The organism is Pigmentiphaga sp. GD03639 (assembly GCF_029845405.1).
Lineage (GTDB): Bacteria > Pseudomonadota > Gammaproteobacteria > Burkholderiales > Burkholderiaceae_B > Pigmentiphaga > Pigmentiphaga daeguensis.
Genome location: NZ_JAOCLR010000006.1, coordinates 1 through 55,134 on the forward strand (window position 1 = coordinate 1; position 55,134 = coordinate 55,134).

A 55,134-nucleotide genomic window follows, 5' to 3' on the forward strand; every position below is an offset into this window, starting at 1 on the left:
CATCGTCATGCGCGAGCGGCCCATCGTCGTGCGCCGGCCGGGGGCGGGCGGCGGCGCGATTCCGCGCATCGACCTGCTGCGCATCCTGCAGGACCATGCCCGCCGCCTGGACGTGGACGTACGCCACGAGCACCGGCTGGCCGACGTCCATGCGCTGGACGCCGACCTGGTGGTGGGCGCGGACGGCGTGAATTCGACGCTGCGCGCGGCCGACGAAGCCGCCTTCGGCACGACGCACGGCCGGCTGACCAACCACTTCGCCTGGTATGGCGTCGACAAGGCCTTCGAGACGCCGGCACTGGTGTTCCGCGAATGGCGGGGCGGCTGCTTCGTCGCGCACTACTACCCGTACTCGGCGGCCATGAGTACTTTCGTGGCCGAGTGCGACGACCGGACCTGGGTCGAGTTCGGCATGGAGGCGATGGACGCGCAGGGGCGGCAAGCCCTGTTCGAACAGGTGTTCGCGCCGGAGCTGGGCGGGCATGGGCTGGTGTCCAACCATTCCAGCTGGCGCCAGTTTCCGGTGGTGCGCAATCGATCCTGGCATGCGGGCAACCGCGTGCTGCTGGGCGATGCGCTGGCCAGCGCGCATTTCTCCATCGGTTCGGGCACCCGCATCGCGATGGAGGACGCCGTCGCGCTGGCCGAGGCACTGCGGCAGCGCCCGGACGACGTCGGCGGTGCGCTGGCGCTGTACGTGGCGTCGCGCAAGCCCGCCAAGCAGCGGCTCATCCGCGCCTCGGAAGCGTCCTACACCTGGTACGAGCGCGTGCGCGAATGGATGCGGATCGACTCGCCGCACGAATTCGTCTACCGCTTCATGACCCGCACGGGGCGGGTCGATCGCGACCGCCTGAAGCTCCAGTATCCGGAACTGGTCCGCGAGATGGAGGAGGCCGGGGTGGCGGCGCTGGCCGGATAGCGGGCGCGACGGACGCGGAAATTGCCGCCCTGGCAATAATTTTCTACGATAGAGCCGTCTCCACCCGCCCCGCCCGCCATGCCCGCCCCCAAGAAGGCCGCCGCCCAGGCCCCCGTTCCCCGCCGCCGCGGCCGGCCTCCCAAGGTCGAATCGCCGATCACCGCCGAGCCCATGCTGAGCCGCTGGGCCATACTCCAGCGCGCGATAGAACTGGCCAAGAGCATGCCGCTGGACCAGATCTCGATGGTGCAGCTGGCGCGCGATTTCGGCGTCGCGCCGGGCCTCATCCACTACTACATGGGCGGACGCGACAAGCTGGTGTCGGGCGTCCTGAACGACTATTACCGCCAGCGGGTCGAGAAGCTGCCCGCGCTGACTGGCGACTGGCGCTCGGACGTCGAGACCATCGCGCGGCTGAGCTTCGCGGTGGCCATCGCCAATCCGGGGGCCAGCATGTACGTGGCCTCGCACAACCGCTACCGCCTGTTCCAGGACGTCGAGCCGGACGAGACCGACTACGGCATGGTGTTCTTCAACCACATGGCCTCGGCCATCATGCAGGGCGGCTTCACGAACGACCAGGTGGCGCTGGCCTACCACCTGATCGCCCAGTACCTGGTGGGCGCCAGCATGGCCGAGGCCTCGCGGCAGATGCCGGCCTACCACGAGGATTTCATCCGGGCGCGGCTGGAGTCGGCGGATCCCTACCCCGCCGCGCGCGCCATCAGCCGCTCGTTCGCTCGCCTGAGTTCGGCCACGGCTTTCGACGAAGGGCTGCGCATCACGCTGGACGGCATCGCCGCCTGGCGCGCGGGCGCTTCCTCTACCCGGCGCCCGCGCCAGGGATAGGATCGCCACGGCGCGGCGCGCGTCCTGCCTCCGTACAAACCATTATTTGATACTCAATCAATTATTCGTACATTAATTGAATGGATATCAAATATGGTCGAGGAGCGGGTGGCGCCCAGCCTGCCCGCGCGTACCGGAGGAGACACGACATGGATCGCAAACTGGCCTGCGCCGCCGCGCTGGCGGGCATCCTGGCCGCGGTGCCGGCGCTTGCCGCCGAGACCTATCCGGCCCGCATGGTGAAGATGGTGGTGCCGTCCATCGCCGGCAGCGCCCCCGACATCATCGCGCGGCTGATGGCCGAACGGCTGACCGCGGCGTGGGGCCAGCAGGTGGTGGTGGAGAACCGCCCCGCCGGCAACGGCATCGCCGCCATGCAGGAACTGGCCCAGGCCGCGCCCGACGGCTATACGCTGGGGCTCTTTCATGCCGCGGCGGCCGTGACCACACCGGTCATGTACAAGGAAGCCCGCTTCGACATCGAACGCGATGCCGAGACGGTGGCCACCATCGCCTATACGCCGATGCTGTTCGTCGCCAATGCCCAGGCGCCGTACAAGAGCGTGGCCGAGATCCTGGCCGCCGCCCGCGCCAGGCCCGACGACGTGGTCATCGGCAGCCCCCGCCGCGGATCCGTTCCCCACCTGACCTCCGAGATGATGGGCCAGTACGCCCATGCCCGGTTCCGGCAGATCGGTTTCAGCGGTACGACGCAGGCCATCCAGGCGCTGATCAAGGGCGACATCCCGCTGTACATCGACGGCACCGCGCCGCTGCTTCCGTTGGTGCGCAGCGGCCGCATCAAGGCCATCGCCGTCACGGCCGACGAAGCGCTGCCCGGCCTGGAAGGCATTCCCCTGGCCAAGGACGCCGTACCCGGCACCGTCGCTTCCGGCTGGTTCGCCATGTTCGCCCCCAAGGGCACGCCCCAGGCCGTGATCGACCGGACCAGCGCCGACGTCAACGCGGCGCTGCGCCAGGGCCCCTTCGCCGCCCGCCTGGCGGAACTGGGCACCTATCCGATGATCAAGTCCCACGCCCAGGCGCGCGACTTCATCCGCAGCGAAAAGAAGCGCTGGGAAGAAGTCATCGCCGAAGCCGGAGTAAAACCCGAGTAACGAAGAGCAGACCCAGGATCCGACTCCGCCGGTCGGGGAAGCCCACCCCCTACCCGCTTGCGCGGGCCCCTCGAGGGGGCGAAACCGGCGGACTGCAAAGCCAGATCCGCGGTTTCCTGGGTCTGGGGAAACTGTCTTGGGTTGTAGCACCGGTGCTGTCGCCGGCAGCCAGCGATAGCACCGGTGCCACAACCCAAGAATCGAGTACTAGACCCAGGATGCGGTGGATCCGGCTCCGCCGGTCCACCCGCATCGCCCCCTGGGGGGCGCGCGTCAGCGCGTAGGGGGGGACCTCTTCGGCAGCCACCGCCAAAGGACGGCCGCCGCTGCGAACCCCAGCGTGCCTACCGATGCCACCCCTATGGTCAGCGACGCCACGGCCGTGATGGCCGACAGGATGACCGGTCCGAGGCTGTTGCCCACGTCGGCGATCAGGCGCCAGATGCCCAGGAACTCCGTGCGTCCATGGGCGGGCGAGGAGTCGGCCCCCAGTGTCATGACGATGCCCGAACTGATGCCGTTGCCGAAGCCCAGGATCAGCGACACGATCAGGAAGGACACGACGCCGGTCGTCAGCGAGGTGGCCATCAGCGCGCCGCCCATCAGCAGCACGGAGGGCAGCGCCACCCACAGGCGGCCGTGCCGGTCCATGATCGTGCCGGCCGGGTAGAACACCGACATGTCGATGGCGGCCACCAGCCCGTAGATGATCGAGGCGGCGGTCGGCGCGAGCCCCAGGTGGTCGGCCCACAGCGGGATCACGACCTGGCGCGACGAGCGCAGGGCGCTGACCAGCAGAATGCCCAGGCCCAGGGTCAGGAACACCTTGGCATGGTCGCGCGCGATGTCCTGGACGCGCGGCTTGGCGCGCGCGGGATCGGCATGGAGCTGGCCGCCCATCTCGGGCGCGAGGTGAGCGATCAGCCCGGCGCCCGAGATCGCCACCGCGGCCACCCAGTAGGCACCGTTGATGCCCACGAAGTGGATCATGGCGGCGCCGGCGAAAGGGCCGATGAAGACGCCTATCCGGTTGGTGCCGCCCAGTGTGGAGAGTGCTCGCGCCCGCATGTAGGAGGGCACGGCATCGATCAGGTAGGTCTGGCGGGCCAGCATGAATACTGACGCCGCCATGCCCACCAGGAAGACCCCCACGGCCAGCATCCAGGCATGCGTGGCGAAGATGCACAGCAGCAGCGCCAGCACGCTGAACGCGGCCGCGCCCGCCATGGACCGGCGTTCCCCGTGGCGGGACGTGATCATGGCGGCCGGGATGTTGCTGACCAGCGAACCTATTCCCATCAGGGACACGATCAATCCGGCCAGGGCCACCGAGGCGCCGAGCTCGCGGGCGCTGAGCGCGATGATCGGGAGGATGGCGCCGTTGCCGACGCCGTAGAGGACTGATGGACCGAATGCCGGGACGGCGATCTGCTTGAGGCTGAAGGGGGTGTCGCTGCGCGGCGCTGTCATTGCGGGGGGAAGGGGCTGGGGCGGGCCGGCGGGCGCCGCGTGTGGTCGATGCCGCAATTGTCGCGCAAATCGACGCCCGCGGCCGGCCCGGCCCGTTCCGCTAGACGATGTCGTCGCGGCTCCGGCCTCCCACGGTGGCCATCCAGCTTGCCACGAAGGCGCCGATCAGCATGGCCGCGAAGGCCCACAGGGCGAACGCAGCGGCCGCCTTGCGGGCCGTGTCCGCCGCCTGCCGCGCGGTCTGCTCGGCCTGCTGGGCCGCCTGCCGGGCGCGCGTGACGACGTCGTCCACCCGCTTCTCGGCCGTGGCCTGGTCGGCGCCGGTCTGCGCCGAGACGACCCGCGCCAGGTAGCCGCGGTCCTCGGCGCTCAGCTCCCCGCGGGCTACGCTGGCGGCGACGATGCGGCCGACCTCGGCCCGCACCGCGCCGGGGTCCCCGGCCGGGTTGGGCTGTTCGCTCCGCAGCAGCAGGTCGGCCACGTAGCCGGTCGGCATGCCGCCCTGGTCCGTCTGCATCGCCTGCCCGGCGGCGGCCGTGGCTGCGGCGCCGGTGCCCGCGGCGATGGTGGCGCCGGCCTTCGCCGTGCCGGCCGCGGCGGACATCAGCGCTGAACCGAGCACGATGGCGCTGACGACGGCGCTCAGCGCCCACACCAGGAAGCCGTGCGCGGTGTCGCGGAAGTAGGTCTCGTCGGTGTGGATGCCGACCCATTTCGTGCGCAGCCGTCCGGCCAGGTAGCCGCCCAGGCCGTACGCGATGATGTGGGTCAGGATCATCCAGACGATGGCGCCTATGCCCAGCGCGGTGGCCGAGGCCCCTTCGCCGGACCACGGGGACATCGAGACGAAGCCCAGTCCCGCGCCGCCGGCGAGCAGCATGAAGGAGACCGCCGAGGCGATGACGGCGCCGGCGATGATGGCGGCCCAGGAGACCGCGGACGCGGGGGATTCGTTCGCGCGTGCCAGGGTGGGGCTGGAAACGTAAGAATTACCTGCGGATGTAGCGTTTTCCATGAGGTGGCCTTTTCTTGTGGTTGGAAGGAGGCGTGGACCGCGAAGCGGCGCGGGCGCTAGTGCCAGAACAGGGCGAGCAGGATGATGATGGGAATGGGAACGCCCAGGAGCCAGAGCAGGATGGCGCGCATGAAGATCTCCGATTGGAAGGTGGATGGACGGCGGCGGGCACGCATGCCCGCCACGGGCGACCCGATTGCGCAAGTGCCGTGCCCGGTCGAGCCGGAAAGGCGCGGTTGTCGCCGGAGTCGCGTCCGGCGCGGCCGAGCGCTGGCGGTCCGCGTCGTGCTCGGATGTGCATGACGGGACGGCTTTCCCGTCGTTGCCGCCCGGGGCGCCGACCAGGCAGGCAGTGATAAAATCTCACTCCGCATTGTGAAAGCCGCGGATCCGGGGCCGGGAGGCCCGGGCCGCCACGGCATTCGCGAGGACGCGATTCTTCAGGCAATCGAAGCCGTCGCGCGGGTGTCAGGGCGCCCGCGCGACGTCCCCTGCATGGCCGCCAGTGCATGCCCGGTCCCAGGGGGTTGTCCGAGAATCTCCGCTACTTCCGTAATCGAGTGAGATTCAATAAAGAATGTCTACCACGTCGAAGATCATCTACACCCTCACTGACGAAGCGCCTGCACTGGCGACGTACTCGCTGCTGCCCATCGTCCAGGCTTTCACCCGTTCCGCCGGCGTCGACGTCGAAACGCGGGACATCTCCCTTTCCGGCCGCATCATCGCCGTGTTCCCCGAGTACCTGACCGACGCGCAGAAGATCTCGGACGACCTGGCCTACCTCGGCCAGCTGGCGACCAAGCCGGAAGCCAACATCATCAAGCTGCCCAACATCAGCGCCTCGATCCCGCAGCTCAAGGCCGCGATCAAGGAACTGCAGCAGAAGGGCTACAAGCTTCCCGACTATCCGGACGAGGTCAAGAACGACACCGACAAGGACGTCAAGGCCCGCTACGACAAGGTCAAGGGCAGCGCCGTGAACCCGGTCCTGCGCGAAGGCAACTCCGATCGCCGCGCGCCGCTGTCGGTCAAGAACTACGCCCGCAAGCACCCCCACAAGATGGGCGCCTGGAGCGCCGACTCGAAGTCGCACGTCGCCCACATGGAAAGCGGCGACTTCTACGGCAGCGAGAAGTCCGCCGTGGTCGAGAACGCCGGCAACGTCCGCATCGAGCTGGTGGGCAAGGACGGCACGACCAAGGTGCTGAAGGAAAAGACCGCGGTCAAGGCGGGCGAGATCATCGACGCCTCGACCATGAGCAAGAAGAAACTGGCCAGCTTCATCGAAGCCCAGATCGAGGACGCCAAGAAGCAGGGCGTGCTGTTCTCGGTGCACCTGAAGGCCACCATGATGAAGGTCTCGGACCCCATCCTGTTCGGCCAGGTGGTGTCCGTGTTCTTCAAGGATGTGCTGGCCAAGCACGCCGACGCGCTCAAGCAGGTCGGCTTCGACCCCAACAACGGCCTGGGCGACCTGTACGCCAAGATCAAGGACCTGCCGGCCGACAAGCAGGCCGAGATCGAAGCCGACATCAAGGCCGAATACGCCAGGCGTCCCGAACTGGCCATGGTGAACTCCGACAAGGGCATCACCAACCTGCACGTGCCCAGCGACGTCATCATCGACGCCTCGATGCCCGCCATGATCCGCGAGTCGGGCAAGATGTGGGGCCCGGACGGCCAGCTGCATGACGCCAAGGCCGTGATTCCCGATCGCTGCTACGCCGACGTCTACCAGGTCGTCATCGAGGACTGCAAGAAGAACGGCCCGTTCGACCCGGTCACGATGGGCACCGTGCCCAACGTCGGCCTGATGGCCCAGGCCGCCGAGGAATACGGTTCGCACGACAAGACCTTCCAGCTGCCGGCCGACGGCACGGTGCGCGTGGTCGACGAAGCCGGCAAGGTGCTGCTGGAGCAGCCGGTCGAAGCCGGCGACATCTTCCGCATGTGCCAGACCAAGGACGCGCCGGTCCAGGACTGGGTCAAGCTGGCCGTCAGCCGCGCCCGCGCCACCGGCGCCCCGGCCGTGTTCTGGCTGGACAAGAACCGCGCCCACGATGCCCAGATCATCGCCAAGGTCGAGAAGTACCTGAAGGACCACGACACCAGCGGCCTGGACATCCGCATCCTGTCGCCGGTCGAGGCCACCCGGCTGTCGGTCGAGCGCATCCGCAAGGGCCAGGACACCATCTCGGTCACCGGCAACGTGCTGCGCGACTACCTGACCGACCTGTTCCCCATCATGGAACTGGGCACCAGCGCCAAGATGCTGTCCATCGTTCCGCTGATGGCCGGCGGCGGCCTGTTCGAGACCGGTGCCGGCGGCTCGGCGCCCAAGCACGTGCAGCAGTTCCTGGAAGAAGGCTTCCTGCGCTGGGATTCGCTGGGCGAGTTCCTGGCCCTGGCCGCTTCCATCGAACACCTGGCCGACACGTACAAGAACGCCAAGGCCAAGGTGCTGGCCACCACGCTGGACCAGGCCACCGGCAAGTTCCTGGACGAGGACAAGTCGCCCGCCCGCAAGGTCGGCGGCCTGGACAACCGCGGCAGCCACTTCTACCTGGCCCTGTACTGGGCCCAGGCCCTGGCCGCCCAGACCGGGGACAAGGAACTGCAGGCCGCGTTCGCGCCCGTCGCCAAGGAATTGGCCGACAACGAAGCCAAGATCGTGGCCGAGCTGGGCGCGGTGCAAGGCAAGCCGAACGACATCGGCGGCTACTACCGTCCCAGCCCCGAGCTGGCCAGCAAGGCCATGCGTCCCAGCGCCACGCTGAACGCGGTCTTGGCCAAGCTGGGGTAGAAGCCCCCCTACGCGCTTACGCGCGCCCCGGCATGGTGAGCCCCCAGCCGCTACGCGGCAGGCCCCCGAGGGAGCGGGGACCCGCCTTGGGGCGGCCCGGCGCCGGGTCCCCGGGGCGGCACTGGCGGACCGGCGGAGCCGGATCCGCTGTGCCCTGGGGCCGATGGATGCCCCCGTTTGCGGTCTGAATAAAAAACGCCCTTGCGGGCGTTTTTTATTTGCGGGTCAAGTGAGGCCGTGCGGAACTAGTAGGTGGCGCGCCCACCGGACAGGTCGAAGACCGCACCCGTGCTGAAGCTGCACGCCCGCGATGACAACCAGGCCAGCATGGCGGCCAGTTCTTCCACTTCGCCGAAGCGGCCCATGGGGATTTTTTGCAGCAGCCGCTGCGTGCGTTCCGGCGCGATCTCGATGTTGCGGCGGGTCATGGGCGTGTTCAGCACGGTGGGCGCGACGCAGTTGACCAGCACGCCGCTGGCGGCGAATTCCTTGCCCAGGCTCTTGGTCAGCGCGATGACGCCCGCCTTGGCCGCGGAGTAGGAAGGCGTGTAGGGATTGCCTTCCTTGCCGGAGGTCGAGCCGACGTTGACCACGCGCCCGTATCCCGCCTGCGCCATGATGGGCATCACGGCCCGGCAGCAGTGGAAGGTGCCGGTCAGGTTGACGGCCAGGACGTCGTCCCAGTCGGCCAGCGACGACGAGGCCAGCGGGCCGGGCGGACGAATGATCCCCGCATTGTTGATCAGCACGTCGATCCGCCCCCAGCGGGCAAGGACGGCCTGGGCCGCCTGTTCCACCTGCTCGTGGCGCCGCACGTCCACCGTGCGCTGATCGATGCCGTCGGCCCGGGCCAGGGAGGCGGCCGACGCCCGCAGGGTCTCGGCGCCGGCATCCCACATCGACACTCGCGCGCCGGCGCCCAGCAGGTCCTGCGCGATGCGCAGCCCCACGCCGCTGGCCGCGCCGGTCACGACGGCCACCTGTCCCGAAAAATCGTATTTGACCACCTGTCTCTCCCTGTCCTTGCCTGATGCTGCTAGTAATCCGCCTTGATGCCCGCGGATTCCGCGAGCCTGCGATAGAGCCGCGTTTCCTTTTCGAGGAAGGCGCGGAAGTGCGCCGGCGACGTGTCCGCCGGCACGCCGGCGTTCTCGAGCACGCGGTCGCGCACCGCCGGGTCGCGCAGACTGCGGTCGATGGCCGAGGCCAGCACGTCGATGCGCGCGGCCGGCGTCCGTGCGGGCACCAGATAGCCTTGCCAGGCGGCGATGTCCATGCCGGCGATGCCGGATTCCTTCATCGTCGGGATGTCGGGCGCCAGGGCGGGCCGGGCATCGCCGGTCACCGCCAGGATCTTCATCTCGCCGCTGCGGTGCCGGGGAAAGACCGAGTTCATGTCCGAGAACACCAACTGCACCTGTTCGCCCAGCACGCCCACGATGGCGGGCCCCAGGCCCTTGTAGGGAACATGCAGGAGCCTGGTCCCGGTGGCGGACTGGAACAGCTCGCCGGCGAAATGGGGCTGGCTGCCCATGCCGGACGAGGCATAGGTGAGTTCGCCCGGGCGCCGCCGGGCCTGCGCCAGCACGTCCTGGATAGAGTCCAGGCCCGAGCCGCGCCGCGCGGCGATGCAATAGGGCGCGGTGAACATCAGGCTGACCGGCGCGAGCGCATCCAGCAGGCCCCGGCCCGAACGCTGCAGCGTCGCGCCGCGTTCGCGCAGCAGGACCGCGCTGGTGACATAGCTGCCCGTGGCCACGTACATCGTGTAGCCGTCGGGTTCGGCGCGGGCGGTGCCCTCCGCCGCCAGCGTGGTGCCGGCTCCGGGCCGGTTCTCCAGCACGATGGGCTGGTGAAGTTCTGCCTCCATGCTGCGAAAGAGGATGCGGGCCAGCAGGTCCGCGCCGCCGCCGGGGCTCAGGCCCAGCAGGGCCTTGACCGGCCGCGCGGGAAAGGTTTCCCCGAACGCGGGCCGGACGGTGATGGCGGCGCCGGCGGCGATGCCCAGGAAGGTCCGTCGTGTCAACATGATGTCTCCTTGTCCGCGCCCTTCGCGCGCGTGTTTTCTTTCATCGGTGCAGGAACATGGCCGAGATCTTCTCCGCGGCCATCATGACCGGAAGATTGGTGTTGGCGCGCGGGACCGCGGGCAGCAGGGACGCGTCGGCGATCGTCAGCCCCGCCACGCCATGGACCTGGCCGTCGGGCGCCGCCACCGACATCCGGGAGGCCGCCGGGCCCATCGCGCAGGTGCCGACATGGTGGTACTGGAGCACGATCGACGCTCGCAGCGCCGCCTGCATGGCCTGTGGACCGGCGGCGCCCAGCAGTGGATCCGGCAGCGGCTTCACCGCCAGCGCATACAGGGGTGACAGGAGTCCGGGCCAGAGGCCGCCGGCGGCGCTCATGGCGCGGCTGGCCAGGCGTGTCGCGGACGTGCGAAAGCCCATCCACGCGGCGGCCTTGCCCAGCTTGACGAGTCCGGTGCCGCCGCCGATAGCGCGCACGCGCGGGCTCTCCAGGAATTCCATCGCGGCGCGCACGCCCATCGACAGGCGCTCGACGTCCGACCGGTGATCGAGCATGTTGAAATCGATGGCCGGCGCGACCCGGCAGTCGCCGGCGCGCAAGGTGACCGATCCGCTCGATGCGGGGCGGTGCAGCACGACGTTCAGCACGCCCACGTGGCTGCCCGCGGCATGCCACGCGGCGCGGTCCCAGACCGACAGGTAGACGTCGCCGCCGGAGCGATGCGCGCCCGAGGACAGCCGCAGGGCCGCGTGCGCCGTCGGCAGGCCGGGCGGCAGTCCCTTTCCGCCTTTCAGGATGACGCCCAGGGGCACGGCGCAATGGTTCTGCAGGTTGCGGCCGACGCCGGGCAGATCCGCCACCGTCCGGATGCCCAGCGCTTCGAGCGCGGCGGCATCGCCGATGCCGGAACGCAGCAGCAGGGTGGGGGTCTGCAATGCGCCGGCGCACAGGAAGACGCGGCGAGCCAGGAAGAGACGCGGGGTGCCCGCCGATTCGGCCTCGACGCCGCACACGCGCCCCTGTTCGATCCGCAACCGCAGGCAGCGGGTGTCGGCCAGGATGTCCAGGTTGCCTCGGGCCCGCGTGGCCGTGCCCAGGTAGGCTCGGTTCGCGGAGCATCGGCCGCCCCGGTCGGTCGAGACCGGCTGGACGAAGCAGCCGTCGCGGAAATCGGTGTTGGGATCCGCGATACGCGGATAGCCCGCCTGCTCCCAGGTGTCGAGCAGGGCGTTGCTGAGCCGCCGATGCGGCGATGCCGCCTGCCGCGCGACGGCGATGGCGGCGGCATCGTCGCAGTCCTGGCGCGGATCGGCCGATTCGAGCCGGCGGAAGTAGGGTTCCACGTCGCGCCAGCTCCAGCCGTGCGCGCCGGCTTCGCACCATTCGTCGAAGTCCGCCGCGATTCCGCGCATCGCCACCATGGCGTTGATGGACGACGAGCCGCCCACGAGCCGGCCCTGCGGGACGCGGGCCATGCGGCGGTCGGCGCCGCCTACGATCTGTCCTTTCAGTCCGGGCCATTGCAGCGCCGCGTCGTAGGCCGAGAGCGGATAGGGGTGGCGGATGGCCGGCGTTTCCTGCGGACCGGGGTCCGGGCCCGCTTCGAGCAGCAGCACCCGGCAGCGGCCGTCCTCCGACAGGCGGCGGGCGACGATGCAGCCGGCGGATCCCGCGCCTATCACGATTGCGTCATAGCTTTTTTCCATGCCGCCACGATAGACCCGGCACGCGGGCATGGATCTCTGCTTCAAAGATGGCAGTGATCTTTTTCATGGATATCAAAAGGCGTTGTCCTGCTATGCTGGACCGATGAACGCTCCGCTGCTCGACATTGAATCCGCCCGCTACTTCCTGGCCGTGGCGCAAGCCCAGAGCATTTCCGCGGCGGCGGTGTCGCTCGGTACCGTGCAGTCCAACGTCTCCAACCGCATCGCCCAACTGGAGGGCAGCATCGGCGTGGCGCTGCTGCGCCGGCACAACCGGGGCGTCGGCCTGACCAGCGCGGGCGAGGCACTGCTGCCGCATTGCCGCGAATTGCTGCGCCTGTCGGCAAGCGCCGTCGCCTCGGTGCAGCAAGTCGCCGGAGGCCGTCCCGAATTGCGCATAGGCGCCTTCCATACGGCCACGGCAAGCCTGGTGCCCAGGGTGCTGTCCGGTTTCATCCGCGAGAACCGGGGCGTCCGGCTGACCGTGCGTGCGGGTACCACCGAGGAGATCCGCGCCTGTCTGAACGAAGGGGACATCGATTGCGCCTTCCTGCCCGGTGCCGCGGTGGACGGCACCATGATGGTCCAGGCCCGTTTCAATGAGCAACTGGGCTGGGTGGCGAAGACCGGGACGGTGCGGCCCGGCGGACGGCCGCTGATGCAGGTGCTGGCCGGATTGCCGCTGTATTCCGTGCGCCGCGGCGCGCTGTACGAAGCATCGGTCAGGCTGCTTTTCCAGGACGCGGGGGTCACCCCCGCGATGCCGCTTTTCCAGGAAGCGGGTTCGGCCGAGATCCTGCGCGAGATGCTGGCGCTGGGGGGCTGCTTCACCCTGGCCGGCCGCAGTGTCTTCGCGGCGGAAGTGGAGGCGGGCGTGCTGGAGTTCCATGCCGTGCCAGGACAGTCGCCCAGGCTGCAACCGGTGCTGGTCGGCGTGCGGGGCCGGACCCTGCCCGAGGTCCCTGCCTTGTTCGTCCGTTACGCCAAGGCGCGGGCCGCGCAGCCGTCCTGAACTACAGCCGCGCCGCCGGCGCCGATGGATAACCCGGGTCGCCGTAGGTCTGTCGCAGGTGATCGATGAACACCCGCACGCGCGAGGGCATGTGCCGGCGTTGGGGCACCACGGCATGGATGCCCACGGTCGCGACCGCGTAGTCGTCCAGCACCGAGCGCAGCCGGCCACGCCGCAGGTCGTCCTCGACTTCCCACAGCGCGCGCCAGGCCAGGCCCATGCCGGCCAGCGCCCATTGGTGCAGCGTCGAGCCGTCCGAACAGCGCAAGTTACCGGAGACGGGCTGTTGCAGCAGGCGCCCGTCCACGCGGAATTGCCAATGCCGGGCCTGCATCTGGCTTTCGCCGTGGAAGCACAGGCAGTTGTGGCGGGCGAGATCGGCGGGACGGACCGGTACGCCGGCGCGGTCCAGGTAGGCAGGGCTGCCGACCACCACGCGCCGCGTTCCGCCCAGCGGGATGGCGACCTGGCCACTGTCGGGCGGATCGCCGATGAAGAGCGCGCAATCGAAGTCGCCGGTGGGCAGGTTGGCGTAGTGGTCGTGCAGGTCCAGCGTGATGTCGAGCGAGGGATGGCGCGCCACCAGCGATGGGATCAGCGGGGCGATGTGGCGGCGCCCGAAGCCCGCCGGCGCGGTGACGCGCAGATGGCCGTGCGCGCCAGAGGCGCGGGCCGAGACCGCCGCCTCGGCCTGCTCAAGGTTGGCGAGCAAGGCGCGCGCGGCGTCCAGGAAGCCGGTGCCGGCTTCTGTCAGCGACAGTCCGCGCGGGCTGCGATGCACCAGCCGGGCCGCCAGGCGCTGCTCCAGCGCGTCGATGCGCTCGCGCATGACGTTGGGGGCCACGCCTTCGCTGCGGGCCGCGGCGGAAAAACTTCCGTGCAGCGCCACGGAAACGAAGGATTCGAGCTGCTTGTAGTGGTCCATGGCGCTCCCGGAGGCCGGACGGAACAGGTCGAGTGTGCCATGGCTCTATCGCCATACCTAGCGCTGTACGCTCGATTACATCGCATTTACCTACAGCTGTATTGACCGTGGCCGGCTTCCCCCGCCGTGGGACGCTAGGGACAATGCGTGCATTCCCACTCCGACGAGGCCCGACATGGCGCAGGACGTCCGCAACGCAACCCGGCCCTACGGCGGCTACGACCGCCGGCCCTCCACGACGCCCGACCGTGAACTGGCCGAGGTCGGCCGCGGCACGCCCGCCGGCGAGTACCTGCGCCGCTTCTGGCAGCCGGTGGCGCTGGCCGCCGATATCAAGGACCTGCCCGTGCCCATCACCATCCTGGGCGAGGAATTGGTGGTGTTCCGCGACCGCTCCGGCGCACTCGGTCTGCTGGAGCGCCATTGCAGCCATCGCCGCACTTCGCTGGAGTTCGCGCTGATCGTGGACCACGGGCTGCGCTGCGCCTACCATGGCTGGCACTACGGCGTGGACGGCGCGCTGCTGGACGTGCCGGGCGAGAAGGTGCCGGGTGCGCTGGCGTCCCGCATGTACCACGGCGCCTATCCGGTGCGGGAATTCCGCGGCCTGGTGTTCGCGTACATGGGGCCGCCCGACCAGCGGCCGCCATTTCCCGACTACGACTTCATGCACCACGACGAGGAAGAATATCTGCCGTTCTGCTGGCATAACCCATGCAATTGGGTGCAATTGCGCGAGAACACGCAGGATCCCATCCACCTGACCTTTCTGCATTCGATGTTCGACGTGCAGCAGTTCGGCGACTACGCCTACGATCTTCCCGTCATCCAGGCCTGCGAGACGCCCATCGGGCAGATCACCACCAGCGTGCGGCGCGTGCATGACCTGTACTACTGCCGCGTCAACGAGCTGATCCTGCCCAACATCGCCCGCGTGCCCGACGGCATCCGCCTGGGCGACGCGATTCCCGAGAACATGGCTGGCGAGCCGGGCAGACGGCAGGCGATCGAGCTGCGCTACCGGCGCCAACTGCCTTCCAGCCATGGCCTGGGCCTGTCGACCTGGATCGTGCCCAACGACGATTTCAACGCGATGCACATGGGATGGCTGCATTTGTCGCCCAAATGGAGCGAAAAAGCGCGTGCCGACTACCTTGCCACGATCACCTTCGGCCAGACGGGCGAGCGCAGCTACGAGGAACGGCACCGCAACCCGGGCGACTGGGATGCCTGGGTCGCGCAGGGCAGGATGGCGATCCAGGCCAACGAGAACCTCACCGCCGCCGATGCCGGCATCGCCTTGTTCCGCCGCCAGTTGCGGGCGGGCATCCGCGCCGTGCAGGCGGGCGAGCGGCCCAAGGGCATGCGCGCCGAAGGCGAGGGCGTATGCCAGACCTATGGCTATGCCTTGACGCGGCCCGCCCCCTGCCTGCCGGACGAAGGCGCGGAGTGGGCGGCCAAGCAGGACTACGCCCAGGAGATGCAGCAGGACATCCTGGCCGCCCATCTGTTGCCCAAGGCAAGTACGCCAGCCGTCGTGCGCGCCTTCGCGCCGGTCATCCAGTTGTCGCAGGGCATGCTGCTGCTGGCCGCGCGGCCCGGCCTGGGCGTGTCCGACGCGGCGGGGCTGGTTGCGCTGGCGAAGAAACGCCCGGGCCTGAGCTATGGCAGCCCGGGCAGCGGCTCGCCCATGCACATCGCCGGAGAACTGTTCAACCGCGCGGCGGGCGTGTCGATCACGCATGTGCCCTACAAGGGCACGGCGCCCGCCATCACCGACCTGCTGGGCGGGCACATCGACCTGATCTACGGCGTGCCCGGCTCGCTCTGGCCCCATGTCCAGGCCGGCAAGATGGTGGCGCTGGGCGTCGTGCAGCCCACCCGTTCCCCGCTGCTGCCGCAGGTGCCGACGCTGGAGGAGCAGGGCGTGAAGGGGCTGGACGTGACGACCTGGTACGGCATGCTGGCGCCCGCCGGTACGCCCGCGCCGGTGGTCGCGCGGCTCAATCGCGAGGTCGCGGCCATCCTGGCCGAACCCGACGTGCAGAAGGAATTCCGCGCGCAGTGGGAAGTGCCGGTGGGGGGCTCGGCGGAAGACTTCACGCGGCGCACGCGCGACGACTACAGGCGTGCGGGTGCGATCGTCGCCGAGTTCGGCATCCGCCTGGATTGAAGCCTTCGGCGCGGAGAAAGGTTCGTGATGACCGAAGTTATGCGCACTCAGGGTTGTCCCTGATCCATTCCCCCGGGGCGCGGCCGAGATCCTGGTATTCATAGGAGGTCGGCATGTCGGGAACCGCAAGTCGCTTGGCGCGCGTATTCGAATTCCGTTCGGATCGTTCCACCCAGGTGCTGGAACAGGCCGTCGATGCGGTGGTCAGCATCGACCAGCACAACAACGTGACCTTCTACAACGCCGCGGCGCAGCGGCTATGGGGCTACGAGCGATCGGAAGTGATCGGGCGCAACGTCAAGATGCTGGTGCCGCAGGCCATCCAGGCGGCCCACGACGGCTACGTCAACGCCCACCGCGAGACCGGACAGAACAAGATCGTGGGCACCAGCCGCAAGGTGCAGATCGACCGCAAGGACGGCCGCAAGGTCTGGGTCAGCCTGTCGCTGTCGCGGGTGAACATCGGCCGGAACATCACCTATACCGCCTTCGTGCGCGACATCACCGCGCAGCACGAAGAGCGCGAGACCATCAACCAGACGCTGGAGCAGGCGCTGGACGCCGTTGTCTCCATCGACGAGAAGAACAACGTCACCTTCTTCAATGCCGCCGCCGAGCGCTTCTGGGGCTATGACCGCGCGGAGGTGATCGGGCGCAACGTCAAGATGCTGGTGCCGCGCGGCATCCAGGCCGACCACGACCGGCTGGTCCAGGCCAACCGCGAGACCGGCAAGGACAAGATCGTGGGCACCAGTCGCGAGGTGCAGGTCGAGCGCAAGGACGGCACCCAGGCCTGGGGCGCGCTGTCGCTGTCCAAGATCCGGATCGGCGACCGTATCCTGTACACCGCTTTCGTCAAGGACATCTCGCGCGAGCGAGAAGTGCGCGAGGTCATCAACCAGACGCTGGAGCAGGCCATCGACGCCGTGGTCTCGATCGACGCCGAGAACAACGTCACGTTCTTCAATTCGGCCGCCGAACGGCTGTGGGGCTATGACCGCGCGGAGGTGATCGGGCGCAACGTCAAGATGCTGGTGCCCCAGGCCATCCAGGCCGCCCACGATGGCTACGTGAACGCCAACCGCAGCACCGGCGTGGACAAGATCGTGGGCACCAGCCGCGAGGTGAGGCTCGAGCGCAAGGACGGCGCCAAGGTGTGGGCCAGCCTGTCGCTGTCGCGCGTGAAGGTGGGCGACCGCATCACCTACACGGCCTTCGTCAAGGACATCACGGGCGAGCACAACGCGCGCGAGATGATGAACCAGACGCTGGAGCAGGCGCTGGACGCGGTGGTCACCATCGACGAACAGAACAACGTCACCTTCTTCAACGCCGCGGCCGAACGCCTGTGGGGCTACGGCCGCGACGAGGTCCTGGGCAGGAACGTCAAGATGCTGGTGCCCCATGCCATCCAGGCCGACCACGACCGGCTGGTCGAGGCCAACCGCGAGACCGGCAAGGACAAGATCGTGGGCACCAGCCGCGAGGTGCCCATCGAGCGCAAGGACGGCACGCGCGTATGGGGCCTCCTGTCGCTGTCGAAGATACGGCTCGAGGGCAAGATCGCCTACACCGCCTTCCTGAAGAACGTGCAGGCCGAGCATACCGAGCGCGAGACCACGCACAGCGCCATGAATTCCGTGCTGGCCTCCAGCGAGCAGATCGGCCAGATCGTGGCGGTCATCAACGAGATCGCCGCGCAGACCAACCTGCTGTCGCTGAACGCGGCCATCGAGGCCGCCCGCGCCGGCGACGCCGGGCGTGGTTTCGCGGTGGTGGCCGACGAAGTGCGCAAGCTCGCCATGCGTTCGTCCACGTCAGCCAGCGAGATCGGCTCGCTGGTCGAAGAGACCAAGGACCGGATCAACGAACTGGCCCGCTCGCTGCGCCTGGACGAGAACGGGGCGGCGTAGGCGGTGTCAGGCCGGCGCCGCGTCGGCGCGGCCGACCTCGGCGGCCAGCCTGGCCGCCGCTTCCACCAGCATCCCGCCTATCTGCCGCACCTGCGGTTTCGCGCGCTCCAGCGGCGCCCCGACGGTCAGTGCATAGGGCGTGCCATACAGCACCACCGGGGCGGCCACCGACAGCGTGTCGGCCTGGTGCTCGCCCAGGTTCACGTGATAGCCCCGCCGGTCCCCTTCCTCCAGCATCTTTTGTAGCGCGTCCCGCGTCGTTGGCGTCTGGTCGGTGAAGCGCGGCAGCGGCATGCGCGCGAGCAGCGCCTCGCGTTCGGCCGGCGCCATCGCGGCCAGCAGCGCGCGCCCCGAGGCGGCGGCGTGCAGGGGCTTGAGTTCGCCGGTGCGGGCGGTGAAGCGGACGATGCGCTCGGGTTCGGCCACGTCCAGGTAGAGCACCTGGCTGTCCGAGCGCTGGGCCAGGATCAGCGTCTCGCGCAGCTTGTCGCGCAGTTCTTCCAGCACCGGCCGGACGCGGGCGGCCAACTGGTCGTGTTCGGCGATGGCGCGCGCCTCGTTGAACCAGCGGCGCGTCAGGTAGTAGCGGCCGCCCGTCTGGTGGGCGTAGCCTTCCCCTTCCAGGGTATCCAGCAGCGCCAGGCAACTGGACTTGGGAAACCCCAGCGCCGCCGAGATCTGCGTCAGCGAGGCCGGCGCCCGGGTCTGGGCGAAAAATTGCAGGATGGTCAGCACCCGCTTGGCGCTTTTCACGTCGTTCGTATTCATGGGCAAAAGTCTATAGGCATGAATGCGAGGGGGCCACTTCCCGGCGCCTGCGCCTGGCCAGGCTTGAATATTGATGTTCAAGTATATAAACTTTTTTTCATAGACAAGAACAATGATCAGGAGACGACGATGGCCGGACTGTATTTCGAACAGTTCTCCCCGGGGCAGGAGTTCGCCCACGATTGGACCCGCACGGTCACGGAAATGGACAACGTGCTGTTCAGCTCGCTGACCATGAACGTGCAGCCGCTGCACATCGATGCGCACTTCGCGGCCGGGACGGAATTCAAGCGCCCGCTGGTGAACAGCCTGTTCACGCTGGGGCTGATGATAGGGATGACGGTGAACGACACCACGCTGGGCACCACGGTGGCCAACCTGGGCATGAGCGAGGTCGCCTTTCCGAAGCCGGTATTCGCCGGCGATACGCTGCACGTGCGCACCCGCGTGCTGTCGGTGCGCGAAAGCCGTTCGCGCCCGAACGCCGGCATCGTGGAATTCGAGCACCTCGCGCTGAACCAGGACGACGACATCGTCGCCCGCTGCAAGCGCTCCGCCCTGATGCACAAGGCTCCGGCCTAGAGGAGACCGCCATGGTCCGCTCGATGCTGTTCGTTCCGGGCGATGCGCCGCGCAAGTTCGACAAGGCCGCCGCCAGTCCCGCCGATGCCCTGATCCTCGACCTGGAGGACTCGGTCGCGCCCGATCGCAAGGCCGTGGCGCGGGACGCCGTGCGCGCCATGCTGGGCCAGGCGCCCGCGGCCAAGCAGGCGTGGGTGCGCATCAATGCGCTGAACAGCGGCCAGGCGCTGGCCGACCTGGCGGCCGTCGTGCCCGGTCGGCCGTTCGGCATCGTGCTGCCCAAATGTGCCCGGCGCGCCGACCTGGAGCGGGCGGCCCACTACCTGGACGCCTGCGAGGCCATGGCCGGATTGCCCGAGGGCGGCATACGCGTCCTGGCCATCGTGACCGAAACCGCGCGTTCGCTGTTCGGCCTGCATGACTATGCCGGCGCCACGCCCCGGCTGTGGGGGCTGTCCTGGGGCGCGGAAGACCTGGCCGCGGACCTGGGCGCACGCGGCAACCGCGAGGCCGGCCGCTACACCGAGCCGTTCCGGCTGGCGCGTTCCCTGTGCCTGGCGGCCGCGGCGGCAGCGGGCGTGCGGGCGGTGGATACCGTGTGCGTGGACCTGGACGCGCCCGACATCCTGGCGGATGAAACGCGTGAGGCGGTACGCGACGGTTTCGTCGCCAAGCTGGCCATCCACCCCCGCCACGTGGAGCCGATCAACCGGCTGCTGACACCCGACGAAGCCCAGTTGCAGTGGGCCCGGGCGGTGGTCCGGGCGTTCGACGCCCATCCCGGCGCGGGCACGCTGAACCTGGACGGCAAGATGATCGACCGGCCGCACCTGCGGCTGGCGCGCCGGCTGCTGGGAGGAGAATGAACATGGCCGGTCCGCTGGACGGGGTGCGCATCCTGGACATGAGCACCGTCGGCATGGGGCCCATGGCGACCCAGATGCTGGGGGACATGGGCGCCGACGTGATCAAGGTCGAGCCGCCGGCGGGCGATGTGTTCCGGCACGTCACGCCCCAACGCCATGCGGGCATGAGCCATGCCCACCTGAACCTGAACCGCAACAAGCGCAGCGTGGTGCTCGACGCCAAGACCCCGCGCGGCCTCGAGGCGCTGCTGGAACTGATCGCCGGGGCCGACGTGTTCGTCTCCAACATGCGGGCGCCGGCGCTGCGGCGCCTGGGGCTGGACCACGAAACGCTGGCGCCGCGCTTTCCCAGGCTCATCCATTGCGTCTGCTATGGCTATTCCGAGCGCGGCCCCTACGCGGGCCGGCCGGCCATCGACGATACGATCCAGGCGGCATCGGGCCTGGCGTGGCTGCAGGGGGCGGGCGGCGCCGAGCCACCGCGCTACGTCAACTCGGTCGTGGCCGACAAGACCGTCGCGCTGTACGTGTCCAACGCCATCGCCTGCGCCCTGTACGCGCGTGAACGCACCGGCACCGGGCAGTCCATAGAAGTGCCCATGTTCGAATGCATGGTGGCCTTCCTGGCGCCGGAACACCTGGCCGGCCGCAGTTTCGTGCCGGCCGAGGGCGAGGCCGGCTATGCCCGGCTGCTGAACGACTATCGCCGGCCCTTCGCGACGCGTGACGGCTACCTGAGCGTGGTCCCCTATACCGATGCCCAATGGCGGCGCTTTTTCGCGCTGGCCGGCGACCCGGGCATGGCGGACGATCCGCGCTATTGCACCGCCCGCGACCGCAGCCGGCATTTTCCCGAGCTGTACCGCTACGTCGAGGACACCCTGCGCACGCGCACCACCGCGCAATGGCTGGCGGCGCTGGAGACCGCCGATATTCCCTTCGCGCCCGTGCACAGCTTCGACGACCTGCTGGCCGACCCGCACCTGGCCGCGCTGGGTTTCTGGCGCGAATGCGAACACCCCACCGAAGGCCGCCTGCGCCAGGCCGGCATCCCCGTGCATTTCGGCGCGACCCCGGGCGACGTGCGCCGGCATGCGCCGGGCCTGGGCGAACACACCGAAGAAGTGCTGGGCGGCCGGACCTGGTCCACGCCGCGCTGACGACAACCACGACAAGGAAAGAGGAGACTTCTATGCGGAAGGTGATCGCGCTGGGCCTGGCATGCGCCGCCCTGCATGCCGGAATGCCGGCGCATGCCCAGGGCTATCCCGAGGCGGGCAGGACCGTGCGCTTCGTGATCGGCTTCCCGGCCGGCAGCTCCATCGACAACGTGTCGCGCATCGTGACCGACGACATACGCGCCCGCACGGGCGCCGTGATCGTCGTCGAGAACCGGGCCGGGGCGCTGGGCGCGCCGCGCCCGACGGCTACACCATGATGCCCAGTTCCAGCGCCACCAGTTCCTCGGGCCCCTTCCTGTCCAAGGCCATCCAGAAGCACGACGCGTTGGCGGACTTCACCCAGGTGGCCCGCATGGTGCGCTTCGACGTGGTGGTGGTGACCCGCGCCGCGGGCGGGCACGCGGACGCCAGGAGCCTGATCGCGGCTGGCCGCGCCAAGCCGAAATCACTGGCCACCGGGTACGGGTCGGGCACCGGCCAGGTCGCCTCGGCCGCCTTCAGCCGCGCCGCCGGCATGGAGGTGCTGAGTGTGCCCTACAAGGGCCAGCCCGCGGCCGTGACCGACCTGCTGGGCGGCCGGGTGGATTTCGTTTCCTCCGACCTGGGCGCCGTGCTGCCGCAGATCGGCGCGCACAACCTGCACGCCATCGCGCTGGTATCCAACAAGCGTTCCACCATCCTGCCCGACGTTCCGACCGCCGCCGAGCTGGGCCTGTCCGGGCTGGACCTGACAGGCTGGATAGGCGTGGCCGGGCCGGCGCGGCTTCCCGCCCAGGTGGTGCAATGGTGGCAGGAGCAGTTGAAGCTGTCGCTGAACAAGCCGGAGGTCAAGGAACGCCTGCGCGGCATGGGCATGGAGACCGACTTCCTGGCCGGAGACGATTTCCAGCGCTTCGTGCGCGCCCAGTACGAGGAATGGGGCGCGCAGATCCGGCACGCGGGGATCCAGGCGGAGTAGGCGCGGCGCCCGTTGCGCCGCCGTACATATCAGCTTTGCCTTCCCCGGACCTGGGACGGGGAAGTGCGCGCTTCTATAGTGGGTCGCAGCGCCATGGCCGGATGCGGCCGGATGGCGGACAACCATAAGCCATGGAGACGACCTTGAAACGCGCACTCACCATCCTGCTCGGAGGCCTGGCGGCCACGGCCCTGCTGCTGCCTGCCGCCCACGCCCAGTCCGACTACCCCACCCGGCCGGTCACCCTGATCAACCCCTACGCGCCGGGCGGCCCCGCCGATACGCTGGCCAGGGAGCTGGCATCGCGGCTCAAGGACCGCCTGGGCCAGCCCGTCGTCGTCGAGAACAAGGCCGGCAGCGGGGCCATGGTGGGCACCGGCTACGTGGCGCGCGCCAAGCCCGACGGCTATACCCTGCTGATGGGCACCTCGCCCGGCATGGTGGTCGGTCCGCTGATCGAGCGCGCGACCTACGACGGCCTGAAGGACTTCGACCTGGTCGGCCTGGTCGCCAACCAGCCCGTGGTCCTGGTGGCCAACGCCAAGCTCGGCATCAACACCATGCAGGACCTGCTCGACCGCGCGCGCAAGCAGCCCGGCAAGCTCAACTTCGCGTCGGCCGGCACCGGCGGCCCGACCCACCTGGCCGGCGAACTGCTGCGCCGGCGCGCCAACATAGACATCACCCACGTTCCCTACAAGGGCGCCGCCCCGGCCCTGCAGGACCTGATCGGCGGCCAGGTCGAGCTGGGCATGCTGAGCGCCTCGCCCGTGCTGCCCTTCGTCAAGGACGGCCGCCTGAAGGCCATCGCCTATACCGGTGCCAAGCGGTCTTCGCTGCTGCCCGACGTGCCCACGATGGCCGAGGCCGGCATCAAGAACTGGAACGAAGTCTCCACCTGGTATGCGCTGGCGGCGCCGCGCGGCACGCCCCCGGCTATCATCGAGAAACTGAGCGCGGCGCTGACGGCGATCAACGCCGAGCCGGAACACCAGCGCTTCCTGGCGCAGCAGGACGGCAGCATCGACAACATGACGCCGGCCGAAGTCACCGCCTTCGCCCAGAAGGACAAGACGGCGATGACCGAACTGCTGGGCGCCCTGGACATGCTGGCGAAATGAACCCCCGCGGGCGCGGCATCTTCGCCGCGCCGCGACTGGAACCGGAGAACATGAAGGAATTCATACGCGTCGACGGCCAGGGCCTGGACCCGGCCGACGCCTACCGCCTCGTCGTCGGCTGCGTGGTGCCGCGCCCCGTGGCCTGGATCACCACGCAGGACGGGAACGGCCGCGTCAATGCCGCGCCGTTCAGTTCCTACAACTACGTCGCCACCCGCCCGCCCATGCTGGCGGTCAACATCTCCACGCTGGACGGCGGCCTGAAGGACACCGCGCGCAACATCGTCGAGACGGGTGAGTTCGTGGTCAACGTCTCGACCGAGGCCGACCTGGAGATCATGCACGCCAGCGCGGCCGAGTACCCGCCCGAGATCAGCGAACCCGAGGCCCTGGGCATCTCCCTCCTGCCCAGCCACCACGTCCAGCCGCCGCGCATCGCCTCGACCCCGGTGCAGATGGAATGTCGCCTGGACCAGGCCATCACCCTGGGCGAGGGCTACAACACCCTGTACATCGGCCAGGTCGTCGCCTTTCACCTGTCCCCCGACATCTACGACGGCCGGCGCGTCAACAGCGCCGCCATGCGGCCCATCGCCCGCCTGGGCGGGCCTTTCTATGCCGCGCTGGGGGAAATCTTCCACCGGCCGATGCTGCAACGGCAGCCGGGCGCGGAACCGCCGCCCTAGACGCCTTCCGCCCTACGCTCGCCGAGGCGAGCAAGGATCGCGGGCAGCCGGTCGTGTGCCGCCTCTGCCAGGTCGCCGTACAGGCTGTTGCCCTGCGCATCGATCCCCACCGTAGCCGGCCCCAACCCCTCCACCCGCAATTTCACCAGCCGGTAGTGGTGCACCAGGTCGTTCCAGTGCACCGCCACCACCTCCCGTATCGCTTCCGACAGCAGCGTGCACCCCCCGCCCAGAAACGACAGGTACACGCAGCCCGCCTCCCGCATGGCCTCGACGCTGCGCGCATCCAGCCCGCCCTTGCCTCCCGTCACCCGCAACCCCAGCTCGCGGATCAGCCGCGGCATGAAGCCGTTGAAGCGCGTGCTGGTGGTGGGGTTCAGGTACAGCACCTCGAACCGGCCATCGGCCTCCCGGCTGTAGCTGCCCAGATGCAGCAGCGCGGCACCGTTCAGGTCGATGGGAGGCGCTTCGCCACGGTCGAGCAATCCGGTCAGGCGTTCGTGCGTCGTCATGCCCGCGCACAGCACGACCTCGCCGTGCAGGCGGACCTGGTCGCCCACGCGCAGCGACCGCACCTTGTCTTCGTCCAGGGGCAATTCAAGTTCGTGCAGGGTGCTCACGATATCGATTCCTCGTCAGGCCAGACCGTCATTCGATGATCTCCACCCGGCCCGAATCATGGATGCGGGCGCGGGTACGCCGGTTGATCCAGCAGTTGAAACACACCGCCACCGGCGTGAAGCCATGGCCCGAGGCATAGTCCACGTGCACGGCCATCGCGGTGCTGTCGCCGCCGGTACCCATGGGGCCGAAGCCCGTCGCGTTGGCGGCTTCCTTCAAGCGGTCTTCCATCGCAGCCAGCACGGGCTCGGGATTGACCGTGCCGATGGGCCGCAGCGTCGCCTGCTTGGCCAGCTTGGCGGCATAGTCGAAGGTGCCGCCTATGCCCACGCCGATCACCACCGGCGGGCAGTGCTGCGACCCCGCCTTCAGGATGACCTCCATCACGTAGCGCTCGATGGTCTCCAGGCTGGGGAAGGTGAAGATCTCCAGCGCGGCCCAGCGGCCCGAACCCAGCGCCTTCGGCGAACAGGTGATGTCCACGTAGTCGGCGCCGTCGATCAGGTCGAAGGTCACGATGGGCATGTCCTTGCCCTTGTAGCCACGCTCGTTGGTAAGCGGATTGGTCACGTGGGCCAGCAGCGGCGGCTGGATGGTGGCGACCAGGTCGTCGAAGCCGTCGGCGAAGGCCCGCTTGATATCGCCTTCCAGCCGGGCGCCGGTGCCGATGCCGACGAAGTACACCGGCACGCCGGAGTCGGAACAGACGAAATGCTGGCGGGCCTCGGCGGCATCGGCGCTTTGCAGCATGATGCGCAGCGTGCCGCGCGCCACCTCGTTGTGCTCGCCGCGCTCGGCCGCGCGCAGCGCTTCCTTGGTGTCCTCGGGTATTTTCTTCAGCGCGCGTTCGTAGAGCTGGGCGCTGACCGATCGCACGAGGTCGTAGCTGATGGCCATCTGTCTCCCCTGTGGCGCGCCCGGGCGCGCGCGTTCCTAGGCATCCACGGACTATAGCGACGCCGCCCGTCCGCTGCTATCACCCGGCCGTCACACCTGCTTTGCGCGGGGTGGCCGGATGCCCGGGTGGATATACTGGCCGCCATACGAACTGTTTCGACGGAAAGCGCGCATGAAGCTGCATTGGTCCACCCGTTCCCCCTACGTGCGCAAGGTCATGGCGGCGGCCATCGAGACCGGACTGGACGCGTCCATCGAAACCCGCCTGTCCATCGTTTCGCTGTCCACCGTGAACGCCGACGTGGAGCGGGACAACCCGTTGGGCAAGATTCCCACCCTGGTGAACGACGAGGGCGTGGCCCTGTACGACTCGCTGGTCATCTGCGAATACCTGGACCATCACAGCCGCAAGGGACGGTTGTTTCCCCAGGGGTTCGACCAGCGGCTGGAGGCGTTGCGCTGGCACGCGCTGGGCAACGGACTGACCGACATCCTGATCCTGTGGAACAACGAACGCGGCCGCGACCCGGCGCTCCAGTCGCCGGCGCACCTGTCCTCGTACCACGCCAAGACCCTGGCCACGCTGGATGCGCTCGAAGCCACGGTGGACGAGCTGGATCGCCGCGAATTCGACATCGGCCACCTGGGCGTGGCGGTGGGGGTCGGCCATGCGGATTTCCGCTTCGCCGACCTGCAGTGGCGCGCCACGCGGCCGCGCCTGTCGGCCTGGGCCGACCGCATGGCCGAGCGGGAATCGCTGCGCCGGACCGTGCAGTTCGACCCGCGCCTGAAGAATCCAGCCTAGGGCCCATTCCCGGCCTGTGCGGGCCTGCTTTTAGCGGGAACAGGCCCTAGATGCGCGCCGCCGCGAACTCGCTCGCCAGCGCGTTGACCAGCCCGCCGCTTTCCCAGATCCGCACCATCTGCGGCGAAAACGGTGGTGACGGGATGATGCGGCCGTCGGCCAGTTCGATCGCCCCGGTGGCCGGCGTGACGCCGATCACGTCGCCATCGGCCACGGCCCGCGTGATGCCTGGAACGAGCAGTATCGGCAGCCCCTGGCTGAGCGCGCGCCGGATGAAGCCCGATTCGCAGGACTCCACCAGGACCGCCGCGATCCCCGAGGCCTTGATGGCAACGCTGACTTCCACGTGGTTGTGATGCGCGAAGTTCTTGCCGCCGACGACGATGTCGCCCGGCCGGACTTGCGACGGGAACTCCGGCCGCAACTGGCGAAAGCACATCTGCCGGAGCGCGTCCAGGTCGAACGGCTTGCCGAAGCCGTCCCGCACCGCGGCGAATTCGATGATGCCGTCGTCGCCGCAGACTTGGTCGCCGAATTTCCAGACCCGGCCCCGCAGGGTGCGCACGGAGGATGTCTCGTTCATGTCGCGCCGCTCCTCAAAGCCTGCCCGCCAGCAGCGGGCGCGGATCCGTGATCTCTCCCGCCACGGCCGAGGCCGCCACCGTGTAGGGCGAGGCGAGGTGGACCGCGGCCTGGGTGCTGCCGTTGCGGCCCTGGTAGTTGAACTGGTGGGTGGTGATGGAGACGTCTTCGCCGCTGAGCACGCCCAGGTAGCCCCAACAGGTATTGCAGCCGGGCGACAGCACGGTGGCGCCGGCCTCGGCGAACACCTCCAGCAAACCTTCGCGCGCGGCCGCGGCATAGACGTTCTGGCTGCCGGGCGAGATGTACATCGTGACGTGCCGCGCGACCCGGCGGCCGCGCAGCACGGCGGCCGCCGCCCGCATGTCTTCCAGCCGGTTGTTGGCGCAGGACCCGACCGCGGCCTGGTCGATGCGCCGGCCCGCCACCTGCGCGACGTCGACCGCGCCGCTCTGCGTGGGCGGCACGGTCACCATGGGCGTCAGCCGCGACAGGTCGTAGGTCAGCACCGCCGCGTAGTCCGCGTCCGGGTCGCTGCGCATCACCTGGTAGGGCCGGCCGTCTGCGCGTTCGTCCACGTAGTCGAGCGCGCGCGCATCGACGTCCATGATGGCGGTGTCCGATCCCGTGTGAAAGGTCGAGGCGAGGATGGCCTGCCTGTCGTCCAGGCTGAGGCCCGCCAGCGCCGGTCCGCCATACTCGACGCAGCATTGCAGGAAGGTTCCCTGTTCCTCGTGGTCGCGGATGATGGCCTGGACCAGGTCGCGCCCGGTCACGCCGAACGGCAGGCTGCCCACCAGCTCGATACGCACCGTGCGCGGTACGCAGACCCAGTGCCGGTCGTTCAGCAGCGGCGCCAGCACGTCGGTGGACATGGGGATGTTCAGCGCGCCCACCGCGCCGATCGAGGCGATGTTGCCTTCGTCCGAGAACACCAGCGACCCGGGCCGGGCAAAGCCGCGTTCGACCAGCACCAGGTGGCGCAGCCCGGTATTGGGGCCGTAGAAATTGTCGACGCCGAAGTCGCGCGTCAGCTGCCTGAGCATGTGGTGCGTGGCGGCGTGCGGCGAGCCGGTGGCGGCCGCCGGCGTATGGTCGATGACGATGATGGCCTTCTCGGGCCGGGCGAACGCGGTCGCGCCTATCTTCTCCAGGTTGCGCTTGTGCATGGGCCAGACCATCTCCTGGGTGACCACGTGGTCCGGCACGCAGTTGACGTACTCGCCCGGCGCCACGGTCTCGCGGCCCGCGGCGCGGGCCAGGATCTTCTGGGCGATGGTCTGACCGCTTGAGGTCGGCATGACAAGGTTTCCTGTGGTTTGGATCAATTCAGCGAAATGCCGGTTTCCTTGATGAACTGGCCCCAGAACTCATAGCTGCCCAGGACATTCTTGCGATATTGCTCGGGCGAGCTGGACACGGCAAGCGAGCCCATCTGCTCGTAGGCCTTGCGTACCTCGGGGGTGGCCATGATGGTGGCCAGTTCGCGCTGGACGCGGTTGACGATGGCGGGCGGCGTGCCGGCCGGCATGATGACGCCGTACTCGGTCGCCTGCACCACCTTGGGATAGCCCAGCTCGACCAGGGTCGGCGCGTCGGGCAGCAGCGGGGTCCGCTTCTCGGTGGTCACCGCCAGCACGCGCACCGTGCCCGCCTGTACGTGGGGCAGGATGGGCGTCAGGTCCGAGACCATGGACTCGACCTGCCCGCCCAGCAGATCGGTGATGGCGGGGGCAGCGCCCGCGTAGGGGACGTGGACGATGTCGATGCCCGCCGCGCGCTTGAAGCGTTCGCCGGCCAGGTGGACCATGGTGCCGGTGCCCGCGCTGCCGTAGTTCATCTTGCCGGGATGGCTGCGGGCACGCTCCAGAAACTGCGCCATGCTGGTGATGCCGGACTTGGCGTTGACCGCGATGACGGCGGGCACCTGCGCCAGGCTCGAGACGTAGGCCAGGTCCTGCGTGACCGAGTAGGGCACCTTCATCAGGTGGGGCATCACCATCAGCGCGCCGCCGGCGCCCAGGCCCATGGTGTAGCCGTCCGGCGGCGCCTTGGCCACGGCCGCGGTGCCGATCGAGCCGCCCGCGCCCGCGCGGTTCTCGACCACGATGGTCTGCTTGAGCGCTTCGCCCAGGGGGCCGGCGATGGTGCGCACATAGGTGTCGGTGGGGCCGCCGGGCGGGAAGGGCACGATGAAGCGGATCGGCCGCGTGGGCCACGAGGCGCCCTGCGCCATGGCCGGTGCCGTGAAGATTCCCAGGGTGCAGCTCGCGATCAGGCATGCCGCAAGGCGTCTGGCGTGCATGGCAGTCTCCTCCGTGGCGGACGTGGCCGCCTGTCTTGTCGATGTCCGGGCATGGTATCGGGCCGGCCTCGCCGGCGGATAGGCGCCGCCGCGCAAAGCTGCTATGGCGTGGGCGTTAACGGCGGGGCGTACAGACCCAGCCGTTCGGCGCGCACCCGCGCCAGCGCGTAGACGGTGTCGAGCAGCGGCGCGCGCACGCCCAGTTCCTGGGCGATCTCGACGGCCGCGCCCAGAATGCTGTCCAGTTCCACCGCGCGGCCCGCTTCCACGTCCTGCAGCATCGAGGTCTTGATGTGGCCCAGCTTGCGCGTGACCGCCAGCCGCGCCGGGGGCTCGATGGCCAGCGGCAGGCCCAGCGCGTCGCCCATGGCCAGGAGTTCGCGCATCATGGCCTGGAACAGGCGGTTGACCCGTTCGTCGTCGATCAGAAGGTCGGTGTGCGAGCCCGTCAGCAGGCTGACCGGATTGAAGCAGGCGTTGCCCAGCAGTTTTTCCCAGACGACGCGGCGGATGTCGGGGCTGGCCGAGGCTTCGAAACCGGCACCGGCCAGGCAGTCGGCCGCGCGTTGCGCGCGCGGGCTGGCGCCGCCGCCCGGTTCGCCCACCACCAGCCGCGATCCCGAGGCATGCACGACCACGCCGGGTTCGGGGCAGGAGCTGGAGGGAAACACCACGAAACCCAGGATGCGGTCGGCGGAGATCGCGCGTTCGAGCCGGCCATCCGGGTCCACGGCGCGCAGTCGGTGGCCGGCCAGGGGACCGCTGCCCGACTGGAAGAACCACCACGGGACGCCGTTCAAAGCGGGCAGCACCAGTGTGTCCGGTCCGATCATGGGGCCCAGGCGGTCGGCCAGCCCGGGCAGCGACGGCGACTTGACCGCCAGGATCAGCAGGTCCTGCGGGCCCAGCCGCTGCGGGTCGTCGCTGGCACGCACGCGCGCGACCGACCGCGTGCCGCCGCTCTCCAGCCGTATGCCGTGTTCGTCCAGCGCACGCAGCGTGGCGCCGCGCGCCAGCACGCCGACATCGTTGCCCGCCAGGGCCAGGCGCGCGGCCAGGAAGCCGCCTATCGCGCCCGCGCCCGCGACGCCTATCCTCATGCGGCCAGGGGGGGCCGGGGGCCGGCCGTGCGCGTCGTCCATCGGTGGTGTCTCCGGGGAATGTCCGTGGAATGCAGTCCATTATTCCGGTTGGCGCCGCCGGCGCGGTGTACCCGCGCGGCATTTCTGCCTGCGCGCCCGGGATATAGCGCACGTTATGCGCATGGACGCATTGCAGTCTTGCCGGCGCAGGCAGTAGGCAAGCCTCCGCCGTGCCCCTAGAGTCCGGACAGCGGCGACAGGCGCGGACGGGACGAGACGCGTCCGGCCATCGGCGCGCACGCGGAGGAATGTATGCATCGATCGACGGGCCCGTTGTCGCACGTCAAAGTCCTGGACCTGAGCCGCATCCTGGCCGCCCCCTGGGCCAGCCAGACCCTGGCCGACCTGGGCGCCGACGTCATCAAGGTGGAGCGCCCGGGCAGCGGCGACGACACCCGCGCCTGGGGGCCGCCTTTCCTGAAGGACGGCCGGGGCGAGGATACCGAGGAGGCCGGCTACTATCTCGCCGTCAATCGCGGCAAGCGGTCGATCACGGTGGGGCTGGACACGCCCGAGGGCCAGCGCATCGTGCGTGAACTGGCCATGCGGGCCGACATCCTGCTGGAGAACTACAAGGTCGGCACGCTGGCGCGCTATGGGCTGGACGAGGCGTCGCTGCGGGCGCTGAATCCCCGGCTGATCTATTGCTCGGTCACCGGTTTCGGACAGACCGGGCCGCGCCGCGACCAGCCCGCCTACGATTTCCTGATACAGGCGATGGGCGGCCTGATGAGCGTGACCGGCGAACGCGACGGCCGCCCGGGCGGCGGTCCGCAGAAGGTGGGCGTGCCCATCGTCGACCTGATGACCGGCATGTACACGGCGGTGGCCGTGCTGGCCGCGCTGGCCCGGCGCAACGAGACGGGCAGGGGCGAGTACATCGACATCGGCATGTTCGACGTGCAGGTGGCCACCCTGGCCAACCAGGCCATGAACTATCTCGTGTCCGGCAAGCCGCCCCGGCGCAACGGCAATGCCCATCCCAACATCCAGCCGCAGGACGTCTACCGCTGCGCGGACGGAGACATCATCCTGGTGGTCGGCAACGACGGCCAGTTCCGCAAGCTGTGCGAGGCCCTGGGCCACGCGGAATGGGCGGCGGACGAACGCTATGCCACCAACGCCCAGCGCGTGCGCAACATCGAACGACTGTCGGCCATGCTGCGCGAGGATCTTGCCCGCCGCGACCGCGCGAGCCTGCTCGCGCTGCTCGATGGCGCAGGCGTGCCCTGCGGCCCGATCAACACCGTGGCCGAGGTGTTCGAGGAACCGCAGACGATCGCGCGCGGCCTGTTGCGCCACGTGGAGCATCCCAGCGGTGGCCGGGTCCCCCAGGTCGCCAGCCCCATGCGGTTCGCCGACGCCGCGCTGCCGGGGCTCGCGGCGCCGCCCACGCTGGGCCAGCACAGCGCCGAGATCCTGGCCGAACTGGGCTACGATGCCGCCGGCATCGAGGCGCTGCGCGCCGCGGGCGCCATCTGATGGGGACGGACATGAGGCTGCACTGGTCGCCCAAGTCGCCCTATGTGCGCAAGGTCATGGTCTGCCTGCATGAGCTTGGCCTGGAGGACCGGGTGGAGCTGGTGCGGTCGGTCGCGGCCATGTTGCGGCCCAATCCGCAGATCATGCGGGACAACCCGCTCAGCAAGATTCCGACACTGGTGCTGGACGATGGCACCGCCCTGTTCGATTCGGCGGTCATTTGCGAATACCTGGACGATCTCGCCGGCGGCAGGCTGTTTCCGCCCAAGGGCAGTGAGAAATGGCGGACCCTGCGCTGGCACGCTTTCGCCGACGGCCTGCTGGACGTGCTGATCCTCTGGCGCAACGAGGCCGACCGAGAAGGCGCGCAGCGCTCGGACGCGCTCATCGAGGCCTTCCGGATCAAGACCGAGGCGTCGCTGCAAAGGCTGGAAGTCGAGGCGCGCGAGCTGGCGGCGGCGCCGTTCGGCATCGGCCATGTCGGCCTGGGCTGCGCGCTGGGCTACCTGGACTTCCGCTTCGGCGCGTTGCAGTGGCGCGAACGGGCGCCCCATCTGGCCGCCTGGTACGGAGAGATCGCGGCGCGGCCGTCCTTTCGCCGCACCGAGCCCGTGCTGGAAGGATAGGCGCGCCCTAGGCGTAGAGCCGGGTCGGGTTGTCGACCAGGATCCGGCGCGCCAGCGGCTCGCTGCCGGTCCACGCCAGGAAAGTGTCGAACAGCCGGCGCGTGCCGGGCCACGGGTCGATGCGGATGTGGGGCCAGTCGCTGCCCCAGACGAGCTGGTCGGGATTGGCCTCGACCAGCGCGCGATGGAAGGGGCGCCCAGGTTCCAGGTCCGGCGTCTTCAGCAAGCTGCGGTAGGCCGACAGCTTGACCCAGGCCCTGCCTTCGCCCAGCAGCCGGACCAGTTGCTGGAAACCGGCATCGTTCGTTCCCGCGTCGACGTCGAAGCTGCCCATGTGATCGATCACGACCGGGCAGGGCAGGCTGGCCAGCAGCGGCGCGATGCCGGGCAGCGCCTGGCAGTCGGTCCAGAGTTCGACGTGCAGGCCGGCATCGGCCACCGCGCGCGCCATCTGCCGCAAGTCGTCGATCGAGGCGCTGCCGGCGAAATTCCCGGCTGCGCCGCTGCGATGGCTGTAGCGCAGCGCGCGCACGCCGCGTTCGCGCAGCGAGCCGAGTTCCAGCGGCGTACCGGGGCGGGCCACGATGACGCCGCGCAGATGGTCGTGCTCCGACAGCGCGTGGAACAGCAGCGAATAGTCTTCCCCGTACGCGCTGGGATGCACCAGCACCGCATGCGACAGCCCCTGGCTGGCCAGCATGGCCGAGTGGTCCGCGACCAGCGCCTCGGGCGGGGTATAGCTGCGCTCGGCCGCCAGCGGGAAGCGGTCGTAGGGGCCGAGCAAGTGGTTGTGGCAATCCCAGCCCGTGACGGGCGTGGCCTGTCTGGCGCCGCTCATTGCCTCCGGCCCCATACCGCCGGGTCGTCCTGGGGCAGCGGAAAGGCGGCGACGACGCCGGGCTCCAGCGGGATCTCGTGCGCGTTCAGCGTCATCGCCACCAGGGTGTAGTAGCCGACCAGCGCGGTCAGTTCCACCACCGTGCGCGCGCCGAAGCGGGCCAGCGCGGCGGCATAGGTGGTGTCGGACACCGACCGGCGGGCGTTCAGCTCGCTGGCGTAGCGCACCACCAGCGCGTCGTCCGGCGCCAGCTCATTGGGGATGCGCTGTTCGCGCAGCGCCTCGATGATCCAGTCTTCCACGCCCGCCTTCTCGGCTTCGGTCTTGTGAGCGGCCCATTCGAAGGGGGAACTGCAGGCCCGGGCGGTGACCAGGATGGCCAGTTCCGACAGCCGGGGCGGCAGGGTGGTGTCGTAGCGCAGCAGTTCGCCCATCGCCGACCAGCGGTCGGCCAGCTCGGGGTTGTACAGCGCGGCGCGCAGCGGCCCCCGCAGCCGGCCACGCTTGCCGGCGATGACTTTGTCGTGCACCCGGCGTTGTTCCGGGCTCATGGTTTCGGGCGTGGGCAGGTCGATTCTGGGCATGGGCTCCTCGCGTCTTCGCCGCATTATCGGGCGTGGCGCCCGCGCGCGCTATGGCGCGGGGCGCATAGCAGCCTTGACCGGGCCCGCCTTTGCGCGGGCGGCGCGCGCGCCTAGACTCGCTGCGTACCCTGCCCACGACCACGACCTTTTCCATGAACGAATTCAAGCAATTGCAGCTGCGGGTGGACGGCCACGTCGCCCTGGTGACCCTGGACAGTCCGCCCGTCAACGCCCTGACCCGTGTGTTGAACGACGAACTGACCGCGGCGCTGGACTGGATATCCGAGACGCCCGACGTCCGGGTGGTCGTGCTGACGGGGGCGGGCAAGGTGTTCTGCGCGGGCGCGGACTTGAAAGGCCGGGCCGACGTGATCAAGGGGCCGGGCGACCTGCCCGCGCACCTGCGCCGCACCCGCGAGTGTTTCCATGCCATCCGCGAGTGCGCCAAGCCGGTGATCGCGGCCATCAACGGCCCGGCGCTGGGGTCGGGGCTGGCCATGGTGGCCTCGGCCGACGTGCTGATCGCTTCCGAGCGCGCCACGCTGGGCCTGCCCGAGGTCGACGTGGGCCTGCTGGGCGGATGCCGCCACGCGATGCGCCTGTTTCCCCATTCGCTGCTGCGGCGCATGATGCTGACGGGGTACCGGGTGCCGGCGGCCGAACTCTACCGGCTCGGCATTGTCGAGGCCTGCACGGCGCCGGAAGACCTGCTGCCCGCCGCGATGGAAATGGCCGGCGTGATCGCCGCCAAGAGCCCCGTCTCCACGCGCATGGGCAAGCACACGCTGAACACCATCGAGGACATGAGCCTGCGCGACGGCTATCGCTACGAACAGGACATGACCGCGATCATCGCCACCACCGAGGATGCCGCCGAGGCACAGGCCGCGTTTCGCGAGAAGCGGGCGCCGGTGTTCAAGGGGCGGTAGGAGCCTGGCGCGGGGCGGGGCGTCCCGCGATGCGCGGGCGGGTATAAACTCGTCTTCTTTTCCCGGACGAGCGCCGCTTGCGATGCAGCACCCGAAAGCCACCAGCATCCAACTGGACGTCACCGCCAGCCTGCAGAAATGGCGGGCCTTTCTCGCGATCGGCGAACTGGGCAGCCTGACACGCGCGGCCCTGTTCCTGAACAGCAACCAATCCTTGCTCAGCCGGCAGTTGAACGCGCTCGAGCGCGAGTGCGGCACGCGGCTGTTCGTGCGCACCGGACGGGGCGTGGAGCTGTCGGACGTGGGGCAGCGCATCTTTCCCCAGGTCCGCGCGCTGCTGGCCGACGCCGAACAGCTGGAAAACGAGATCCGCGAGCAGGCGCGCGACGCCAGCGGCCGCGTCACGCTGGGCACGCTGCCGTCCATCGGCCACCATCTGGTGGGACAGCTCTTCACCGAGGTGCGGGCCCGCTATCCCGGCGTCAGCCTGAAAGTACTGGAAGGCTCCAGCGGCCAGGTGGAGGAATGGCTGGCCGATGCGCGCGTGGACATCGGCATCCTGTACCGCTACGGTGGCACGCTGCCCGAGCACGAGCAGTGCCTGGCCACCGTCGACAGCTACCTGATCGGTCCCGCGGGCGATCGCCTGACCGCGCACGAGGAAGTGTCCTTCCGCACCTTGCACGAGCTGCCCTTCATCCTGCCCAGCGCCCCCAACGGGCTGCGCACCGCGCTCGATTCCATGGCGCGCCAGGAGCACATCACGCTGGCCCCGGTGATCGAGGCCGATTCATTGCCGCTCCAGACCTCGCTGGTCGCGCGCGAGCGGCTGTACACGGTGCTGCCGCTGCACGCGGTGTGGACCGAGGTCGCCAAGGGCGAGGTGCAGGCCGCCCGCATCGTCGACCCGCCGTTCCAGCGCACCGTCGCGCTGGTCTTCGCCAAGACCAAGGGGCCCGGCAAGGCCGTATCGGCCATCGCCGGCCTGATCGGCGAGATCGTGGACAGGATGGCGCGCGACGGCATGTGGCGGACCGGCCGCTAGGAGGAACCGATGCCGTCCCAACCCGGCAAACTCTATCTCGTCAGCCTGGGCACGGGAGACCCCGACCATCTGACCCTGCGGGCCGACCGCATCATGCGCGAGGCCGACCTGGTGCTGGGCCAGGCCGACGCGCCCGCCCGCTATCCCGGACAACTGGCGGACAAGCGCTTCATGGAAGCCGGCCATGGCCTGTTCACGCCCATGGCGAGACGCCGCGCCTCGCCGGACGAGGTCGAGGCCGAAGAGGCGCCGCGCCGCCAGGCCATTCGCGCCTGCGTCGCGGCGGGCGGCATCGTGGCGGTCCTCACGCAGGGCGATCCGACGCTGTACGGTCCGCAGATCGGCTACCTGGACGCGTTCCGCGATCTGGCTCCCGAGGTCGTGCCTGGCATCTCCAGCTTCGCCGCGGGCAACGCCGCCCTGGGCTGCGCCGTGACGGGCGGCGCCACGAGCCAGTCGGTGATCCTGAGCCTGGGCAAGAACGCCAACGAAGGCTATGCAGGCAGCGACCGCCTGTCGGTGCTGGCGCAAAGCCGCAGCGCGCTGGTGCTGTTCACGATGCGGACCGACCTGGTCCGGGTGGTGGAGGAATTGCGCGCCGGCTATCCCGGCGGCACGCCCGTGGCCATCGTCTGCCATGCCGGGCGCGAGGCGCGGCAGCAGGTGCTGCGCGCGACACTCGATACGCTGGTGGAGGTGGCCGGCCGGCATGAACTGCCGTTCGAGCACCTCGTCTATGTGGGGGACTTCCTGGAGCGTCCGGCCGGCGACTACCAGGACGGTTGATGCGCCAGCGGGACGTCCTGGCCGTCCCGCGACGACTGCAGCATGGCCAGGCAGATCTCCAGCGTGGCCCGGGCCCAGCGGCCATCGTGCCGGGGAGCCCGCCCTTGCCGCACGGCGGCCACCAGTTCGTCGATCACTTCATGGCGCGGCACGGCCGGGCGCTCCAGCGGTACCCAGCGTTTCTCGTTGTCGGCGTGGATGGCGATGCCGTCGGGCAGCGGCCGCAGGTCGGCCTGGTCGCAGGACACGATGATGGGGCCGAAGTGCTGATAGGACCGGGGCTCGTCGTCGTCGGCCGGCGGTTTGTAGGCCGATCCGCCATAGGTGCCGGCGGCCTTGGCGCGGGCCTCTTCCTCCGGCGAGGCCACGGCGGCCAGCTTGCGCCGCGCGGCGCCGTAGTCGTCGGGCGACTTGCGGTTGCCCATCTCGCCTATCCAGCCCGTCCATTCGTCGGAATCGAAATGCGCGTAGCCGTTGTAGGACAGCGAGGCGTAGGCGCCCGATTCGAACCACAGCATGGCCGAATAGGCGCCCTCGGTGACGCGGCGCGGATCCCAGTTGCCGACCGCGGCGCGCAGCCGCGTGGGCGGCGAACCGGCCAGCAGCCGCACGATGTCCACCTGGTGCGCGGCCTGGCTGAAGATGGCGCCGCCGCCCTCTGCGGTCACCAGTTCCTCCGGCCGGCGCGGACGGTACAGGTAGTCGGTGTAGTTCAGCGCATGGATCATGCGCACTTTGCCGAACTCGCCGCTGGCGATCAGTTCGCGGGTCTTCAGGTAGGGCGTGTCGAAGCTGTGGCAGTGCCCCACGATCAGGTGCACGCCGGCGCGCTCGCAAGCCGCGATCATGCGGTCGCATTCGTCCATCGCCAGCGCCATGGGCTTTTCCACCAGCACGTGCTTGCCATGCCCCGCGGCGATCTCGGCGTGACGGGCGTGGAACTGATGGGGACTGGCGACGTAGATCGCGTCCAGCGACGGATCGGCCGCCAGCGCTTCGATGTCGCCATGCACCGGCGCGCCGAAGTCGCGCGCGAACTGCCCGCGCGCGGCCTCCCGAGGGTCGCAAGCCGCCGCCAGCACGATGCGCGCATCGCCCAGGAAGGTCGGCAGCATCAGCGAAAAGGCGCGTCCCAGCCCAGCTACGCCCAGCCGCAATGGAGCAATCGACATCAGACTTCCTCCGAAAATCCATGACCCGACCCGGGGCACCGCGGATCCGGCTCCGCCGGTCCGTAAGTAGAGCCCCCCGGGGGGCGCGCGTAAGCGCGTAGGGGGGGGCTATACCTCATAGTTGGAGTCGAGTCGCTGGGGGGCGGGTACGTCGTCCCACACGTGCGACACCTTGTATTCGCGCCAGTCGACCGACTTGGGCACGATGGCCTGGAACGAACAGATTTCCCTGGGGATGGCGTTCTCTCCCAGAGCGATGGGCGTCTCGCCCGACGCGAACTCGTCCAGCGCGGCCAGCATCCGGCGCCGGAACTCCACGATGGCCAGGTCGCTGGTGCCCAGCCTTTCCTCGGACCGGTCGGCCAGGGGACCCATGGTCACCCACATGGCGATGTCCTGGTTGGGGAAGCCGGTGATGCCGGTGAAGTTGCCCGCCTTCATCGCCTGGCGGTCCTGCCAGAAGCGGTTGTCGTGGTTGCGGTGGGGCCGGTAGCGCTCGTCCACGTCGGGGCCGATCTGCGTCCGCAGGAACTTGCGCCAGGTCTCGGTATCGGGCGTCTTGGCGGGATGGCCCCAGGCCAGGAAGTAGAACGCCGTGTTGGTGTCGTCCATGGGCACGTTCACGTTGGCGACGTTGTACAGGTTGTTGGGCGGGACCAGCACGGTGAACGGCGCGACGAACACGGTCGAGCGCACGTAGTCCTGCGTGTCGGCGTCGAAGATGGGGCGGCGGATGGCGGCGTAGCGGAAACCGTAGGGCGTGCGCTCGACCTGCAGGCGCGGCGCCTTGTCGGTGGACGGACGCAGCCAGTTCTTGTCGGTGGCTTCGGCGCCGCTGACCTTGGCGGGCACGAAGTCCGACGAGTGCAGGCTGGAGCTGTGGGCCGAGTCGATCGCGCCTTCCAGGACCTGCGCCCAGTTGCAGGGCAGGATGACCTTGGCGATGCTGACCTTGGCGTCCCGGGTCGGCGCCCAGGGCGGGGGGACGAACTCGGGCGCGTCTTCCTCCGTGCCCAGGAATACCCATACCATGCCGCCCCACTCGCGCGTGGGGTAGGCCTTGGTCCGCACCTTCGAGGCCATGGGGCTGGTCTCGGGCTCGGACGCCATGTCCAGCACCTGCCCGGTCACGTCCATCTTCCAGCCGTGGTACAGGCAGCGCAACCCGCCTTCCTCGTTGCGGCCATAGACCAGCGAGACCCGCCGGTGCGGGCATTTTTCATCCAGCGCGCCGATGCGGCCCTGGGTGTCGCGGAACACGACCAGGTCCAGGCCCAGCAGCCGGGCGTGCACCGGAGCGCCGTCCGGCTCGGCCACTTCCTCGATCAGGCACAGCGGCAGCCAGTGGCGGCGCATCAGCGCGCCCATGGGGGCATCGCCCTCCACGCGGCACAGCCGCTCGTTCTTTTCACGCGACAACATGCTGTTTCTCCTTCAATTTTCCGGCTTGATGCCCGCGGCCTTGATGGGGCCGGCATAGCGGCGGGCTTCCTCGTCGATGGCTTGCGCATACTCGGACGGCGTTCCGCCCACGGGCTCGATGCCCAGCCCCTGCAATTGCTTGATGACCTCGGGCTGCTTGACCACCTTGGCGATCTCGACGCTGAGCTTTTGCACGATGGCCTGGGGCGTACCGGTAGGCGCCAGCACGCCCACGGTGACGGCGAAATTGAAATCGGGAACGATCTCGGAGATGGCGGGGACGTCGGGCGCCAGCGTCGAGCGCTTGAGCGAATTCGTGGCCAGGATCTTGGCCTGCCCCTTTTGCGCGAACCCCGACAGCGAAGGCAGGGCGGCCACCACCAGGTCCACCTGCTTGCCCACCAGCGCGGGCACGGCCTGGCCCGAACCGCGGAACGGGACATGGTCCAGCCGCAGGTTCAGCGCGCTTTTCAGGGCTTCCATCGTCAGGTGGTGGCTGCTGCCCACGCCCGAGGAGCCGTAGGTGATGCCGGTGGGGCTTTTCTTGGCCAGCTCGACGAATTCCTGCAGCGTATTGGCCGGAAAGTCGGGGCGGGCGGCGATGAACAGGGGCGAGGTCGCCACCAGCGAGACCGGCATGAAGTCGCGCTTGGGCTGATAGGCGAGATCCTTGTACAGCGACGGGTTGATCGACATCATCGAGCCGTCGGTGACCAGGAAGGTATAGCCATCGTGCGGGCTGTTCATCAGCGTCTGTGCGGCTACCACGCCGTTGGCGCCGGGCTTGTTCTCGACCACGAAGGACTTGCCCAGGTGCTCGGTCAGGCGCTGGCCGATGATGCGAGCTACCGTGTCGGGCAGGCCGCCGGTGGCGTAGGGCACGACGAAACGGACGGGGCGGGAGGGGTAGTCGGCCGCGTCGTCGGCGCTGGCCAACGCCGGAGCACAGCCCAGCAGCGCGACCAGGCCCAGGCGGGTGGCCGCCGTGGCGGCATCTCGGACGAGGCGGTGTACGGAATGGGTCATGGAGGTCTCCTAGGGTGGATGTCGCGCCTTGTTCCTGGCGCGTGTCTGCTCGCGAACCGTGTCCCAGCCATCCGGGCACACTGGTTTATTAGAGCTATAAGAATAATATTAAAGCCCTAAGTATTTTTCAAGCCCCTTCCGAGGCCCCCCGGACGGGTATCATTTGCGCGAGCACACCCCCCGGAAGACCATGAGTTCCGCCGAAGACACCCGCAAGATCCTGGAGCATTGGCAGCGCGCGGCGCCCAACGACCGCCTGGCCCACCTCGTCAAGGACGCCACGCGCGCCTTCGTCCGCGCCTTGCAGATGCGACTGAACGAGCATCACGTATCGTTCGGACATTGGGCCTTCCTGCGCATCCTGTGGGTCCAGGACGGGCTGACGCAGCGCGAACTGAGCGACGAGGCGGGCGTGATGGAGCCCACCACCTACAGCGCGCTCAAGGCCATGGAGGCCCTGGGCTACGTCGAGCGCAAGCACCTGCCGGGCAACAAGAAGAACATGTACGTGTACCTGACGGACCGGGGCCGCGGGCTCGAGCGCAAGCTGATCCCGCTGGCCGAGGACGTCAACCGCATCGGCATCCGGGGGCTGACGGCGGACGAAATAGGTGTGGCGCGCAAGGTGCTGCTGGGCATCATCGCCAACCTGGCCGAGGACGAGGAAAAGGCCGAGGAACGCAGCCTGCGCATTCCATCCACCCGGGAGTTGTCGCGCCGCGTATCCGAGCGCGTGGAGCGCCAGCGCGCCCGCGCGCCCCGGCGTGAAACCGAGGCGCGGGCGCAGGCCGCCGCGCCGCGCCGCAGGCGGGCCACCGTCCATGACGAGTGACGCGCGGGCCGGGACCGCCCTGGTGTGGTTCCGGCGCGACCTGCGCAGCTTCGACCATGCGGCGCTGCATCAGGCGCTGATCCGCTACGGGAAGGTGCATTGCGCCTTCGTCTTCGATACCGACATTCTCGATGCCCTGCCCGCCCGCGCGGATCGACGCGTGGCGTTCATCCATGCCTGTGTGGTGGAGCTGGACGAGGCGCTGGACCGCCTGGCGCGCGAGGCGGGAGCCGCGGGAAGCGGCCTGATCGTCCGCCACGGCGGCGCGGCGGCATGCATCGTCCGGCTGGCGCGGGAACTCGGGGTGCGCGAGGTCCTGGCCAATCGCGACTACGAGCCCGATGCCATTGCGCGCGACCAGCGGGTGGCGCGGGAGCTGGCGGACTGCGGCATCGCCTTCAGCGACTACAAGGACCAGGTGGTGCTGGACAGGGATGAACTGCTGACGCAGCAGGGGCAGCCCTACAGCGTGTTCACGCCGTACCGGCGAGCGTGGCTGCAGCGGGCGGATGGCTTCCAGCTCGCGTCCTATCCGGTCGAGCGCCATGCCGCCCGCCTGGCGCCCAAGCCCCCGGGCGAGCATCCGCCCGCGCTGGAGGCGCTGGGTTTCCTGCCCACCAACCTGTCCGAGCTGGCGCTGCCCACCGGCATGCGGGGCGGCCGCGCGCTGCTGCGGGATTTCGAACGCCGCCTGGCGCGCTACCACGAGACCCGGGACTATCCCGCGCGCAAGGGCGTCTCGTACCTGTCCACCCACCTGCGCTTCGGCACCGTGTCCATCCGCCAACTGGCCGCGCTGGCACGCGGCCATGGCGGCGAGGGCGCGCAGGCCTGGCTGTCGGAACTGATCTGGCGCGAGTTCTATCAGATGATCCTGTGGCACCACCCGCACGTGGTGCATGGCTGCTTCAAGCCCGCCTTCGATCGCCTGTCCTGGGACGATGCGCCCGAACTCTGGCAGGCCTGGCGCGAGGCCCGCACGGGCTACCCGCTGGTGGATGCGGCGATGCGCCAGTTGCACCAGACCGGCTACATGCACAACCGCCTGCGCATGGTGGCGGCTTCGTTCCTGACCAAGGACCTGGGCATAGACTGGCGCCAGGGCGAGCGACACTTCGCCCGGCACCTGAACGACTATGACCTGGCGGCCAACAACGGCGGCTGGCAATGGGCGGCTTCCACGGGCTGCGACGCGCAGCCGTGGTTCCGCATTTTCAATCCGGTCACCCAGTCCGAGAAGTTCGATCCCGACGGCGGCTTCATCCGTCGCTACCTGCCCGAACTGGCGCGCGTGCCCGACCGGTACATCCATTTCCCCGCCGCGATGCGGCCGGTGGATGCCGAGGCGTGCGGCCTGCGGCTGGGGCGGGACTATCCGCTGCCGGTCGTGGACCACGCGCGGGCGCGCACGCGTACGTTGATGCGATTCGAGGCGGTGAAATCCCTTCCCGCCTGAATACCGCGCCGCTTCAATCGACCGACCCGGCGTAGGCGGCCAGGTCCTTCAACAGGACCGACAGGTTGCGGCTGCCGACTTCCCTGACCATCTCTTCCTGGGCCACCGCCACGGCCCGCCCGAAATCATCCAGCCACGCCAGTCCCGTGGGTGTGAAGCGCACGATGCGGGCCCGCTTGTCCGCCGGATCGGCCACGCGTTCCACCAGGCCCAGTTCCTCGCACTGTCCTATCAATTCGTTCATTGCCGCGTTGGTCATGGCCGAGCGCCGGGCCAGGTCGGTGATGCGCGTGCCGTCCAGGTCCAGGTGGCGGGTCAGGTTCACGTGCCAGCGGCGAGTCTCGGCGTGTCCCGCCTCGGTCATCAGGTCCATGACGCGCTGCTCGAAGCGGCGCAAGGCGCTGTTGAGCACGCGGCCGGGATTGTGGGTACGCCAGTGGTAGGCGTTGCTATCAAGGGTTTTCACGGGATCGAATCGGATTGTGCGGGGCCATTTGCTTTGGTAACCTAAATAAATATCGAACCTGGCCGCCCGGAAAAGGAAACATACGATGCTTGACGATGCACAGTCTACTGTCGGGGGCCTGGACCGGCTCGACGTCGACGTGCTGGTCGCCGGGGGCGGGCCGTGCGGGCTGATGCTGGCGAACGAACTCGGGCCGCGCGGCGTGCGCTGCCTGGTCGTGGACGCCAAGCCGGGCACCGCCTTCAATCCGCAGGCCAACGCCACCCAGGCGCGAACCATGGAGCACTTCCGCCGGCTGGGCTTCGCGCACGAGATCCGGGCGCTGGGCTTGCCTGCCGACCATCCCACGGACATCGCGTACTTCACGCGCTACGCGGGCCACGAGCTCGCGCGCATCAAGCTGCCCACGGCCGCCCAGGCCGCAGTACGGATCAAGACCATGACGGGTTCCTGGAGCGCCGCCGAACTGCCGCACCGCGTGTCGCAGAAATTCGTCGAGGCGGCGCTGCGGCGGCATGCCCAGGCCTGGCCGTCGATCGACCTGCGCTACGGGTGGGCCTTGAAGGAATTCCGCGAGGAGGACGATGGCATCGTCGCGCGAGTGCAGCCCGTGAAGGGCGGCGACCCCGTGGAGGTGAAGGCGAGGTTCCTGGTGGGCGCCGATGGCGCGCGCAGCTTCGTCAGGGGACAACTGGGCATTGAGTGGGGCGGCGTGACGGGTATCCAGCGCGAGTTCATGGGCGGCAAGATGTTCGCCATCTACCTGCGCTCGCCCGAATTCCTGTCCAGGCTGCCCCATCCCAAGGCCTGGATGTACGTCGCGGTCAACCACCAGCGGCGCGCCTTCATGGCGTCGGTGGACGGCGTGGCCGAATTCGCCTTCCATGCCGCGGTCCACCCCGGAGAGACCCCGGAAAGCTGGACCGAGGCCGATGCCCGCCGCATCTTCGCCGAAGCCGTGGGAGCGGACGTGCCGATGGAAATCCTGTCCATGGGTACCTGGCTGGCCGGACACGCGCTGGTCGCCCGGCGTTTTCGCCGCGGCCGTGCGTTCATCGCCGGCGACGCGGCACATCTGTTTACGCCCACCGGCGGCCTGGGCTACAACACGGCGGTCGAGGATGCCGTGAACCTGGCGTGGAAGCTCGCCAGCGTGCTGAAGGGACAGGCGCCGCCGGCGCTGCTGGACAGCTACGAGGCCGAGCGCAGGCCGTTGGCCGAGCGGAATACCGGCTTTGCCAGGCGCTTCGCCGATTCGGTGGGGCTGTTCCAGGCCAGGGCCGTGCTGGAAGCGGATACGCCGCAGGGCGAGGCCGAACGCATGGCGGCCGCGCGCCACCTGGACGAGCATGCGCGGCTGGAGTTCAACATTCCCGGCGTCACGTTCGGGGGGCGCTACGACGGCTCGCCCATCATCGTGGGCGACGGCGTGCCGCCGCCGCCGGACGAACCCAACCAGTACGTCCCCACCGCCAGTCCCGGCGGCCGGCCACCGCACATGTGGCTGGAGGACGGCCGTTCGCTGTTCGACCTGTTCCACCGCGAATGGACGCTGCTGGTGCTGGGCGAGGACGAGGCGCCGCACACGGGTTTCGAGATCGCCGCGCGGGAGCTGGCCATCGACCTGAAGCCCCTCCGCTTGGCGTCGCCGGCGCTGCGCGCGTTGTACGAAGCGCCGCTGGCCCTCATCCGGCCCGACCAGATCGTCGCCTGGCGGGGCGCAAACGCCGGCGAAGCGCGCGCCGTGCTTGCGCGAGTAACCGGCCGCCAGGCTTAACCCCGCACCAACGGCCCTTTCAGGAGGCCGAGCGGCGTGGCGTCGAGGACCACCGCAAATGGGGCGCCGCCGCTCGCCGTGCCCTTTGGGTAATGTTTTTCTCAATCTCCGCCATTGCCGCTCGCATGAGGTCATCCGTGCTCGGCATCTTGATATCGAACTTGATCATTTGTTGTCCTTCGGCGGGCAGGGGTCGTTGCCGTAAGAGTCGCGAGCACGGATGCGCCCGTTCTGGCCGTGGATCAGCAGTTCGCCCTGGCCTTGGCGCGCCATTTGTCGACCGGTTTCGATCGCTTGGGCCTGTGTGTCGAACACCTGGGTTGCGCGTTGCCCGCCTTCGCGTAGCGCGCCCCAGCCGTTATCGCGCTGGACGACATGAACGTTTTTCCGGTTGGCCATCAAGTTGACTTAGATGAGTTTACAAACGACAATATTAATAGTCAAGTTGTAAACAATGGCGCGGAGAAATCATGATCGGAAACCGACTCAAGAGGGCGCGCGAGGCCCTCGGGTTGTCGCTGCGCGAACTGGAAGCCGCTATTCAACGGCAGGTCTCGGCTCAGGCCATCGGCAAGTACGAACGCGATGAGATGATGCCGAGTTCAACGATCTTGCTGGCGATGGCCAAAGCCCTGCAGGTCTCGCCCGAGTACCTGCTGAGCGAGCGCGAAATCGAACTGACGGGCGTGGACTTCCGGAAAGCGCCCCATGCAGGCGCCAAGGAGGAGCGTGCCGTGGAAGCTACTGTGTTGGATCAGGTCGAGCGGTACCTGGAGCTGGAAGAGTTGCTACCCGGTGTGGAGCAACCCTGGGATGCTCCCGACGATCAAGCATTTCAAATTGGCCGCATCGAGGACGCCGAGCGGGCGGCCGAGGTATTGCGCCGGCTCTGGAAGCTTGGCATTGACCCCATCCCGTTCATGTCGGAGTTGCTCGAGGACAAGGGCATCAAAGTGATCGCTTTGGAATTGCCGGAGAACGTGTCCGGCTCCAAGGCATTCGTGCGACGCCCCGACAGTCAGGATGTGCCGGTGATCGTGGTGAACCAGCGGCACAATGGGGAGCGGCAGCGATTCACGCTCGCTCATGAGCTCGCTCACTTGGTGTTGCGCTTTAGCGGGCTCAGCGATGCGGAACAGGAAAAGGCCGCGGATCGGTTCGCCGGCGCCTTCCTGATGGCCAAGGACATGGTGCTTCGGCTGTTGGGATCGCATCGAACGTCCATTTCCATCGGCGAACTGGTTGAATTAAAGAAGCTGTTCAAGGTTAGCATCGCATCACTGGTTGTGCGATGCGCGCAATTGGAAATCGTCACCAAGGCGGTCTATGGGCGCTTGTGGGCTCAGATCAAAGACCTGGGCTGGAATAGCCAAGCTTCCAGTGAGCCAGGCGCGCTGAAGGCGGAAGTGCCGCAGCGGATGGAGCGCCTATGCTTGCGAGCTGTCGCCGAAGGCGCCATATCGGAAGCTCGGGCGGCCGAGTTGCTGTGCATCAGCGTTCGTGAGTTGGATCGTAGATTGATGGGGCAGCCTGCCTGACCCACCATGATCATCCTGGTTTCTGACACATCCGTCTTGGTCGACTTGGAGAGGGGTGGGCTACTTGAGCAAGCGTTTTCATGTGGCTTGACGATGGTGGTGCCAGACCTGCTTTACGTTCGCGAGCTGGAGCCCGAAAATGGCCCCTTGCTGCGCAGGCTGGGCTTGGGGGTCGTGGCCTTGAGTCCGGATGAGGTCGAGTTCGCGCAGCAGATCCGAAAGCAACGTCCGGGCTTGTCCCTGCCGGACTGTTTCGCGCTGAGTTGTGCGCGACGCCAGGGCCATGCCCTTGTTTCTGGCGATAAACTCTTACGGACAGAGGCCCAAGCACGCCATTGCATCGTCTATGGATTGCTGTGGATGCTGGATCAGATGGAGGCGTCGGGGAACGTTGACTCCTCGATGCTCCATGAAGGACTCTCGCGCATCTGGAACCACCCGCGCAAACGGCTGCCGAAGGGGGAGGTACTGAGACGGCTGGAGTGCTGGGCGCCGCGCTGACGGCAACGCCCAGAGCCGACTGGCATCACTCCACCGTCACGCTCTTGGCCAGGTTGCGCGGCTTGTCCACGTCGGTGCCGCGCGCGCAGGCCGTGTGATAGGCCAGCAATTGCATCGGCACCACGTGCAGGATGGGCGAGAGCCAGCCGTAGTGCTCGGGCATGCGGATCACGTGCACGCCGGTTTCCGAGCGGATGTTGCTGCCCGCGTCGGCGAACACGTACAGGTGGCCGCCGCGCGCGCGCACTTCCTGCATGTTCGATTGCAGCTTCTTGAGCAGGGCGTCCTGCGGCGCCACGGTGATCACGGGCATCTGGTCGGTGACCAGGGCCAGCGGGCCGTGCTTGAGCTCGCCGGCGGGATAGGCCTCGGCGTGGATGTAGCTGATTTCCTTGAGCTTGAGCGCGCCTTCGAGCGCGATCGGATAGTGCATGCCGCGGCCCAGGAACAGCGCGTTTTCCTTGCGCACGAACTCCTCGGCCCACGAGATGATCTGCGGCTCCAGGGCCAGCACGGCCTGGATGGCGACCGGCAGGTGGCGCAGCGAGCGGATGTGGTCCGCTTCCTGTTCCTCGGACAGGCGGCCCTTGCTCTTGGCCAGCGCCAGCGTCAGCAGGAACAGCCCGACGAGCTGGGTGGTGAAGGCCTTGGTGGACGCGACGCCGATCTCCACGCCCGCGCGGGTCAGGAAGTTCAGCGTGCATTCGCGCACCATGGCGCTGGTGGCCACGTTGCAGATGGTCAGGGTGTGCTTCATGCCCTGCTGCTGCGCATGCTTGAGCGCGGCCAGGGTGTCGGCGGTCTCGCCCGATTGCGAGATGGTGACGACCAGGCTGCGCGGATTGGGCACGCTGGTGCGGTAGCGGTACTCGCTGGCGATCTCGACGGCGACGGGCACCTGCGCGATGGCTTCGATCCAGTACTTGGCGGTCAGGCCGGCGTAGTAGCTGGTGCCGCAAGCCAGGATCAGCACCGAGTCGATCTGGTCGAAGACGCTGGCGGCGGTATCGCCGAACAGCTCGGGCGTGACGGTCTCGATGTCCTGCAGGGTATCGCCGATGGCGCGCGGCTGCTCGAAGATTTCCTTCTGCATGTAGTGCCGGTAGGGGCCGAGGTCGGCCGCGGCGGTGTGCGCGACCACGGCGCGGGCCGGACGCTCGACCGGCTGGCCGTTCTCGTCGATGATCCAGACGCGCGCGAGCTGCAGGTCGACGACGTCGCCGTCTTCCAGGTAGATGATGTTGCTGGTGGTGCCGGTCAGGGCCAGGGCGTCGGAAGCCAGGAAGTTCTCGTTTTCGCCCAGGCCGACGATGAGCGGCGAGCCGTGGCGGGCGCCGACCACGCGGTGCGGTTCGTCGCGGCAGAAGGCGGCGATGGCGTAGGCACCCTGCAGGCGCTTGACCGTCTGCTGCATGGCGGCGAACAGGTCGCCGTCGTACAGGTGGTTGAGCAGGTGGGCGATGACCTCGGTGTCGGTCTGGCTTTCGAACTCGTAGCCGTAGCCTTGCAGTTCGGCGCGCAGTTCCTCGTAGTTCTCGATGATGCCGTTGTGCACCAGCGCGACGCGGCTGCGGCCGTTGCGGTCGGCCGAGAAGTGCGGGTGCGCGTTGTTGGTGGCGGGGGCGCCATGGGTGGCCCAGCGGGTGTGGGCGATGCCGGTGAAGCCGGTCACCTTTTCCCCGGCGATCAGCGACTCGAGCTCGGCCACGCGCGAGGTGCTGCGGGTACGCCGCAGTTCGCCCTCGAGATGGACCGCCACGCCGCAGGAATCATAGCCGCGGTACTCCAGGCGCTTCAGGCCTTCGATCAGAACGGGAACGATGTCGCGTTGGGCGACGGCGCCGACGATGCCACACATGGTACTGGTGTCCTTGATGAACGGGTTCGGCGCAATTCTGGTCTTTTCGGGAAGAAATGTAATTACTATTTTTAGGTATTTTTTTGTGAAAATTTCTCCGCCACGGGTAGAAGAATTTTTATTAAAAAAATACCATAATAGTTATTGAAAATTTCACTTCAGTCCGCCCATGACCCTGACCGTGGACCTCGACGACGTCGATCGGCGCATTCTGTCGGTTTTGCAGAACGACGCCACGCTGACCAACCAGGAACTGGCCGCGCGCGTGCACGTGTCGGCGCCGACCTGCCTGCGCCGCGTCCGGCGCCTGGTCGAGCAGGGGGTGATCGAGAAACAGGTGGCCATCGTCTCGCCCGAGAAGGTGGGCGCCGGCCTGACCGGCATCGTCGAGATCACGCTGGACGTGCAGGCGGCCGAGCGCCTGGCCGAATTCGAGGCCGCCATGGCGCGCGAGGCCGCCGTGACCCAGTGCTACCGGGTCTCGACGGGGCCGGACTTCGTGCTGGTGGTGCAGGTGCCCGACATGGCCGCCTATCACGCGCTGGCGCACCGGGCATTCACGGCACAGGGCAATGTGCGCAACGTCCGCACGTTTTTTTCGGTGCACCGGAGCAAGTTCGATACGCGGGTGGCGATCTGAGGCTTATTTTTTGACCGGCCGCTTCCAGCCTTCCACCGTCGCCTGCGGCGCCCGCGAGAGCGTGAGCCTGTCAGCGGGCGCATCCTTGGTCAGCGTGGTGCCGGCGCCCAGCGTGGCGCCACGGCCCACCGTGACGGGCGCGACCAGTTGGGTATCCGAGCCGATGAAGACGTCGTCCTCGATCACGGTGCGCGACTTGTTGACGCCGTCGTAGTTGCAGGTGATGGTGCCGGCGCCGATGTTCACCCGCGCGCCCACGGTCGCGTCGCCGACGTAGCTGAGGTGGTTGGCCTTGGAACCGGTGTCGAAGCTGCTGTTCTTGATCTCGACGAAGTTGCCCACGTGCGTCTGGTCGCCCAGCTGTGTGCCGGGGCGTAGCCGCGCGTAGGGGCCGATGCGGGCGTCGGCGCCCACGGTGGCGCCGTCCAGGTGGCTGAAGGCCGCCACGCGGGTGCCCGCGCCGACGCGCACGTCGCGCAGCACGCAATTCGGGCCGACCGACACGCCATCGGCCAGTTCGACGTTGCCCTCGAAGACGCAGCCCACGTCGATGAAGACGTCGCGGCCGCAGCGGAGGTTGCCGCGCACGTCGAAGCGGGCCGGGTCGGCCAGCGTGACGCCTGCTTCCAGCTGGCGCTCGGCCTGGGCGCGCTGGTAGATGCGTTCCAGCTCGGCCTGCTGCACGCGGCTGTTCACGCCCAGTGTTTCCCAGTCGTGGTCGGGGGCGGCGGACAGCACGGGCACGCCGTCGGCCACCGCCATCGCGATGATGTCGGTCAGGTAGTATTCGCCCTGGGCGTTGTCGTTCTTGAGCGCGGCCAGCCAGCGCTTGAGCGCGGCGGTGGGCGCGGCCAGGATGCCGGTGTTGACTTCGCGTATGGCGCGTTCCTCGGGCGAGGCGTCCTTGTGCTCGACCACCCGGTCGATGGAGCCGGCGCCGTTGCGCACGATGCGGCCATAGCCGGTGGCGTCGTCCAGTTCCACCGTCAGCACGGCCACGGCGCCGGGCTTCGAGGCCTGGGCGTCCAGCAGCCGTTTCAGGGTGTCGCTGTTCACCAGCGGCACGTCGCCGTACAGGACCAGGGTGACGTCGCCGGGGCCGTCGCTGCCGGCCAGTTCGGGTACCGCTTGTTGCACGGCGTGCCCCGTGCCCAGCTGGGGTTGTTGTAAAACGAATCCGAGGTCCGTGTCCTGCTCGTAATGGCGCTTGACCGTGTCGGCGCCATGGCCGACCACCAGGACGATGCGGGAGGGGTCCAGCGCCCGCGCGGCGCCGAGCACGTGGGTCAGCATGGGACGGCCCGCCAGCCCGTGGAGCACCTTGGGCAGGTCGGACTTCATGCGCTTGCCCATGCCGGCGGCCAGGATCACGATGTTGAGCATTTGCAGCACTACTCCGGTTGGAGATGGGTGAAAGCGTGGCAGTTTAAGGCAGCTTCGAGACGAACATATGATCAGAAGTGTATTGATCGTTGTCATCCTGGGCCTGGTGGCCGCCTGCAGCGGCGTGAAGCTGGGCTACAACAGCGCGGACAAGGTTTTGGCCTGGCGCATGGACGACTGGTTCGACCTGTCGGATGGCCTGCGCCAGCCGGCCCGCGACCGCCTGCACCGGGTGCTGGCCTGGCACCGGCGCGAGGAATTGCCGCGCTACGCCGATATTCTGCGCTCGGCCGAACGCAGGCTGGTAGACCCGGCGCCGCTCAGCGCGTCCGAACTGCTGGCTTTGCAACAACAGGTGACGGGCCGCCTGCAGGTGCTGGGCGGCCGGGTGGCCGACGAGTTCGCCGAGGTACTGGTCCAGTTCGGTCCCGCGCAGCGCCGCCGCCTGCTGGCGCGGCTGGCCGAGAACAACGACGAGTTCCGCGAAGACTATGTGGATGCCGATGCGGACGCCGTGCGCAAGCGCCGCATCGACCAGATGGTGGACCGCTATCAATTCTGGCTGGGGCGGCTGTCCCCCGAACAGCGCGCCCATCTCGAGCAATGGGTGGACGCGCGCGGCGCGGACGCGGCCTGGCGCCTGTCGCTGCGGCAGGACCGGCAACGGATATTCGTCGGTATCGTGGACGAGGCGGTCCGCAGCAAGTCGCCGCCGCAGACGGCCTCGCGTCTGCGGGCATTCTTCTCGGACCTGGAGACGCCGGCCGCGGCGCCGGTGCGGGCACGCCATGAAGACGGTGAACGGGCGCGCGCGCAGTTGACGGCCGATCTCTTCAACATGGCCACGCCGGCCCAGCGCGACAAGGCGCGCGAGCGGCTGCGCCGGCTGGCGGAGGATTGCCTGGCGCTGGCCGCGCAGGGCGCGGCGTCGTAGCGGTCTGGCGCGGTCAGCCCGCCAGCAGTTTCTCGATCTCGCGGGTCATGCGCGCGTCAGTGGGCTCGACCGCGCTGGGGAAGGCGGCCACGGGCTTGCCGTCGCGGCCCACGAGGTATTTGTGGAAGTTCCACTTGGGCTGCTGGCCGGTCGCCTTGGCCAGCGTGGCGAACAGCGGGTTGGCATCCTTGCCCGATACCACCGACTTCGAGAAGATCGGGAACTTGACGCCGTAGGTGTTGAAGCACAGGTCGGCGATCTGTTCCTTGGAGCCGGTCTCCTGGGCGAAGTCGTTGGACGGGAAGGCCAGCACCACCAGCCCGCGGTCGCGGTACTTGGCGTAGACGCGCTCCAGTCCTTCGTACTGGTAGGTATAGCCGCAATAGCTCGCGGTGTTGACCACCAGGAGCACCTTGCCGCGGTACTGGCACAGGTTCTGCGGCGATTCGTCCTGCAGCCTGGGGAAGGTCACGTCCAGCAGGGCGGGGCAGGCGCCGGCGGCTGCGGCAGGGGTGTCGGCCCGGGCGGCGCGGGGCATGGCGGCCAGGGCCGCTGCCGCCAGCAGCGCGGTGGCCAGCACGATGGCGGCACGGCGCAGCGGATGCGGCGCGGCGGCCGCGTGATGGGGGTGGGATGGCTTCATGATGCGGCTCCCGGCGGGTGCGCCGTCAGAGGAAGACGGCCAGTACGCCCGCATACCAATATAGCCGGTCTTTGAAGATCTCGCCGTTGGCATACAGGCCGATCAGCGGCAGGTCGCCCAGTTGCTGCTGGACCAGTTGCATCTCGGCCGACGGGCCGCCGAACAGGGTGCCGGTGCGGCCCAGGCAGGAGATGTACAGCGCGCCGCGCACGCGCTCCATGCCGCCGTGCTCGGACTCGATCTGTTCGCGCAGCGAGGTGCATGCCCGGATCAGGTCGGCCTGCGCGGCCGCCCGGTCCCGGCGGCAGAACACGACATGGTCGGCCTCGTCCAGGTCGGAACCCAGGGCCAGCGCGCGCTCGTGCGGATCGACGCCGATCAGCGGCCGCACCTGGTAATCGCCGTGCATGAAGGCGTCGCCGCTGCCCATGCCGACGAAGGTGCCTTGCAGCATCTGCACCGCCGCCGGCATGGTCGGGGCGCCGGCCGGCGTGGCGCGCCGCTGCAACATGTCCGGCGCGCCCATGTCCCGCAGCAGCACGTCCAGCGCGGGCACGCCGTCCAGGCGGTTGAGCCGGCGGCCCGCTGACTCGGTAACGCGATGGACCGGTCCGATGGGCTGGCAGCTCTGGCTGACCCGGCTGGCGACGGCGACATTCTCGGACAGCACCACGCCCGACAGGCCGCCGGACAGCACGCTGTCAGCGATGGTGGTTTGCGGGTGGCGGCTGCTGGAGACACCGCCGAAGACGGTCGCCCCGGCCAGCTTGCCGCGCATGTCATGGACCAGGTCGGCCAGGTCGGGCGTGGCGGCGTCGGCATGGACCAGCGCGGTCCAGGCGGCGCGGCGGCCGTCGGGCGTGCGCGCCAGCCGCTCGGGCGGCGGGGTGGCGCCCGAGAAGACCTGGAAGTCGTCGGGAGCGAAATCCGCCAGCATCAGCGCGATGGCGGGTTCGTCGATGTATTCGGCGGTGCCGGCCGCGATGCCCACCCCTATCGCGCCGGTCCAGTGCGTCACGCCGGTGCGTTCGCGCAGGAAGGCCAGGATGTCGGCGGCCTCGGCGGCGTGGTGGTCGGTCAGGTACAGGAAGCCGAGCGTCGCGCCGGCGCCCGCGCCGACCCGGCTGGCCCGTTCGATCTGCGCCAGGCACAGCGACGCCGACATGCGCCAGTCGGGGTGCGTGGCGTGGGCCCAGGGGAACTGCGAACTCATGGCGCCGCCCCGCGGTTGCCGCGCGGCGCCCTGCCCGTGGCGGGGCGGGTGCCTGTCGCGTTCGGCCGGGCGGTCCCGGTCATGGCCGGGCCTTGGGCTTGCGGGCCCGGGACGCCGTGCCGGTGCGCTTGGCCGCGGGTTTGGCCGCGGCGGCGGCCTGCCCCTTGTCCGCCTTGGTTCCGGCAGCGGGAGGCGTGGGCATGGACGCGGCCGCGGCGGTCGCCATGCGATTGAACTGGTCCTGCAGCATGTTCCACCAGGGGTTCGCGGCGGACGGATTCGCGGCGGGCGCCTCGGCGGACTTGGCCGAGGCCTGCTGTGCCTGGTCCCCGGCCTTCGGGGCCGCGTCGGGCTTGTCCTGGCCGGCGGGCTTCGCGGCGGGCTTGGCCGGCGCGGGCCGCAGTCCCAGAGCGACTTCCAGCGGCGAAGGCGGCGCGTCGGCGTCGCCCCCGCCGTATGCCTCGCTGGCGGTCTGCGCGAACGAGCGCAGGGTGGAGATGGTGGCGCGCTGCACTTCCAGGCCCTGTATGGTTCCGCGCAGCATGGTCAGGTTCAGGTTCAGCCAGTTTTCGACGGCGCGCAGGTCGTTGATGCGGCGGTCCAGGTCGTCCAGGCCCATAGCGGGCGAGATCGGCGCCGCCTGCGGCAAGGCGCCCAGGCTGCCCCAGACCTGGCGCAGCATTTCCATGCTTTGCAGCACCGGGTTGGCGATGTTGCCGTCGCTGCCGGGAAGCTGCAGGCCCGGGATGCCGAAAGGGTTGCCGGAACCGGCGGTATGGGAGGCCATGTCGGTTTCCTCGCTGGGAAAGGCGCTACTGCTGCTCGGGCGCGGCGACGACCTGGTCGATGGCGCCGAACAGGCTGGCGCCCGTTTCGTCGAACATCTCGATGCGTATAGTGTCGCCGAATTTCATGAACTCGGTGGTGGCCGAACCGTCGGCGATGACTTCCAGGCACCGCTTCTCGGCGATGCAGGCGTAGCCGACCGACGCATCCTTGTTCGAAATGGTGCCCGAGCCCACGATGCTGCCCGCGCGGCAGTTGCGCGTCTTGCAGATGTGCGAGATCAGGCGCGGGAAGCTGAACACCATGTCGGTGCCCGCATGCGGCCGGCCGACGACCTTGCCGTTCCAGGTCACCGTGAGCGGCAGGTGCACCATGCCGTCGCGCCAGGCGGCGCCCAGCTCGTCGGGCGTGATGGCCACGGGCGAGAAGGCGGTGGCCGGCTTGCTCTGGAAGAAGCCGAAGCCCTTGGCCAGTTCGTTGGGAATCAGGTTGCGCAGCGAGACGTCGTTGGCCAGCATGATGAGCCGGATGGCGTCCGCCGCCTCGGCGGGCGTGGCGCCCATGGCGACGTCGCCGGTGATGACCGCCACCTCGCCTTCGAAGTCGATGCCGAAGGCTTCCGCGCCGCAGACGATGTCGTCGGTGGGGCCCAGGAAATCGTCGCTGCCGCCCTGGTACATCAGCGGGTCCGTCCAAAACGTCTCGGGCATCTCGGCGTTGCGCGCCTTGCGCACCAGCTCGAC

The 55,134-nt window shown here is 68.8% G+C and carries 53 protein-coding genes (1 of these 53 only partly in view); 27 read left to right on the forward strand and 26 right to left on the reverse strand.

The window, feature by feature from the left end:
* From N5K27_RS07990 to N5K27_RS08000, 3 genes are all read left to right on the forward strand, one after another.
* Positions 1–922, forward strand: a 922-nt coding sequence (locus tag N5K27_RS07990) for an FAD-dependent monooxygenase (protein ID WP_279815654.1), incomplete at its 5' end; no start/stop codon positions are given.
* Between the two features lie 78 nt (positions 923–1,000).
* A complete protein-coding gene (locus N5K27_RS07995) occupies positions 1,001–1,771 on the forward strand; it encodes a TetR/AcrR family transcriptional regulator C-terminal domain-containing protein (RefSeq protein WP_087838045.1) in 771 nt (256 codons plus the stop codon).
* Between the two features lie 149 nt (positions 1,772–1,920).
* The gene (locus tag N5K27_RS08000) at positions 1,921–2,889 is read left to right on the forward strand and encodes a tripartite tricarboxylate transporter substrate binding protein (RefSeq protein WP_279815656.1); all 969 of its coding nucleotides are present in this window, start codon (positions 1,921–1,923) and stop codon (positions 2,887–2,889) included.
* A gap of 273 nt (positions 2,890–3,162) precedes the next feature.
* Here N5K27_RS08000 and N5K27_RS08005 read toward each other — a convergent pair whose 3' ends face one another.
* Entirely contained in the window at positions 3,163–4,359 is a 1,197-nt protein-coding gene (locus N5K27_RS08005; protein WP_279815658.1) for an MFS transporter, read from the reverse strand.
* Positions 4,360–4,459: 100 nt separating this feature from the next.
* On the reverse strand, positions 4,460–5,374 hold the full coding sequence (locus N5K27_RS08010) for a hypothetical protein (protein WP_176400683.1): 915 nt from the start codon (positions 5,372–5,374) through the stop codon (positions 4,460–4,462).
* Between the two features lie 577 nt (positions 5,375–5,951).
* Here N5K27_RS08010 and N5K27_RS08015 point away from each other — a divergent pair.
* Complete coding sequence (locus tag N5K27_RS08015; protein WP_087838042.1) at positions 5,952–8,180, forward strand: NADP-dependent isocitrate dehydrogenase; 2,229 nt, start codon at positions 5,952–5,954, stop codon at positions 8,178–8,180.
* A gap of 245 nt (positions 8,181–8,425) precedes the next feature.
* On the opposite strand, the gene fabG is transcribed toward N5K27_RS08015, so the two are convergent.
* The 3 genes from fabG to N5K27_RS08030 are packed head-to-tail and all read right to left on the reverse strand — an operon-like array spanning position 8,426 to position 11,947.
* Positions 8,426–9,187: a 3-oxoacyl-ACP reductase FabG gene (gene fabG / locus N5K27_RS08020; RefSeq protein WP_279815660.1), complete on the reverse strand. Its 762-nt coding sequence runs from the start codon at positions 9,185–9,187 to the stop codon at positions 8,426–8,428.
* Positions 9,188–9,216: 29 nt separating this feature from the next.
* Positions 9,217–10,209 carry a tripartite tricarboxylate transporter substrate binding protein gene (locus tag N5K27_RS08025; RefSeq protein ID WP_279815662.1) on the reverse strand — a complete coding sequence of 331 codons (993 nt, stop codon included), beginning with the start codon at positions 10,207–10,209 and terminating at the stop codon, positions 9,217–9,219.
* A gap of 40 nt (positions 10,210–10,249) precedes the next feature.
* The gene (locus tag N5K27_RS08030; protein ID WP_279815663.1) at positions 10,250–11,947 is read right to left on the reverse strand and encodes an FAD-dependent oxidoreductase; all 1,698 of its coding nucleotides are present in this window, start codon (positions 11,945–11,947) and stop codon (positions 10,250–10,252) included.
* A 73-nt stretch (positions 11,948–12,020) separates the two neighbouring features.
* Here N5K27_RS08030 and N5K27_RS08035 point away from each other — a divergent pair, with 73 nt between their 5' ends.
* Positions 12,021–12,929, forward strand: a complete 909-nt coding sequence (locus N5K27_RS08035) for a LysR family transcriptional regulator (protein WP_165404399.1) — start codon at positions 12,021–12,023, stop codon at positions 12,927–12,929.
* A 1-nt stretch (position 12,930) separates the two neighbouring features.
* Here the strand turns inward: N5K27_RS08035 and N5K27_RS08040 are convergent, their stop codons facing one another.
* Positions 12,931–13,854 carry a LysR family transcriptional regulator gene (locus N5K27_RS08040; RefSeq protein WP_279815666.1) on the reverse strand — a complete coding sequence of 308 codons (924 nt, stop codon included), beginning with the start codon at positions 13,852–13,854 and terminating at the stop codon, positions 12,931–12,933.
* A 175-nt stretch (positions 13,855–14,029) separates the two neighbouring features.
* On the opposite strand from N5K27_RS08040, the gene N5K27_RS08045 reads away from it, so the two are divergent.
* On the forward strand, positions 14,030–16,027 hold the full coding sequence (locus N5K27_RS08045; protein ID WP_279815668.1) for a tripartite tricarboxylate transporter substrate-binding protein: 1,998 nt from the start codon (positions 14,030–14,032) through the stop codon (positions 16,025–16,027).
* 113 nt (positions 16,028–16,140) lie between these two features.
* Complete coding sequence (locus N5K27_RS08050) at positions 16,141–17,940, forward strand: PAS domain S-box protein (protein WP_279815670.1); 1,800 nt, start codon at positions 16,141–16,143, stop codon at positions 17,938–17,940.
* Between the two features lie 6 nt (positions 17,941–17,946).
* Here the strand turns inward: N5K27_RS08050 and N5K27_RS08055 are convergent, their stop codons facing one another.
* Positions 17,947–18,708, reverse strand: coding sequence for an IclR family transcriptional regulator (locus N5K27_RS08055; RefSeq protein ID WP_279815672.1), 762 nt, complete (start codon positions 18,706–18,708; stop codon positions 17,947–17,949).
* 18 nt (positions 18,709–18,726) lie between these two features.
* On the opposite strand from N5K27_RS08055, the gene N5K27_RS08060 reads away from it, so the two are divergent.
* From N5K27_RS08060 to N5K27_RS08090, 7 genes are all read left to right on the forward strand, one after another.
* Entirely contained in the window at positions 18,727–19,290 is a 564-nt protein-coding gene (locus N5K27_RS08060) for a MaoC family dehydratase (RefSeq protein ID WP_347944469.1), read from the forward strand.
* 11 nt (positions 19,291–19,301) lie between these two features.
* Positions 19,302–20,156, forward strand: coding sequence for a CoA ester lyase (locus tag N5K27_RS08065; protein ID WP_279815675.1), 855 nt, complete (start codon positions 19,302–19,304; stop codon positions 20,154–20,156).
* 2 nt (positions 20,157–20,158) lie between these two features.
* Positions 20,159–21,316: a CoA transferase gene (locus tag N5K27_RS08070; RefSeq protein WP_087838035.1), complete on the forward strand. Its 1,158-nt coding sequence runs from the start codon at positions 20,159–20,161 to the stop codon at positions 21,314–21,316.
* A gap of 32 nt (positions 21,317–21,348) precedes the next feature.
* On the forward strand, positions 21,349–21,594 hold the full coding sequence (locus tag N5K27_RS08075) for a hypothetical protein (RefSeq protein WP_279815678.1): 246 nt from the start codon (positions 21,349–21,351) through the stop codon (positions 21,592–21,594).
* Positions 21,591–22,295, forward strand: a complete 705-nt coding sequence (locus tag N5K27_RS08080) for a tripartite tricarboxylate transporter substrate binding protein (RefSeq protein ID WP_279815679.1) — start codon at positions 21,591–21,593, stop codon at positions 22,293–22,295. Before N5K27_RS08075 ends, N5K27_RS08080 begins: the two co-directional genes overlap by 4 nt.
* Positions 22,296–22,438: 143 nt before the next feature.
* The gene (locus tag N5K27_RS08085; RefSeq protein ID WP_279815680.1) at positions 22,439–23,416 is read left to right on the forward strand and encodes a tripartite tricarboxylate transporter substrate binding protein; all 978 of its coding nucleotides are present in this window, start codon (positions 22,439–22,441) and stop codon (positions 23,414–23,416) included.
* 50 nt (positions 23,417–23,466) lie between these two features.
* The gene (locus N5K27_RS08090; protein ID WP_279815682.1) at positions 23,467–24,102 is read left to right on the forward strand and encodes a flavin reductase family protein; all 636 of its coding nucleotides are present in this window, start codon (positions 23,467–23,469) and stop codon (positions 24,100–24,102) included.
* On the opposite strand, the gene N5K27_RS08095 is transcribed toward N5K27_RS08090, so the two are convergent.
* Positions 24,099–24,722, reverse strand: a complete 624-nt coding sequence (locus N5K27_RS08095; protein ID WP_207221906.1) for a fumarate hydratase C-terminal domain-containing protein — start codon at positions 24,720–24,722, stop codon at positions 24,099–24,101. The genes N5K27_RS08090 and N5K27_RS08095 overlap by 4 nt on opposite strands.
* Positions 24,723–24,750: 28 nt before the next feature.
* Positions 24,751–25,620, reverse strand: coding sequence for a fumarate hydratase (locus tag N5K27_RS08100; RefSeq protein WP_087838030.1), 870 nt, complete (start codon positions 25,618–25,620; stop codon positions 24,751–24,753).
* Between the two features lie 172 nt (positions 25,621–25,792).
* Here N5K27_RS08100 and N5K27_RS08105 point away from each other — a divergent pair, with 172 nt between their 5' ends.
* Positions 25,793–26,425 carry a glutathione S-transferase N-terminal domain-containing protein gene (locus tag N5K27_RS08105; RefSeq protein WP_279815686.1) on the forward strand — a complete coding sequence of 211 codons (633 nt, stop codon included), beginning with the start codon at positions 25,793–25,795 and terminating at the stop codon, positions 26,423–26,425.
* 46 nt (positions 26,426–26,471) lie between these two features.
* On the opposite strand, the gene N5K27_RS08110 is transcribed toward N5K27_RS08105, so the two are convergent.
* The 4 genes from N5K27_RS08110 to N5K27_RS08125 all read right to left on the reverse strand — a co-directional run bounded on the left by N5K27_RS08110 (position 26,472) and on the right by N5K27_RS08125 (position 30,454).
* Positions 26,472–27,008 (reverse strand): 3-isopropylmalate dehydratase, encoded by a 537-nt coding sequence (locus N5K27_RS08110; RefSeq protein ID WP_087838028.1) that lies wholly within the window; start codon positions 27,006–27,008, stop codon positions 26,472–26,474.
* Positions 27,009–27,021: 13 nt separating this feature from the next.
* On the reverse strand, positions 27,022–28,308 hold the full coding sequence (locus N5K27_RS08115; protein WP_279815688.1) for an aconitase family protein: 1,287 nt from the start codon (positions 28,306–28,308) through the stop codon (positions 27,022–27,024).
* Between the two features lie 23 nt (positions 28,309–28,331).
* Positions 28,332–29,312 (reverse strand): tripartite tricarboxylate transporter substrate binding protein, encoded by a 981-nt coding sequence (locus N5K27_RS08120; protein ID WP_279815690.1) that lies wholly within the window; start codon positions 29,310–29,312, stop codon positions 28,332–28,334.
* A gap of 101 nt (positions 29,313–29,413) precedes the next feature.
* Positions 29,414–30,454, reverse strand: a complete 1,041-nt coding sequence (locus N5K27_RS08125; RefSeq protein WP_279815692.1) for a 2-dehydropantoate 2-reductase — start codon at positions 30,452–30,454, stop codon at positions 29,414–29,416.
* Between the two features lie 252 nt (positions 30,455–30,706).
* On the opposite strand from N5K27_RS08125, the gene N5K27_RS08130 reads away from it, so the two are divergent.
* Both N5K27_RS08130 and N5K27_RS08135 read left to right on the forward strand, forming a co-directional pair.
* Positions 30,707–31,936 carry a CaiB/BaiF CoA-transferase family protein gene (locus tag N5K27_RS08130; protein WP_087838025.1) on the forward strand — a complete coding sequence of 410 codons (1,230 nt, stop codon included), beginning with the start codon at positions 30,707–30,709 and terminating at the stop codon, positions 31,934–31,936.
* A gap of 11 nt (positions 31,937–31,947) precedes the next feature.
* Complete coding sequence (locus N5K27_RS08135) at positions 31,948–32,562, forward strand: glutathione S-transferase (protein WP_279815694.1); 615 nt, start codon at positions 31,948–31,950, stop codon at positions 32,560–32,562.
* 7 nt (positions 32,563–32,569) lie between these two features.
* On the opposite strand, the gene N5K27_RS08140 is transcribed toward N5K27_RS08135, so the two are convergent.
* Together N5K27_RS08140 and N5K27_RS08145 are read right to left on the reverse strand one after the other, a co-directional pair.
* The gene (locus N5K27_RS08140) at positions 32,570–33,400 is read right to left on the reverse strand and encodes an amidohydrolase family protein (protein WP_279815696.1); all 831 of its coding nucleotides are present in this window, start codon (positions 33,398–33,400) and stop codon (positions 32,570–32,572) included.
* On the reverse strand, positions 33,397–33,984 hold the full coding sequence (locus N5K27_RS08145; RefSeq protein WP_279815698.1) for a carboxymuconolactone decarboxylase family protein: 588 nt from the start codon (positions 33,982–33,984) through the stop codon (positions 33,397–33,399). The genes N5K27_RS08140 and N5K27_RS08145 overlap by 4 nt, the downstream gene beginning before the upstream one ends.
* Positions 33,985–34,136: 152 nt before the next feature.
* On the opposite strand from N5K27_RS08145, the gene N5K27_RS08150 reads away from it, so the two are divergent.
* The 3 genes from N5K27_RS08150 to N5K27_RS08160 all read left to right on the forward strand — a co-directional run bounded on the left by N5K27_RS08150 (position 34,137) and on the right by N5K27_RS08160 (position 36,744).
* On the forward strand, positions 34,137–34,913 hold the full coding sequence (locus N5K27_RS08150; protein WP_279815700.1) for an enoyl-CoA hydratase/isomerase family protein: 777 nt from the start codon (positions 34,137–34,139) through the stop codon (positions 34,911–34,913).
* Positions 34,914–34,995: 82 nt separating this feature from the next.
* Positions 34,996–35,958: a LysR substrate-binding domain-containing protein gene (locus N5K27_RS08155; protein ID WP_087838021.1), complete on the forward strand. Its 963-nt coding sequence runs from the start codon at positions 34,996–34,998 to the stop codon at positions 35,956–35,958.
* A 9-nt stretch (positions 35,959–35,967) separates the two neighbouring features.
* Positions 35,968–36,744 (forward strand): SAM-dependent methyltransferase, encoded by a 777-nt coding sequence (locus N5K27_RS08160; protein ID WP_087838020.1) that lies wholly within the window; start codon positions 35,968–35,970, stop codon positions 36,742–36,744.
* Here the strand turns inward: N5K27_RS08160 and N5K27_RS08165 are convergent.
* From N5K27_RS08165 to N5K27_RS08175, 3 genes are all read right to left on the reverse strand, one after another.
* Positions 36,729–37,916 (reverse strand): Gfo/Idh/MocA family oxidoreductase, encoded by a 1,188-nt coding sequence (locus N5K27_RS08165; protein WP_087838019.1) that lies wholly within the window; start codon positions 37,914–37,916, stop codon positions 36,729–36,731. The two genes, N5K27_RS08160 and N5K27_RS08165, sit on opposite strands and share 16 nt — an antisense overlap.
* Positions 37,917–38,024: 108 nt before the next feature.
* Complete coding sequence (locus N5K27_RS08170) at positions 38,025–39,338, reverse strand: Rieske 2Fe-2S domain-containing protein (RefSeq protein WP_087838018.1); 1,314 nt, start codon at positions 39,336–39,338, stop codon at positions 38,025–38,027.
* A gap of 12 nt (positions 39,339–39,350) precedes the next feature.
* The gene (locus tag N5K27_RS08175; RefSeq protein WP_087838017.1) at positions 39,351–40,364 is read right to left on the reverse strand and encodes a tripartite tricarboxylate transporter substrate binding protein; all 1,014 of its coding nucleotides are present in this window, start codon (positions 40,362–40,364) and stop codon (positions 39,351–39,353) included.
* 190 nt (positions 40,365–40,554) lie between these two features.
* Between N5K27_RS08175 and N5K27_RS08180 the strand changes: the two genes are divergently transcribed.
* Positions 40,555–41,196, forward strand: coding sequence for a MarR family transcriptional regulator (locus N5K27_RS08180; protein ID WP_279815703.1), 642 nt, complete (start codon positions 40,555–40,557; stop codon positions 41,194–41,196).
* Complete coding sequence (locus N5K27_RS08185; protein WP_279815705.1) at positions 41,186–42,652, forward strand: deoxyribodipyrimidine photo-lyase; 1,467 nt, start codon at positions 41,186–41,188, stop codon at positions 42,650–42,652. The genes N5K27_RS08180 and N5K27_RS08185 overlap by 11 nt, the downstream gene beginning before the upstream one ends.
* 13 nt (positions 42,653–42,665) lie before the next feature.
* Here N5K27_RS08185 and N5K27_RS08190 read toward each other — a convergent pair whose 3' ends face one another.
* Positions 42,666–43,118: a MarR family transcriptional regulator gene (locus N5K27_RS08190; RefSeq protein WP_243724481.1), complete on the reverse strand. Its 453-nt coding sequence runs from the start codon at positions 43,116–43,118 to the stop codon at positions 42,666–42,668.
* Positions 43,119–43,203: 85 nt separating this feature from the next.
* Between N5K27_RS08190 and N5K27_RS08195 the strand changes: the two genes are divergently transcribed.
* Positions 43,204–44,895 carry an FAD-dependent oxidoreductase gene (locus tag N5K27_RS08195; protein WP_279815707.1) on the forward strand — a complete coding sequence of 564 codons (1,692 nt, stop codon included), beginning with the start codon at positions 43,204–43,206 and terminating at the stop codon, positions 44,893–44,895.
* 165 nt (positions 44,896–45,060) lie between these two features.
* On the opposite strand, the gene N5K27_RS08200 is transcribed toward N5K27_RS08195, so the two are convergent.
* A complete protein-coding gene (locus N5K27_RS08200; protein ID WP_279815709.1) occupies positions 45,061–45,294 on the reverse strand; it encodes a DUF2188 domain-containing protein in 234 nt (77 codons plus the stop codon).
* 71 nt (positions 45,295–45,365) lie between these two features.
* Here N5K27_RS08200 and N5K27_RS08205 point away from each other — a divergent pair, with 71 nt between their 5' ends.
* Positions 45,366–46,433 (forward strand): XRE family transcriptional regulator, encoded by a 1,068-nt coding sequence (locus tag N5K27_RS08205; RefSeq protein ID WP_087838003.1) that lies wholly within the window; start codon positions 45,366–45,368, stop codon positions 46,431–46,433.
* 6 nt (positions 46,434–46,439) lie between these two features.
* A complete protein-coding gene (locus N5K27_RS08210) occupies positions 46,440–46,934 on the forward strand; it encodes a hypothetical protein (RefSeq protein ID WP_087838002.1) in 495 nt (164 codons plus the stop codon).
* 25 nt (positions 46,935–46,959) lie between these two features.
* Here N5K27_RS08210 and glmS read toward each other — a convergent pair whose 3' ends face one another.
* Entirely contained in the window at positions 46,960–48,792 is a 1,833-nt protein-coding gene (gene glmS, locus N5K27_RS08215; RefSeq protein WP_279815712.1) for a glutamine--fructose-6-phosphate transaminase (isomerizing), read from the reverse strand.
* Positions 48,793–48,961: 169 nt separating this feature from the next.
* Here glmS and N5K27_RS08220 point away from each other — a divergent pair, with 169 nt between their 5' ends.
* A complete protein-coding gene (locus N5K27_RS08220; protein ID WP_087838000.1) occupies positions 48,962–49,432 on the forward strand; it encodes an Lrp/AsnC family transcriptional regulator in 471 nt (156 codons plus the stop codon).
* Between the two features lie 3 nt (positions 49,433–49,435).
* On the opposite strand, the gene glmU is transcribed toward N5K27_RS08220, so the two are convergent.
* Positions 49,436–50,815 carry a bifunctional UDP-N-acetylglucosamine diphosphorylase/glucosamine-1-phosphate N-acetyltransferase GlmU gene (gene glmU / locus N5K27_RS08225; protein ID WP_087837999.1) on the reverse strand — a complete coding sequence of 460 codons (1,380 nt, stop codon included), beginning with the start codon at positions 50,813–50,815 and terminating at the stop codon, positions 49,436–49,438.
* Between the two features lie 67 nt (positions 50,816–50,882).
* Here glmU and N5K27_RS08230 point away from each other — a divergent pair, with 67 nt between their 5' ends.
* Complete coding sequence (locus N5K27_RS08230) at positions 50,883–51,749, forward strand: DUF6279 family lipoprotein (RefSeq protein WP_132979544.1); 867 nt, start codon at positions 50,883–50,885, stop codon at positions 51,747–51,749.
* Positions 51,750–51,762: 13 nt separating this feature from the next.
* Here the strand turns inward: N5K27_RS08230 and N5K27_RS08235 are convergent, their stop codons facing one another.
* From N5K27_RS08235 to N5K27_RS08250, 4 genes are all read right to left on the reverse strand, one after another.
* Positions 51,763–52,392 (reverse strand): glutathione peroxidase, encoded by a 630-nt coding sequence (locus N5K27_RS08235; protein WP_087837997.1) that lies wholly within the window; start codon positions 52,390–52,392, stop codon positions 51,763–51,765.
* 25 nt (positions 52,393–52,417) lie between these two features.
* The gene (locus tag N5K27_RS08240) at positions 52,418–53,605 is read right to left on the reverse strand and encodes an FIST N-terminal domain-containing protein (protein WP_279815717.1); all 1,188 of its coding nucleotides are present in this window, start codon (positions 53,603–53,605) and stop codon (positions 52,418–52,420) included.
* Positions 53,606–53,684: 79 nt separating this feature from the next.
* Positions 53,685–54,392, reverse strand: coding sequence for a PhaM family polyhydroxyalkanoate granule multifunctional regulatory protein (locus tag N5K27_RS08245; RefSeq protein WP_279815719.1), 708 nt, complete (start codon positions 54,390–54,392; stop codon positions 53,685–53,687).
* A 25-nt stretch (positions 54,393–54,417) separates the two neighbouring features.
* Positions 54,418–55,134: the 3' portion of a fumarylacetoacetate hydrolase family protein gene (locus tag N5K27_RS08250; protein ID WP_087837994.1), read on the reverse strand. Its footprint extends 273 nt past the window's final position; 717 of the gene's 990 nt are visible here — the last part of the coding sequence; its start codon lies off the right edge, out of view; the stop codon is at positions 54,418–54,420.

What these genes read in the sequence shown, in the direction of transcription:
- N5K27_RS07995 (WP_087838045.1), top strand. Translation starts at nt 1,001, where the DNA reads ATGCCCGCCCCCAAGAAGGCCGCCGCCCAGGCCCCCGTTCCCCGCCGC.
- N5K27_RS08000 (WP_279815656.1), top strand. Translation starts at nt 1,921, where the DNA reads ATGGATCGCAAACTGGCCTGCGCCGCCGCGCTGGCGGGCATCCTGGCC.
- N5K27_RS08005 (WP_279815658.1), bottom strand. Translation starts at nt 4,359, where the DNA reads ATGACAGCGCCGCGCAGCGACACCCCCTTCAGCCTCAAGCAGATCGCC.
- N5K27_RS08010 (WP_176400683.1), bottom strand. Translation starts at nt 5,374, where the DNA reads ATGGAAAACGCTACATCCGCAGGTAATTCTTACGTTTCCAGCCCCACC.
- N5K27_RS08015 (WP_087838042.1), top strand. Translation starts at nt 5,952, where the DNA reads ATGTCTACCACGTCGAAGATCATCTACACCCTCACTGACGAAGCGCCT.
- N5K27_RS08025 (WP_279815662.1), bottom strand. Translation starts at nt 10,209, where the DNA reads ATGTTGACACGACGGACCTTCCTGGGCATCGCCGCCGGCGCCGCCATC.
- N5K27_RS08030 (WP_279815663.1), bottom strand. Translation starts at nt 11,947, where the DNA reads ATGCCCGCGTGCCGGGTCTATCGTGGCGGCATGGAAAAAAGCTATGAC.
- N5K27_RS08035 (WP_165404399.1), top strand. Translation starts at nt 12,021, where the DNA reads ATGAACGCTCCGCTGCTCGACATTGAATCCGCCCGCTACTTCCTGGCC.
- N5K27_RS08040 (WP_279815666.1), bottom strand. Translation starts at nt 13,854, where the DNA reads ATGGACCACTACAAGCAGCTCGAATCCTTCGTTTCCGTGGCGCTGCAC.
- N5K27_RS08045 (WP_279815668.1), top strand. Translation starts at nt 14,030, where the DNA reads ATGGCGCAGGACGTCCGCAACGCAACCCGGCCCTACGGCGGCTACGAC.
- N5K27_RS08050 (WP_279815670.1), top strand. Translation starts at nt 16,141, where the DNA reads ATGTCGGGAACCGCAAGTCGCTTGGCGCGCGTATTCGAATTCCGTTCG.
- N5K27_RS08055 (WP_279815672.1), bottom strand. Translation starts at nt 18,708, where the DNA reads ATGAATACGAACGACGTGAAAAGCGCCAAGCGGGTGCTGACCATCCTG.
- N5K27_RS08060 (WP_347944469.1), top strand. Translation starts at nt 18,727, where the DNA reads ATGAATGCGAGGGGGCCACTTCCCGGCGCCTGCGCCTGGCCAGGCTTG.
- N5K27_RS08065 (WP_279815675.1), top strand. Translation starts at nt 19,302, where the DNA reads ATGGTCCGCTCGATGCTGTTCGTTCCGGGCGATGCGCCGCGCAAGTTC.
- N5K27_RS08070 (WP_087838035.1), top strand. Translation starts at nt 20,159, where the DNA reads ATGGCCGGTCCGCTGGACGGGGTGCGCATCCTGGACATGAGCACCGTC.
- N5K27_RS08075 (WP_279815678.1), top strand. Translation starts at nt 21,349, where the DNA reads ATGCGGAAGGTGATCGCGCTGGGCCTGGCATGCGCCGCCCTGCATGCC.
- N5K27_RS08080 (WP_279815679.1), top strand. Translation starts at nt 21,591, where the DNA reads ATGATGCCCAGTTCCAGCGCCACCAGTTCCTCGGGCCCCTTCCTGTCC.
- N5K27_RS08090 (WP_279815682.1), top strand. Translation starts at nt 23,467, where the DNA reads ATGAAGGAATTCATACGCGTCGACGGCCAGGGCCTGGACCCGGCCGAC.
- N5K27_RS08100 (WP_087838030.1), bottom strand. Translation starts at nt 25,620, where the DNA reads ATGGCCATCAGCTACGACCTCGTGCGATCGGTCAGCGCCCAGCTCTAC.
- N5K27_RS08105 (WP_279815686.1), top strand. Translation starts at nt 25,793, where the DNA reads ATGAAGCTGCATTGGTCCACCCGTTCCCCCTACGTGCGCAAGGTCATG.
- N5K27_RS08110 (WP_087838028.1), bottom strand. Translation starts at nt 27,008, where the DNA reads ATGAACGAGACATCCTCCGTGCGCACCCTGCGGGGCCGGGTCTGGAAA.
- N5K27_RS08115 (WP_279815688.1), bottom strand. Translation starts at nt 28,308, where the DNA reads ATGCCGACCTCAAGCGGTCAGACCATCGCCCAGAAGATCCTGGCCCGC.
- N5K27_RS08120 (WP_279815690.1), bottom strand. Translation starts at nt 29,312, where the DNA reads ATGCACGCCAGACGCCTTGCGGCATGCCTGATCGCGAGCTGCACCCTG.
- N5K27_RS08125 (WP_279815692.1), bottom strand. Translation starts at nt 30,454, where the DNA reads ATGGACGACGCGCACGGCCGGCCCCCGGCCCCCCCTGGCCGCATGAGG.
- N5K27_RS08130 (WP_087838025.1), top strand. Translation starts at nt 30,707, where the DNA reads ATGCATCGATCGACGGGCCCGTTGTCGCACGTCAAAGTCCTGGACCTG.
- N5K27_RS08135 (WP_279815694.1), top strand. Translation starts at nt 31,948, where the DNA reads ATGAGGCTGCACTGGTCGCCCAAGTCGCCCTATGTGCGCAAGGTCATG.
- N5K27_RS08140 (WP_279815696.1), bottom strand. Translation starts at nt 33,400, where the DNA reads ATGAGCGGCGCCAGACAGGCCACGCCCGTCACGGGCTGGGATTGCCAC.
- N5K27_RS08145 (WP_279815698.1), bottom strand. Translation starts at nt 33,984, where the DNA reads ATGCCCAGAATCGACCTGCCCACGCCCGAAACCATGAGCCCGGAACAA.
- N5K27_RS08150 (WP_279815700.1), top strand. Translation starts at nt 34,137, where the DNA reads ATGAACGAATTCAAGCAATTGCAGCTGCGGGTGGACGGCCACGTCGCC.
- N5K27_RS08155 (WP_087838021.1), top strand. Translation starts at nt 34,996, where the DNA reads ATGCAGCACCCGAAAGCCACCAGCATCCAACTGGACGTCACCGCCAGC.
- N5K27_RS08160 (WP_087838020.1), top strand. Translation starts at nt 35,968, where the DNA reads ATGCCGTCCCAACCCGGCAAACTCTATCTCGTCAGCCTGGGCACGGGA.
- N5K27_RS08165 (WP_087838019.1), bottom strand. Translation starts at nt 37,916, where the DNA reads ATGTCGATTGCTCCATTGCGGCTGGGCGTAGCTGGGCTGGGACGCGCC.
- N5K27_RS08170 (WP_087838018.1), bottom strand. Translation starts at nt 39,338, where the DNA reads ATGTTGTCGCGTGAAAAGAACGAGCGGCTGTGCCGCGTGGAGGGCGAT.
- N5K27_RS08175 (WP_087838017.1), bottom strand. Translation starts at nt 40,364, where the DNA reads ATGACCCATTCCGTACACCGCCTCGTCCGAGATGCCGCCACGGCGGCC.
- N5K27_RS08180 (WP_279815703.1), top strand. Translation starts at nt 40,555, where the DNA reads ATGAGTTCCGCCGAAGACACCCGCAAGATCCTGGAGCATTGGCAGCGC.
- N5K27_RS08185 (WP_279815705.1), top strand. Translation starts at nt 41,186, where the DNA reads ATGACGAGTGACGCGCGGGCCGGGACCGCCCTGGTGTGGTTCCGGCGC.
- N5K27_RS08195 (WP_279815707.1), top strand. Translation starts at nt 43,204, where the DNA reads ATGCTTGACGATGCACAGTCTACTGTCGGGGGCCTGGACCGGCTCGAC.
- N5K27_RS08200 (WP_279815709.1), bottom strand. Translation starts at nt 45,294, where the DNA reads ATGGCCAACCGGAAAAACGTTCATGTCGTCCAGCGCGATAACGGCTGG.
- N5K27_RS08205 (WP_087838003.1), top strand. Translation starts at nt 45,366, where the DNA reads ATGATCGGAAACCGACTCAAGAGGGCGCGCGAGGCCCTCGGGTTGTCG.
- N5K27_RS08210 (WP_087838002.1), top strand. Translation starts at nt 46,440, where the DNA reads ATGATCATCCTGGTTTCTGACACATCCGTCTTGGTCGACTTGGAGAGG.
- glmS (WP_279815712.1), bottom strand. Translation starts at nt 48,792, where the DNA reads ATGTGTGGCATCGTCGGCGCCGTCGCCCAACGCGACATCGTTCCCGTT.
- N5K27_RS08220 (WP_087838000.1), top strand. Translation starts at nt 48,962, where the DNA reads ATGACCCTGACCGTGGACCTCGACGACGTCGATCGGCGCATTCTGTCG.
- glmU (WP_087837999.1), bottom strand. Translation starts at nt 50,815, where the DNA reads ATGCTCAACATCGTGATCCTGGCCGCCGGCATGGGCAAGCGCATGAAG.
- N5K27_RS08230 (WP_132979544.1), top strand. Translation starts at nt 50,883, where the DNA reads ATGATCAGAAGTGTATTGATCGTTGTCATCCTGGGCCTGGTGGCCGCC.
- N5K27_RS08235 (WP_087837997.1), bottom strand. Translation starts at nt 52,392, where the DNA reads ATGAAGCCATCCCACCCCCATCACGCGGCCGCCGCGCCGCATCCGCTG.
- N5K27_RS08240 (WP_279815717.1), bottom strand. Translation starts at nt 53,605, where the DNA reads ATGAGTTCGCAGTTCCCCTGGGCCCACGCCACGCACCCCGACTGGCGC.
- N5K27_RS08245 (WP_279815719.1), bottom strand. Translation starts at nt 54,392, where the DNA reads ATGGCCTCCCATACCGCCGGTTCCGGCAACCCTTTCGGCATCCCGGGC.